Consider the following 56,039-nt stretch of genomic DNA (forward strand, 5'->3'; position numbering starts at 1 on the left):
CCGCCGGCCAGGACGTGCCGACGCTCTACGACTACAGCGTGGACCCGGACGCCGACCACAACGACGTCGCCGACGCCGACCCGGCCGAGGCGTTCGCCACGCTGCGCGCGGAGATCGAGGCGGCCCGGGAGGCGGTCGCCGGCCTGCCGCTGGAGCACACCTTCCGCCATCGCCGGGGCGACACCGTCAACGACGTCAGCCTCCGCTGGGTCTACGTCCACATGATCGAGGAGTACGCCCGGCACAACGGCCACGCCGACCTGATCCGGGAACGCATCGACGGCGTCACCGGCGCCTGAGCCGGATCAGTACGCCAGCGCCGCCCGCAGGTAGCGCAGGTCGGCCGGGCCGCTCCAGCGGTGGGCGGACAGCCCGGCCACCCGGGCGCCGGCCACCGAGCGGTCCTCGTCGTCGACGAACAGCACCCGCCCCGGTGGCGTCTCCAGCGCCTCGCAGGCGGCCTGGAAGTACTCCTTCGCCGGCTTGTGCACGCCGACGACAGAGGAGTTGACGATCACGTCCAGCTCGTCGGTCAGGTCGAGCGCGGCCAGGTCGGCGTCGAGCAGGTCGGTGGCGTTCGTGCCCAGACCCACCCGGATGCCCGCGGCCCGCACCTCGCGGACGAACGCCAGCACCTCCGGGTCCACCTCGCCGCGGTAGCTCTGCCACTCCTGGACCGCCGCGCGGGCCCGGTCCGCGCCGACCGCGGGGGTCAGCGCGTCGGCCACGCTCACCATCCACTGGGCGTGGCTGACCTGGCCGGTCAGCACCGGCTGGAGCAGACCCCAGGACATCGCGATCTCACCGAGGACGCCCTCGGTCAGCCCGTACTCCCGCTCGACGCCGGCGGCCACCGCCGGATCCCAGCGGCGCAGTACGCCGTCGAAGTCCACCAGGAGCGCCGTGGCGCGTTCCCGACTCACTCGCTCGTCACCTGTTCCTCGTCGTCGGCCCGGTTGAGCCGCTGGCTGATCACCTGGGTCACACCGGCGCGCATGGTCACGCCGTACAGCGCGTCGGCGATCTCCATGGTCCGCTTCTGGTGCGTGATCACGATCAGCTGGCTCTTCTCCCGCAACTGTGCCAGCAGCGTGATCAGGCGGCCCAGGTTCACGTCGTCGAGCGCCGCCTCCACCTCGTCCATGATGTAGAACGGGCTGGGCCGGGCGCGGAAGATCGCCACGAGCATCGCCACGGCGGTCAGCGACCGCTCCCCGCCGGAGAGCAGCGACAGCCGCTTGATCTTCTTGCCCGGCGGCCGGGCCTCGACCTCGACGCCGGTGGTGAGCAGGTCCTCCGGGTCGGTGAGCACGAGCCGGCCCTCGCCGCCGGGGAACAGCACCGTGAAGACCTGCTCGAACTCCCGCGCGGTGTCTTCGAACGCGCTGGCGAAGACCTCCAGGATCCGGTCGTCCACGTCCTTGACCACGGTGAGCAGGTCGCGCCGGGTGGCCTTGAGGTCCTCCAGCTGCTCGGAGAGGAACTTGAAGCGCTCCTCCAGCGCGGCGAACTCCTCCAGCGCGAGCGGGTTCACCTTGCCCAGCAGGGCCAGTTCCCGTTCCGCCTTGGCGGCCCGCTTCTCCTGCACCGGCCGCTCGTAGCGGACTGGCTCCGGCACTGGCCGCCCGTCCTTCTCGGCCAGCGCCACGTCCGCGTCGGTGGGCGGCACCAGCCGGTCCGGGCCGTACTCGGCGACGAGCGTGGCCACGTCCAGGCCGAAGTCCTCGGCCGCCTTGGCCTCCAGCTGCTCGATACGCATCCGCTGCTCGGCGCGGGCCACCTCGTCGCGGTGCACCTGGCTGGTGAGCCGTTCCAGCTCGGCGGCGAGGCGCTTGGCCGCGCCGCGTACCTCGGACAGCTCGGCCTCGCGGGCGGCGCGTTCGCGGGCGACGGCGTCGCGGTGCTCCTCGGCCCGGGCGATCGAGACGGTGAGCCGGGTGAGCGCCTCGCGGGCGCCGCCGACCACGGCCCGGGCGATCTGGGCGCCGCGGGCGCGGGCCGCGCGCCGGGCCGCGGCGCGCTCCCGCGCCGCGCGTTCGGCGGTGGCCTGCCGGGCCAGCGAGTCGGCCCGCCCGGCGATCGAGGCCACCCGCTCCTCGGCGGTACGCACCGCGAGCCGGACCTCCATCTCGTTCTGCCGTGCCTGCGGCACCATGGCGGCGAGCTGGTCGCGTTCCTCGGTGGACGGTTCGGCGTCGATCGGGGTGGCCTCGGCCAGCCGCAGCCGTTCCTCCAGCTCGGCCAGCGCCGCGAGGTCCCGTTCCCGGGCCGCCTCGGCGCGTGCCCGGGACTCGCCGAGCCGGTCGGTCTCCGCCTTCGCCGACCGGGCGGCCGCGCCCAGTTCGGCGAGGCGGCGCGCGGCGGCGTTGCGGTGGCTCTCCGCCTCCCGCTTGGCGGCGGCGGCGTGCTGCACGGCCTCCTTGGCGGCGGCCACCTCGGCGCGCGCCTCGGCGAGCTGTTCGCGCAGCTCGGCGGCGGTCCGTTCGGCGGTGGCGCGGTTGGCCCGCGCCTCCTCGACGGCGGCCTGCACCTCGATGAAACTGGGCGCCTTTGCCGACCCGCCCGCCGCCGCGTACGCCCCGACCACGTCGCCGTCGGGGGTGACCGCGCGCAGCTCCGGGTTCGCGGCGACGAGCGCGGACGCGGCGGCCAGGTCGTCGACGAGCGCGACGTCGCGCAGCGCCCGGTGCACGGCCGGCCGGATCTCGGCCGAGCACTCCACCAGGTCGGGCGCCCAGCGGGCGCCCTCGGGCAGCTTCGGGCGCAGCGCGTCCGCGGAGCCGTCCATGCCCGGCCCGGCGGGGCTGCCGACCAGCAGCCCGGCCCGGCCGGCGTCGGAGATCTTGAGCAGCCGCATCGCCTCGACCGCGTCGTCCACGCCGCTGACCGCCACCGCGTCGGCGAGCCCGCCCAGCGCGGCGGCGAGCGCCGCCTCGTCACCGGGCGCGACGGTGAGCAGCCCGGCGAGGCTGCCGAGCAGGCCGGGAACCTGGTCGGCGCGGGCCAGCAGCTCACCGGCGCCGTCCTTGCGGCGCAGGCCCATCGCGAGCGCCTCCTCGCGGGCCTTCCAGGTGGCGGCGTCCTTCTCCGCGGCGCGTTCCCCGTCGGCCAGGCTGCGCACCGCCGCCTGGGCCCGCTCGTGTACGGCCACCGCCTCGTCGTGCCGGGCGTCCAGGTCGGCGTTGTCCCGGTCCGCCTCGGTCGACTGCTCGGCGACCGCGTCCAGGTCGGCCTGAGCCTTCTCGGCCCGGCCCATCGCGTCGGTGTGCGCGGCGGCGAGCCGTTCGATCTCCTCGCCGGCGCTCGTGGTCCGGGCCCGGGCGGAGTTCACCTGGCCGGTCAGGCGGGCCAGTCCCTCGCGCCGGTCGGCGATCGCCTTGGCGGCGGCGACCAGTTCCCGCTCGGCGGCGGCGAGCTGGCGTTCCAGCTCCTGGCGGTGCTCGACCGCCTCGGCCAGCCGGATCTGGTCCTCGGTGAGCGCGGCGCGCAGCTCCTCCTCCTGCTCGCGCACGCGCCGCGACTCCGCCTCCAGCTGTTCCGGGTCGCGGCCGGGGCGCTCGTCGTCACCGGCGGCGCTGAGGTGACGCAGCCGTTCCCGGGCCAGTTGCTCGATCGAGCGGAACCGTTCCTGGAGCGCGGAGAGGCGGTACCAGGTGTCCTGCGCCGCCGCGAGCAGCGGGGCGTCCTCGGCCAGCGCCGCCTCCAGCTCGCCGAGGCGGCCCTGCACCTCGCCGTGCTCTGCCTCGATCAGCTCGCGCCGCTCGCGCAGCGCGGTCTCATCGGCGATCTCCTTGTCCAGTGTGGTCCGCAGCGTGTGCAGGTCGTCGGCGAGCAACCGCAGGCGGGCGTCGCGCAGGTTGGCCTGGATCGCGGCGGCGCGACGGGCCACCTCGGCCTGCCGGCCCAGCGGCTTGAGCTGGCGGCGCAGCTCGGCGGTGAGGTCGGTCAGGCGGTTGAGGTTGGTCTGCATCGCGTCGAGCTTCCGCAGCGCCTTCTCCTTGCGCTTGCGGTGCTTGAGGACGCCGGCCGCCTCCTCGATGAACGCCCGTCGGTCCTCCGGCTTGGCGTGCAGCATGCCGTCGAGCCGGCCCTGCCCGACGATGATGTGCATCTCGCGGCCGATGCCCGAGTCGGAGAGCAGCTCCTGGATGTCGAGCAGGCGGCAGGAGTCGCCGTTGATCTCGTACTCGCTCTCGCCGGAGCGGAACATCCGGCGGGTGATGGAGACCTCGGTGTACTCGATCGGCAGCGCGCCGTCGGTGTTGTCGATGGTGAGGGTGACCTCGGCCCGGCCCAGCGGTGCGCGTCCGGCGGTGCCGGCGAAGATGACGTCCTCCATCTTGCCGCCGCGCAGCGCCTTCGCGCCCTGCTCGCCGAGCACCCAGGCGATGGCGTCGACGACGTTGGACTTGCCGGAGCCGTTCGGGCCCACCACGCAGGTGATCCCGGGTTCCAGCTTCAACGTCGTGGCGGAGGCGAAGGACTTGAACCCCTTCACCGTCAGGCTCTTGAGATGCACCTTCTCGATCCTCGTCCGGTGGCCGCCGTACCGTCGCCGGCTGCGCGGACCTGGTGAACCCGCAGACTAACCCGGGACCGCGACGTCGCCGCCACGCGACCCACCCGGCACCTGCGGTGTCCGCTTTCCGCCCGGCCGTCGCGGTGGGAACGGAAATGCATGATCACAATTACCGGACGCAATTCCGGGCGGTTTCGCAAGATCGAGAATCACGGCGGGAACGGCGAAAAAGGGTACGCACATGGCTGCGCGCCGGCACTTGAGTGTCGGCGCGCTTTTCGGTGTGGTGCGATTCAGTTTTCCGGCGACTGGAGATCAGGTCAGCGCGGGCTCGGCCAGACGGAGGAGGTCGTCGGCCTCCGCCGCTGCCGCCGCGAGCCGATCGTTGTCGGCACGCAGACGCGTGATCTCGAACTCCAGTGCCTGAACCCTGGCACGCAGACGGGTGACCTCGTCGAGCAGGCGCCGGTCGGGCGCTGCGCTTACGTGGCCGTAGAGGGCCTTCGCCATGCTGAACTCCTTGATGTGCGCTGCCGGAAAGGCCGGCCAACGCGCGCCCATGATGTTCGCGGCTACCATTCCCGCTGTATCGGGGCATGGCTGGGCGCGACTGGCGACACCACTATATTGAGCCGAAACCCCCTCCTTCGTCAAGTTGACCAAGGCCGTAGATCATCTCCACGTCGGCCGGGCCACTCGCCGGGGGGCTGCCACAAGGCGCGGACACGCTCTGTCCGGACGCCTTTACTGTACGCCGGAAATGTGTGAACGCCTCACCCTCGGCGGCTGCTTCGCCTTAACTCTTTCTTAGCCACGTTGCCGCAGCTCCGAGCGCGCCCGTAGCGTCACCCCGGCCCGTAACCAACCCGTGGAGGGGACAGGCGTGTACCGCTGGAACGACCCGATCGAACCGGAGGGCGCCCGCCGGCGTCCCGAGCCGTCGACCGACGAGGGTCCGGCGTGGCTCAGCGACCGGCCCGAGCCGCGGTCGTCGTACCTCTTCGGCGACGGAGGGCAGCAGCAGCCCGCCGGCTACGGCCCCGCCGGTTACGGCGCCGAGCCGGCCGGCTCCTACCCGCCGCCCCGCGACCGGTGGAACGGCGAGGAACAGCCCACCGCCGCCTGGCACGGCCAGGAGCAGCCCGCCAATGCCTGGCACGCCCAGGGGCCGGCCAGGACCGGCCACGAGCAGCCCACGGCCGCCTGGCACGGCCAGGAGCAGGCGTGGCACGGCCAGGAGCAGCCGGCCGGTGGCTGGGAGCAGCCCGCGGCGACGTGGCAGCCGGCGGACGACATCCCGGCCGACGAGCCGCGACGCCGCAAGCGGCGCCTGTCCCGGCCCCTCGTGATCGGCGGGGCCGCCGCCGCGGCGACACTCGTGGTGAGTCTCGGCGTGGGCGCCGTCCTGCTGCCCGGCGACGAGCAGGGCACGAAGCGCACCTCCGCCGACGCTCCGGTGGCCGCCGCGCCGCAGGCGCCAGAGGACGCCGGGGACACCCCGGCGGACACGCTCGCTGCCGAGTCGGCGAGCCCGTCGGCCGTACCGACCACGGCCGCGCCGAGCCCGTCGAAGAAGGCCACCCCGCAGCCGAGCCGCAGCACCGCGCCGTCGCGGCAGCAGGAGCGCAGCAGCGCCCCGAGCGGCGGCGGCACCGCGGCCACCAAGGCCACCGCCACGACCGCGCTGAGCGCGGAACTCCAGAAGGTCGTCACGCTGGTGAACCAGGAGCGGGCGAAGGCCGGCTGCAAGGCGCTGACCGTGAACGCCAAGCTGAACCTGGCCGCCCAGCGGCACAGCCAGGACCAGGCGGACCACAAGAAGATGGACCACAACGGCAGCGACGGCAGCAAGCCCTGGGACCGGGTGAAGCGCGCCGGCTACAACTACAGCATGGTGGGCGAGAACGTCGCATGGGGCTACCAGAGCGCGGCCGAGGTGATGGACGGCTGGATGAACTCCGAGGGGCACCGGAAGAACATCCTCAACTGCGGGTACACCCAGATCGGGATGGGTCTGGCGCGCAGCAACGGGCCGTACTGGACGCAGGTCTTCGCCACCCCGGCCTGACCCGCGCGTCGTGACCGGCCCGGCGCTCGTTGACCGGTCGGGGGCGGCGTCGGGCCGCCCGCGTCCGGGGAGTCGTCGATGCGGATCCGGCCGGGGTGGGCCGTGCCGCGCGCCCGGCCGGCCCGCGTCCGCCGACGTGGCCCGCGCCGGGGCGTGGCGCTCGCGCTGACCGCGCTGCTGCTCGCCCCGGTGCCGGCCTGCCGGCGGCCGATCACCCCGCCCGGCGCGCCCACGCCCTGGCCGGTCGCACAGGCCGACAGGTGGCGGTGGCAGTGGCAGCTCACCAGCCCGGTGGACGTCAGTGTCGACGCCGACGTCTTCCTCCTCGACCCGGTGGCTACCACCTCGACCGAGACCGCCGCGCTGCGCGAGCAGGGCCGCCGGTTGGTCTGCCACGTCCGGGTCGGCACGTACGCCGCCGACGATCCGGACGCCACCCGCTTCCCCGCCGCCGTACGCGGCGCCGCCGTGCCCGGACGGCCGGGGAGCCGATTCCTGGACGTACGGCGCTGGGACGCGCTGTCACCGGTGCTGGCCGACCGGTTCCGGCTGTGCCGGGGCAAGGGCTTCGGCGCGGTGGCGCTGGCCGACGCGGACGGCTACCGGTACCGCTCCGGTTTCCCGCTGGGCTTCGACGACCAGTTGCTGTTCAACCGGCGGCTGGCCGGGCTGGCCCGCAAGCTCGACCTCTCCCCCGGCCTGGTCGACGACGTGGCGCAGGTGGCCGCGCTGGCGCCCGACTTCGACTTCGCGGTCAACCAGGAGTGCGTACGCCGCCGCGAGTGCGCGAAGCTGCTGCCGTTCGTCGACGCCGGCAAGCCGGTCTTCCACGTCGAGTACACGGGTGAGCCGGCGGATTTCTGCGTCACCTCGGTCGGCTACGGCTTCGCCTCGATCCGCAAGGACCGGCAACTGGACGCCTGGCGGGACCCCTGCGTACTGCCGTGACGCCCCCGTCCCCGGCCACCTGGGCCGATACGGCCACGGAGGTGCCGACACTCTGCGCGACGCCATGGCTCAAGAGATGTACGCAAAAGCGATATACCTGAGAGTCATAATTATGGGTCTTGTGACGTGTCTGTGGGTGGTTGGGCGCGTCGTTGATGGCGCACGCCGTTGTCCTGCCTAGGTTCTGGCTTGTCGAAGGTCAGAACTTGATGGGCGGGAGAACGGCGTGCGTTCTGCCAGGGTATGGGCTGGGCTGCTCGGGGTCGAGCAGGCGGTTGTCGAGGGCGTGGAGTTCGATCCGGTCGAGTCGGTGGTGGTGGCTCGGGTGCGGGTGCGTAAGGGCGCGTCGCGGCGGTGTCCGCACTGTCGTCGGCGGTGTGCCCGCTATGACGCTGGGGTTCGTCGTCGGTGGCGGGCGTTGGATCTGGGCGTGGTGCGAGCGGTGATCGAGGCGCACGTGCCGCGGGTGTCGTGTCCGGAGCACGGGGTTGTGGTCGCGGCAGTGCCGTGGGCTCGGCATGGGGCAGGGCACACCCGGGCGTTTGACCAGATGGTGTCGTGGTTGGCGGTGCATACCGCGAAGTCGGCGGTGTCGCAGCTGATGCGCATCAGTTGGCGCACCGTCGGGGCGATCGTGGCGCGGGTGTGGGCCGACACCGGTGCCGCGGTGGACCGCCTTGAGGGACTGCGCCGTATCGGCATCGATGAGATCAGCTACAAGAAGGGCCACCGCTACCTGACCGTGGTGGTCGATCATGACACCGGCTGGCTGGTCTGGGCCTCGCCCGGCAAGAGCGCGGCGACCCTCAACGCGTTCTTCGACCTGCTCGGCGATGAGCGGGCCGCGAAGATCACGCACGTGTCCGCCGACGGCGCGGACTGGATCACCACCGTTATCCGACGGCGCTGCCCGAACGCCGTGCGCTGCGCCGATGCATTCCACGTCGTGGCCTGGGCCACCGACGCCGTGGACAGGGTTCGCCGCCAAGCCTGGAACGAGGCCACCGGCCGTGGCGCCGGCCGTCGCGGCGTCGCCGTCGGCACGGCCCGCCAGTTGAAGAACACCCGCTGGGCGTTATGGAAGAACCCGGAGAACCTCACCGACGCCCAGCAGGCCAAACTCGCCTGGATCGCCAAGACCCACCCCCGCCTGCACCGGGCCTGGGCGTTGAAAGAAGGCCTCCGACTGGTGTTCACCCTGGCCAAGACCAGCCCGACAGCCGCAGTCGAGGCCCTCGACCGATGGATCGGGTGGGCCCGCCGCAGCCGCATCGACATCTTCATCGACCTACAACGACGCGTCACCCGTCACCGCGACCAGATCATCGCCGCCATCACCCATGGCCTGTCCAACGGCCGCATCGAGTCCGTCAACGCCAAGATCCGCCTCATCACCCGCATGGCCTTCGGCTTCCACTCATCCGAAGCCCTCATTGCCATGGCCATGCTCAGCCTCGGCGGCCACCGACCCGAACTACCCCGCCCATGAACACCCGACCCACACATCCGTCACAAGACCCATAATTATGACTCTCAGGTATATCGCTCACTAGGGGATGCCGTCTCAGCCGCCAGCACGGTCCGGACCGGATGTCAAGCCGCGACGGACATGCCGCGCGGACCGGCGCCCGGACCCGGAATCAGCGGGCGCCGACCAGCTCCGGGGCCGGGGCGGGCGGCGGCTCCACCGCCGGGGCGACGACCGTACGGCGGCGCATGAAGCGTGGCGCCCACCAGTTCGCGTCACCCAGCAGCGTCATCACCGAGGGCAGCACGACCGCCCGGATGATCGTGGCGTCCAGCAGGATCGCCGCCGCCAGGCCGATGCCGAGCTGCTTGAAGTCGATCATGCTGAGCGTGGCGAAGATGGAGAACACCGCCACCATCACCACCGCCGCGCTGGTCACCACCCCGGCCGAGGAGGTGATGCCGTGCGCCACCGCCTCCCGGTTGGGCATGCCCCGGTCGACCGCCTCACGGATCCGGCTGACCACGAAGACGTGGTAGTCCATCGACAAGCCGAAGAGGACCACGAACAGGAACAGCGGCAGCCAGGTGACGATCGCGTCCATCGAGGTGAAGCCGAGCAGCCCTTCCGCCCAGGTGCTCTGGAAGACCAGCACCAGCAGCCCGTACGCGGCCCCGGCGGAGAGCAGGTTCAGCAGGATCGAGGTCAGCGCCACCACCACCGACCGGAACGTCCACGCCATCACCAGGAACGTCAGCGCCAGCACGAACGCGGCGACGATCGGCAGCTTCGCCCAGATGTGGGCGGCGTAGTCCTCGCTGGCGGCCACGCCGCCGCCGACCGCGTACTCCACGCCCGGGATGCCGCCGAGCGTGGCCGGGACCAGGTCCTCGCGCAGCTCGTGCAGCGACCGGGACGCCTCGTCGGAGCGGCTGGCGTGCGGCGTGGCCACCTCCAGCACCGACACCCGCCGGTCCGCCGACACCTGGATCTCCGGGCCGTCCCCCTCGGCCGGCGCGAAGAGCGGGTCCGTGGCGGTCCGGCCGGCCAGGTCGGTGAGCGCGGCCCGTACCCGGTCGGCCTGCTCGGCGGGCGCCCGCACGGCGACCGTGTGGCTGGTGCCGTTGCTCGGGAACGCCGCGGTGAGCCGGTCGTACGCCTGCATGGCGGCGGTGGTGCGCGGCACGTCCTCCGGGCCGGGGAACTTCAGCTTCATGCCGAGCGCGGGCGCGGCCAGCGCGAGCAGCAGCGCCACCGAGATCAGCAGCGTCGCCACCGGCGCGCGCAGCGCCGGCTTGAGCACCGCCGGCCAGAACCGGGGCCGGGCCGACTGACCGGTGCGCGGCGCGGTGAGGCGCCACAGCAGCGGCACCCGCGGCCGGTCCACCCAGCGGCCCAGCTTCGCCAGCAGCGCCGGCAGCACTGTGAGCGAGCCGATCACCGCGACCGCCACCACCAGGATCGAGCCGACGGCCAGCGAGGAGAAGATCGCGTCCTGGGCGAGCAGCAGACCGCCCATCGAGATGATCACGGCGGTGCCGGAGACCACCACGGCGTGCCCGGAGGTCTCCGCCGCGATCTCCACCGCGTCCAGACCGGAGCGGCCCTTCGCTCGTTCCTCCCGCTCCCGCCGCACGTAGAACAGCGAGTAGTCGACGCCGACCGCCATACCGATCAGCAGGATGACGCTGGCGGTGGTGTCGGTGGCCGGCACCAGGTGCGAGGCGAGCGTGGAGAGGCCCATCGCGGCCGCCACCGAGGAGAGAGCCAGCAGCACCGGCACACCGGCGGCGATCAGCGCGCCGAACGCGATGATCAGGATGGCCAGCGTCACCGGCAGGCTGAGCAGCTCGGCGCGCTTGAAGTCCTTGCCGAGCGTGTCGTCGAGCGCCTTGTCGATCGACGGGCCGCCGACCTGCTCCACCCGCAGCTGCGGGTGCGCGTCCTGCACCTTCGCGGTGGTGTCCCGCAGCGGCTGCACCCGGTCCCCGGCGGTGCCCGGGTCGCCCGACATGGTGATCGGCACCAGCAGCGCGCTGCCGTCGCGCGACGGCATCGGCGTACCGATCGACGCCACGCCGTCGACCTGCCGCAGCCGGTCGGCCGCGTCCTGCGCGGCGGCCTTCGCCGCCGTCTGGTCGAGCGAACCCGCGCGGGCGGTGATCAGCACGTTCTCGGTCGCCGGCCGGTCGAACCCGCCACTGTCGACGATCAGCTGTGCCCGCCCGAACTCGCCGATCGCCTGATCCTCGTCGGTCGCCTCGTTCAGCCCGGCGGCGCTGCCGCCCACGAAACACACCGCCACGAAGACCACCCACAACGCGATCGCGCGCCACGGATGCTCCGCACTCCACCGTGCCAGCCGCACGGTCACCGGTCGCCTGCCCATGTTCCGGGTTCCACCCTCCTGATGCCGGCCCTGCGCCGACCCCAGATGACGCTAGGCAGCAGGCGGGGCCCCGGCATCGGGGAACGGCCCCCGCTCGTCCCCGATCCGGCGGGCGCGGTCCGCGCGGCCGGAACCGGCCGCACGGACCGGGCGGAAAAGGGCATCTCCGGGTACGCTCCGGCGCGTCTCCGGGGACCGTCGGGCGATGCACACCGGCGCAACCCCGAATCGGCTCGGGGTCAACCCCGGAGGGTGCCCCGGGGCCGCGGCTGGCATCGCGGGCAGCTGTAGGAGGACCGGTTCATGAACGCCTCCCGCCGGATCGGCGCGCCGCAGCGCGGGCAGGGTTCGCCCTCCCGGCCGTACGCGTTCAGCGACCTGTCGAAGTAGCCGCTCTCGCCGTTGACGTTCACGTACAGCTCGTCGAAGCTGGTGCCGCCCTGCTTGATCGCCTCGGCGAGCACGTCCCGGACGTGCCCGAGCAGCCGCAGCGCGGCCGGGCGGGTGAGCGCGTCGGCCGGGCGGGCGCCGTGCAGCTTCGCCCGCCACAGTGCCTCGTCGGCGTAGATGTTGCCCACCCCGGAGATCAGCGTCTGGTCGAGCAGCGCGCGTTTGATCTCCGTACGCTTGCGGCGCAGCGCCGCCACGAACGCCTCGTCGGAGAACTCCGGGTCCATCGGGTCGCGGGCGATGTGTGCGATCTCGGCCGGCAGCTCCGCCCCGCCTTCGGAGACGGACAGCCCGCCGAACGTGCGCTGGTCGACGAAGCGCAGCTCCGGCCCGTCGTCGGCGAACCGGAACCGGACCCGCAGGTGCAGCTCGTCGGCCGCGCCGACCGGCTGCAACAGCAACTGGCCGGACATCCCGAGGTGGCCGATCACCGCGTCACCGCTGTCCAGCGGCAGCCAGAGGTACTTGCCGCGGCGGCGTACGCCGGTGATCGTCCGCCCGGCGAGCACGTCGGCGAAGTGCGCGCCGCCCGGCGCGTGCCGGCGTACGGCCCGGGGGTGGCGCACCTCGACGGCGGCGATCCGCCGGCCGATCACCCACTGGGCCAGTCCCACCCGGACGGTCTCGACCTCGGGCAGCTCAGGCACGGCCGGCGCCCGCCTCGACGTCCGCCGTCTCGTCCTGCCCCGCCGTCTCGTCCCCCGCCGCCTCGGCCTCGGCCCGCTCGGTGATCATCCGCCAGGCCGACTCGGCGGCGCGCTGCTCGGCCTCCTTCTTGCTGCGCCCCTCCGCGCCGCCGTAGCGGTTGCCGGCGACCACCACCCAGGCGGTGAACGTCTTCAGGTGGTCCGGTCCGGTGCCCTCGATCCGGTACTCCGGCACGCCGAGCCCCAGCGCCGCGGTCAGCTCCTGGAGGCTGGTCTTCCAGTCCAGCGCCGCGCCCCGGCCCGCCGACTCGGCCATCAGCGGGTCGAAGAGCCGGTGGATCACGATGGCCGCGGTGTCCAGGCCGTACTGGAGGTAGATCGCGCCCAGCAGCGCCTCCAGCGTGTCGGCCAGGATGCTCGCCTTGTCCCGCCCGCCGGTGGCCTCCTCGCCCTTGCCCAGCAGCAGGTACGCGCCCAGCCCGTCCGGGCCCAGGCCACGCGCCACGTCGGCGAGCGCCCGCATGTTGACGACGCTGGCGCGCAGCTTCGCCAGCTGGCCCTCGGGCAGGTCGGGGTGGTTGTGGAACAGCGCAGTGGTGATCACCACGCCGAGCACCGAGTCGCCCAGGAACTCCAGCCGCTCGTTCGTGGGCAGGCCGCCGTTCTCGTACGCGAACGAGCGGTGGGTCAGCGCGCGTTCCAGCAGTTCCGGGTCGAGCGACACTCCGAAGGCCGCCTCCAGGTGGCCGACGGGAGCACGCCGCCGCTTGTCGTTGGTCATGGTGCTACCTCGGTGTCGTGTCGGTCAGGTGCGGGTTCGTGCGCAACGTCGGCGAGCAGGGCGCGGACCGTTCCGGCGGCGTCGCGGCGCCACAGGTGAGCGGCCAGGGCGATGCCCGAGGCGACGTCCTCGGAGCCGGCCGCGCCGTGGCACACGACCACGGTGCCGCCCACCCCCAGCAGGGCGGCGGCGCGGGGCGCGCCGCCGCCGGGCGGAGGGCCACCGGCCATCGCGTACGCGCCCTCGATGGCCTTCAGCAGGACGTTGCCGGTGAAGCCGTCGGTCACCACCACGTCGGCGCGGGCGCCGAGGGAGATGTCGTACCCCTCGACCAGGCCGACGTAGCGCGCGTCACAGGGCAGCGCCAGGGCGGCGATCGCGGGATCGGTGTGGCGGCGCAGCCGGTCGCCCTTGCCGGTCTCGTGCCCGACGGAGAGCAACCCGACGCGGGGCGCGGTGACGGAGTGCGCCACTGCCGCGTAGGCGGCGCCCAGGACGGCGTGCCGGGTCAGCGTGGCGGGGCCGGGTTCGAGCGTGCCGCCCACGTCCAGCAGCACCACGGGCCCCTCGACGGCGGGCAGCGTGGCGACGAGCGCGGGGCGGCGTATCCCGGTCCAGCGGCCGAGGCCGAGCGCGGCGGCGGTGACTGTGGCGCCGGTCGAGCCGGCGGAGACCACGGCGTCGGCGAGGCCGTCGCGGACGGCCTGCACGGCCGTGCGTACCGTGCTCTCGCCGCGGGCGGCGGTGGGATGGTCGGCCATGCCGACGGCGGTCCGCACCGGGCGGACCGTGACCCGGGCTCGCTGCGCCGGGTCGAGCGCACCGATCAGCTCGCCGGCCACCTCGATCGGGCCGACGAGCATCAGGTGCAGGGCGGGATCAGTGCGTACCGCTCGCAGAGCGCCGTCAACCACGACGGCGGGAGCATCGTCCCCGCCGAGGAGGTCGACGGCGATCCGCGCGGTGCCCGGCTCCGCCGGCCCGCCGGCCGGGGGCCGGTCGGCGGTGGAGGGAGCCGGGGCACCGGGCGTGAGCCTTGGTGCGCGCGTCACCCGACCGGTGGTCGGGGACGTCACTCGGCGTCCGCGTCAGACCTCGAGGACCTGACGGCCGTTGTAGGTGCCGCAGACGGAGCAGGCGGCGTGCGGCAGCTTGGCCGACTTGCACTGCGGGCAGGCCACGGTCGCCACCGCCGAGGCCTTCCAGTTCGCCCGGCGGGCGCGGGTGTTGCTGCGCGACATCTTGCGCTTGGGGACGGCCACGGTTCTTACTCCTCTGTACGGGTCAGTTGCGTCAGGCTCGCCCAACGCGGGTCGACCTGCTGATGGCTGTGATCGGCCGGCAGATCGTCCCAGTGCACCCCGCAGTCGGGGCACAGGCCTGGGCAGTCCTCCCGGCAGAGCGGGTTCGTCGGCAGCGCCAGCACCACCGCGTCCCGCAACGCCGGCTCCAGGTCGATCAGATCGCCCTGCATCCGGCCCACCTCGTCCTCATCGGTCGTGTCGTCCGTGGTGCTGTTCTCGTACGCGTACAGCTCCTGGATCGTCACGGCCAACGATTCGTCGATCTCGCGCAGGCATCGGCCGCACTCGCCCTTGACGGGACCGGTGACGGTCCCGGAGACGAGCACGCCCTCGGACACCGACTCCAACCTCAGGTCGAGGTCGAGGTCCGCGCCCTCCGGCACACTGATCAACTCCACGCCGAGGTCCGCCGGTGCCGGCACGACCCGCTTGTGCGTACGCAACGCGCCAGGTCGGCGCGGCAGTTCCCTCGTGTCGAGGACCAGCGGCGACCTGGGGTCGAGTGTGCTTGGCGAGTGTTTGGGCATAGTCAGACTCCGGCCGATGAGAGGCCGACAAAGAAGGTTACCTGCCTGGCGGCGGACCGTCGAACCGGGGGCGGACCTCCGGCTCGGCGGCAGCCGGCTGTCGGCGACCGGCCCGCGCGCCGCTCAGAAGGGTAGCGGGCGGTCCGGCTCGTCCCCGGCGAAGGTGCCGATCTCGCGCAGCGCGTGCATCTTGTCCCGGCCGCGCTCTATCGAGGCGAGCGCCCGGGTGAGGAACTGCTCGAAGTTCGCCAGCGCGGTGTCGACGTAGTCGTCCACCTCCTCGCGGAGGCGCTGCGCCTCGGCCCGCGCCTCGGCGATGATCCGCGCGCCCTCGTGCTCGGCCGAGACGGTGATCTCGTTGACCGAGACCAGCCGGGCGTGTTCCGCCTCACCCTCGCTGATGATCCGGTCGGCCTCGCGCTTGCCGGCCTCCATGATCTTGTCCCGTTCCTCCAGCAGCGCGGCGGCCCGGCGCAGGTCGGCGGGAAGCTCCGCGCGCAACTCGTCGAGCGCGGCGATCATCTCGCCCCGGTCGACCATGCAGTTGTTGCGCGACATCGGGACGGAGCGGGCCTGCTCCACCATGGCGATCAGTTCGTCGATGCGATCGAGCGGGTCCACCGGTACCTCACTCCTGTCTTCGTCGGCCGCCCTCCATGATGCGGCCTGCGCCCGGCTTCGGCGCTGCACACATCATGTCGCGCCCGAGCCACCCACGCCCCACCCGCCCCACCCGGCGCGTCGCCCACCCCCGGCGGAGGGTCAGGGGCGGAGGCGGGTGGCCAGCTGCTCCCGGACCAGGTCGGGGACGTGGGCGGAGACGTCGCCGCCCCACTTCGCCACGTCCTTGATCAGGCTGGACGAGATGAACGAGTAGAGCGGGTTGGTCGGCATGAACAGCGTCTCCACGCCGGCCAGGCCGATGTTCATCTGGGCCATCTGCAGCTCGTAGTCGAAGTCGCTCACCGCCCGCAGGCCCTTGATCAGCACACTCGCCTGCTGCGCCCGGCAGAAGTCGACGAGCAGACCGCGGAACGACTCGACCCGGACGTTGTCGTACGAGGCGGTGACCTCGTGGAGCATGTCGATCCGCTCCTCGACCGTGAACAGGCCCTGCTTCGACTGGTTGACCAGCACCCCGACGATCACCTCGTCGAACAGCCGGCTCGCCCGGCCGATGATGTCGAGGTGACCGTTGGTGACCGGGTCGAACGAGCCCGGGCAGACCGCACGTCTCATGATCGGCGACCGTACCAAAGAGTGGTCTCGCCGTAACGTCTGCTGCGCTCCGGAGTGACACCTTCCACCCACGTGACCGATCCGGAACGACTGGACCGCTCGACGATCACCAGGGCGTCCGGGGCGAGCCAGCCGCCGTCGACCAGCGCCGTCAGCATCGCGGTGATCTCGGCGTCCGGCACCGCGTACGGCGGATCGGCGAAGACCACGTCGTACGGGCCGTCGGCCGGACCGGCGGCCAGCACGGTGGCGACCTTGCCGGTGACCAGACGCGCGGCGGGAGCGGCCCGGAGCGCGGCGATGTTCTCCCGGATCACCCGGGCGGCACGCGCGTCGGACTCGACGAGCAGCACGTGCGCGGCGCCCCGGGACAGCGCCTCCAGGCCGACCGCGCCGGAACCGGCGTACAGGTCGGCGAAACGTGCCCCGTCCAGGTCGACGTGCGAGTGCACGGCGCTGAACAGCGCCTCCCGGACCCGGTCGGAGGTGGGCCGGGTGCCGGCGCCGGGCGGCGCGGCGATCCGCCGCCCGCCGAGCGTGCCGGCCACGATCCGGGTCACCGTCGCTCCCTGCGCATGCCCCGACGCTACGCGACCCGCGCGCCGGGGTGGATCGAGCACCCGAGGTGACGCCGGGTGACTCGACGTACATCAATGATCTCGGATTCATAACGGACCCTTTACGACCCGTCGATCTCGGTAACGCCCGCACTGTCGATCTCGCTAGGGTCTGGCCCGATTGCCGGACGGACGCGTGGCTCCGGCCCCTCCGCCCGGTCTCTCCCATCCTCCCCCTCGTCAGGAGCAGGCGTGAATCGTCTCCACCTCCGGCGTGCCGCCGCCCTCACCGCCGGCACGCTGCTCGGCCTCGCGGGCGTCGCCACCGTCGCCGGCCCGGCCGCCGCCCACCACCCCGAGCCGTCCGGCAGCTACTGCGCCACCCCGAACGGCGCGGTCACCGTCACCTGGTCCGTGACCAGCAGTGAGACCGACATCTCCGGCCGCATCACCAAGCTCGTGTCCACAGTGCCCGGCCCGGTCAGCGGGGACCTGGCGGTCGGCGCCGAGCTGAAGCCGGCCGGCAAGGGCACGCTCACCGGCACCCAGACCCACACGTTCGCCGGCGCGATTCCGGAGCTGAAGCTGACCGTCGGGGCGCACTGGGACCGGGGCCGCAAGTCGCACGAGGGCGAGCGGACCGTGACGGCCCGCCCGGCCCGCGACTGCGTGACGCCGAGCCCGTCGCCGTCGCCCAGCACGCCGCCGAGTCCCACGCCCACGCCGAGCACGCCGGCCTCGCCGACCCCGACGCCGTCGGCGTCCCTCCCGCCGAGCCCGTCCACCCCGCCGTCGCCGTCCACCCCGCCGTCGCCGTCCGCCCCGCCGGCGGAGCCGATCTTCAAGCTGGACCAGGACTGCGACTCGATGACGTTCGTCGTGGAGAACCCGGCCCAGGGCGCGCCGTTCACCGCCACGCTGACCACCGAGAAGGGCGTCACCAGGACGCTCGCGTCCGAGCCCGGCAAGACCAGCTCGGTCGAGTTCGACGCCTACCCGGGTCTCAAGGTCACGGTGAAGTACGACGTGGTCGAGGACGCCGAGACCATCCCGTACACCCAGCCGGACGACTGCTCCGGACAGGGTGGCGGCCTGCCCGTCACCGGCCCGGCCGCCGGCGCCATCGTCGGCGGCGCCGCGCTGCTGCTCACCGCCGGCGCGGTGCTGTTCGTGGTGGCCCGTCGCCGCCGGATCCGCTTCACCGCCTGATCCGCACCCGAGGGCGCGTCGACCACCCGGTCGGCGCGCCCTCGCCGTGCCTGCCGCGGGTCCGGCACAGGGCGCGCGGGCGGTCAGACCGCGTCGAGCACCGACGTGACCGCGACCGGGTCGACCTCGGCCTGGTTGGTCAGCAGGACGAGCCGCTCGTCGGAGTCGGGCAGCCAGGCGGCGAACGCCTTGTAGCCACCGTTGTCCCCGGAGTGGTGCAGCGCCCGCCGGCCGGCCAGCGGGCCGACGAAGAACCCGTAGCCGTACGCCTCGTCGGGCCGTCCGGTGGGCGCGTGCGGCGCGGTCATCGCCGCCACCGAGGCCCTGGCGAGCAGCCGCCCCCGGCGCGGTACGTCGAGCCAGGTGAGCAGGTCCGCCCCGGTGCACCAGACGTCACCCGCGCCCATGCTCACCGTCGCGAGGTCCCAGGACGGCACCGCCCGGCCGCCCTCGTGCCCGGTCGCCACGTCCGGCCGCCCCTCGCCGGAACCGGCGAAGCTGCCGGTCATGCCCAGCGGCGCGAACGCCTCCCCGGCGAGGAACTCGGCGTACGGCCGGTCGGCCACCTGCTCGACGGTCCGGGCCAGCAGCACGTAGCCGGGACTGCTGTAGTGCCACCCGGCGCCGGGCGGGAACAGTGGCGGCAGCGCGGCGAACCGGTCGAGCAGCTCGTCCGGTTCGGCCGGCCCGTGCAGGTCGATCGCCGGGTAGTCCTCCCAGTGCCCGAGCCCCGAGGTATGGGTGAGCAGGTGGTGCAGCGTGATGCCGGACCACTGCGGCGGCGGCGTGCCGGGCAGCCGGCGCACGACCGGGTCGGACAGGCTCACCGCGCCCCGCTCGGCGAGCAGCAGCACCGCCACTGCCGCCATCTGCTTGCTGATCGAGGCGATCTGGAATCGCGTCGCCGGGGTGCAGCGCCAGCCGGACGTCTCGTCTGCGACCCCGGCGACCCGGTCCACCAGGAGCTCGTCACCTCGGGCCAGAAGCAGCACGCCGCGTTCGGGTGATGGTGTCGACATCTGCGCGAGCCTAGGCACGCCACGGGCGTGCCGCTGCCCCGCGACCGCACCGGCCCGCCGTCAGCCCTTCTCCAGGTATTCGGCGCGTTCCTCGTCGACGAGCGCGGCCACCGAGGCCGCGAGCGCCGGGTGCCGGGTCAGGTCCGGGTCCTCCTCGACCAGTTCGATCGCCTCGGCCCGCGCGTCGCGGATCAGCTCGGCGTCGCGTCTGAGCGACAGCAGCCGCAGGTGCGAGCGCCGGCCGGACTGGGTCGCGCCGAGCACGTCGCCCTCGCGGCGCTGTTCCAGGTCGAGTTCGGCCAGCTTGAACCCGTCGGTGGTGGAGGCGACCGCGTCCAGCCGTTCCCGCGCCGACGAGCCCTCGACCGCCTCGGTGACCAGCAGGCACAGACCGGCGGCCGAGCCCCGGCCGACCCGGCCGCGCAACTGGTGCAGCTGGGAGACGCCGAAGCGGTCGGCGTCCAGCACGATCATCACCGTCGCGTTCGGCACGTTCACGCCGACCTCGACCACTGTGGTCGCGACCAGCACGTCCAGCTCGCCGTCGGCGAACGCGCGCATCACCGCGTCCTTCTCGTCGGCGGGCAGCCGCCCGTGCAGCACCCCGATCCGCAGCCCGTGCAGGGGCCCCTCGGCCAGCAGCGGGGCCACCTCGGTCACCGCCAGCGGCGGGCGGCGGCCGTTGTCGTCCTCCCGCGGCGCCTCCTCGTCCGACACCGGACCCTCACCGATGCGCGGGCACACCACGTACGCCTGGTGGCCCTTCGCGACCTCCTCGCGCAGCCGGCGCCAGGCCCGGTCGAGGAACGCGGGCTTCTCGGCGGCCGGTACGACGTGCGAGGCGATCGGCGAGCGACCCTGCGGAAGCTGGGACAGCGTGGAGGTCTCCAGATCGCCGTAGACGGTCATGGCCACCGTGCGCGGAATCGGGGTGGCCGTCATCACCAGCACGTGCGGCGGCTGGTCGGCCTTGGCGCGCAGCGCGTCGCGCTGCTCCACGCCGAAGCGGTGCTGCTCGTCCACCACCACCAGGCCCAGGTCGTGGAAGTCGACGCCTTCGTAGAGCAGCGCGTGCGTGCCGAGCACGATGCCGGCCCGCCCCTCGGCCACCTCGGCCAGCGCCCGGCGCCGGGCCGCCGCGCCGAGCGAGCCGGTGATCAACTCCACCCGGGTGGCGTCCTCGGCGGCGCCCAGCTCACCGGCCCGGCCGAGCGGGCCGAGCAGGTCGAGGATGCCCCGGTGGTGCTGGGCGGCGAGCACCTCGGTCGGCGCGAGCAGCGCGGCCTGCCCACCGGCGTCGACGACCTGGAGCATGGCGCGCAGCGCCACCACGGTCTTGCCGGAGCCCACCTCGCCCTGCAGCAGCCGGTGCATCGGGTGCGCGGCGGCCAGGTCGGCGGCGATCTCCCGCCCGACGACCTGCTGGCCGGAGGTCAGCTCGTACGGCAGCCGGGCGTCGAACGCGTCGAGCAGGCCGCCCGCCTTCGCCGGCCGGGCCCGCGCCGGCCACGCCGCGGCCCGGTGCTTGCGCTGCACCAGCGTGAGCTGCACGGCGAACGCCTCGTCCCACTTGAGCCGCCGACGCGCCCGGTAGAGCGCCTCCTTGCTGGTCGGACGGTGGATCTCGCGCAGCGCGGTGCCGATGTCGGCCAGGTTGCGGGTGGCCCGCACGGTGGCCGGCAGCGGGTCGTCCGGCGGGGTGAACGTGTCCAGCACGACGCGCACGCAGCGGGCGATCACCCAGGTCGGTACCGCCGCCGCGGCCGGGTAGACCGGGATCAGGGCACCGGCGAACTCCTCGACCTCCTCGTTCGCCGCCGCCTCGCCCTCGCCGCCCTCGCCCAGCAGGACGTACTCCGGGCCGTTGAGCTGCCGCTTGCCCCGGAACTCGGTCACCTTGCCGGCGAACAACCCCCACCGGCCGGGCCGCAGCTCCCGCTCCCGCCACGCCTGGTTGCCGAAGAACGTGCAGGTGAGCACGCCGCCGGAGCCGTCGCCGACGGTGACCTCCAGCAGGTTGCCGCGCCGCTGGCGCATCGGGCGCACGGCGGTGCGCTGCACCTGGGCGAGCACTGTGACCTGCTCCCCCACGTCGAGCGAGCGGATGTCGGTGTGCTCGCCGCGCTCGTCGTACCGGCGCGGGAAGTGGTAGATCAGGTCGCCCGCGGTGTGCAGGTCGAGATGCCCGGCCAACGCCTTCGCGGTGCGCTCGCCGACCAGCTTCTTCAGCGGCGTGTCCACAGTGGCCGCCTCGCTCGTCATTCGACCCCCACCAGGAGCGGATAGTGCGGCTGCCCGCCCTCGTACGCCTGCACCTCGACGAACGGCCAGGCCCGCTCGACATGCTCACGGACCCGGTCGGCCAGCCCGGCCGGCGCATCCGCGCCGCACAGCAGCGTGACCAGCTCACCGCCACCGCCGAGCATCCGGTCCACCACCGCGATGCAGGTGTCGGTCAGATCCTGCCCGATCAGGTGCACCTCGCCCTCGACCAGCGCCAGCACGTCACCCGCGCGGGCCGGGCCGGCGACGGTGAGCGCCTCCCGGGCGGCGTGGCACACCTCGGCGTACCGGCAGGCGCCGGCCGCCTCGGCCATCGCGATCACGTCGTCCTCGAAGCGCCGCTTCGGATCGCGTACTGCGAGCGCCGCGAGCGCCTGCACCGGGGAACGGGTGGGCACCACGCTCACCTTGACGCCGAGGCCGTACGCCTCCTTCGCGGCCGCGCTCGCCACCGACTGCGTGTTCGGGTCGTTCGGCAGCACCACCACCCGGGCGGCGCCGGTGGCCCGGATCGCGTTCAGCAGCTCACCGGTGGACGGGTTGGCCGGCACCACCACGGCGCCCTCGGCGGCGAACAGCTCGGCGATGCCCGCGCCGGTGGCCACCACCACGGCGGCCCGGCCGTCCGGGCGCGCCACCTGCAGCGCGGGCGCCGGGGCGGTCTGGTCGGCGAAGCGGGTCACGCCGATGCGGTGCGGCCGGCCGGCGACCACGCCCGCCTCGATCGCCGCCCCGACGTCGTTGACGTGCACGTGCACGTTCCAGGTGCCGGCGCCGTCGCCGACGATCGCCAGCGAGTCGCCGAGCACTGCCAGCTCGGCGCGCAGCCGGGCCACCGCCTCGTCGTCCGCGTCGAGCAGGTACTGCACCTCGTAGGCGTACACGTCGGAGCCGCTCTCCCGCACGGCGGTGGCCGGCGGACGGCGGGTGGGCGGCGCGGGCGCCGCCTGCGCCGGGCTCTCCCCCGTGACCACCTCGACCAGCGCATCAAGCAGCAGACACAGGCCGCGCCCACCGGCGTCGACCACGCCCGCGCGGGCCAGCTCCGGCAACTGCTCGGGGGTACGCGCCAGCGCGTGCGCCGCCGCCTCGGCCGCGGCCCGGGCCACTGTGCGCAGGTCGTCGCTGTCCGCGAGACGGGCCGCGTGGGCCGCCGCGGCGACCACGCTGAGCAGCGTGCCCTCGACCGGCCGGGCGACCGCGGCGTAGGCGGCTGTGGTGGCGTCGGCCAGCGCGTCGGCGAGTTGCCGCCCGCCCACTGCGGGAGCGGCGGCGAGCGTGTCGGCGAGGCCGCGCAGGATCTGCGAGACGATCACCCCGGAGTTGCCGCGCGCCCCGAGCAGCGCGCCCCGGGCCATCAGCCGCAGCGCGTGCCCGTGCGGGGTGTGCCCGTCGTCGGGGAGGGTGCCGAGGTCCATGGCCAGGGCCTGCTGGGCCGAGGTCAGCGTGAGGACCAGGTTGGTGCCGGTGTCGCCGTCGGGCACCGGGTAGACGTTCAGCTCGTCGATCTCGCCCTGGTGCCGCCGGAGGGCGGCCAGCCCGCTCGCGCACCAGCGGCGCACCGCTGCGGCGTCGAGGGTCTCCAGCACGTCGGGAAGCCTACTGGCGCGCACCGACACGCGCCGGGGTCGTCCGCCGCGTGTCCGCCCCGCCCGCCGGCCCGGCCGGGTCGCCGGTACGCTGGGTGGGCTCGCGAAAGGGCCGGTTGGGCGTACCGACTGTCATCGGGTAACCTGACCAGGTTGCCCGGGCAGCGCCTGGCGGCGACCTCATGAACGTTTCAATCCCAGGAGTATCCCGTGGCTAGCGTGTGCGACGTCTGTGGCAAGGGGCCGGGCTTCGGCCACAACGTGTCCCACTCGCACCGGCGGACCAACCGCCGCTGGAACCCGAACATCCAGTCGGTGCGCACCCCGGCCGGTGGCGGCAACACCAAGAAGTTGAAGGTCTGCACCTCGTGCATCAAGGCCGGCAAGGTCACCCGCGCCTGACGCGGTAGCGCCACCGAACATCGTCGGTCGCCGGCGGATCCCTCGGGATCCGCCGGCTTCTGTCGTATCCACCGACCCGCGCCGCACACCTGACCGACCGTACGGCGACCGGCTGGTACGGGCCGGTTAGGGTGCTGCTGCGCCGGCCGTCCGGTTCCGGCGCGAGCCGTGGGGAGGGTGACCGGTGGACCTCGATCTGGGTCGCGAGCAACTGGTGGTGGTGGGCGCGTCGTTCGGCTCACTGAGCTGGTTCGACCAGCAACTGCCGGCCGGCACCGTGGTACTGGTCGAGGAGCCGGACGTGATCGCCCGCCGCGACCTGGCCCGGTTCGCCGAGCGGCTGCCGATGATCGGGCGACTGGTCGAGGCCGAGTACCAGACCGGCTTCGACGCCGACGCCCTGCTCGCCCGCGAGCCCGCCCTGGCCGACGCCCGGCTGGTCCTGCCCGGCCTGGAGTACGCGGTCGGCGCCGCCGCCCGGCTCGCCGAGCGGCTCGGGTTGCCCGGCGCCGGGGCGGAGGCCGCTGACATCTTCTCCGACAAGCACCGGATGCGGCTGCTCGCCGACCGGATCGGACTGGCCAACCCCGTCTACGAGCTGGTCGACGACCCGGCGCGGGCGGTAAAGTTCGCGCGGGCGCACGGCGGCCGGTGCGTGCTCAAGCCCACCCGCCGTTCCGGCAGCCTGGGCGTGCAGCTGATCACCGACCCGGCCGAGGTGCCCGCCCGCTGGGCGGCGAGCGCCGCGCCGCCGGACCCGGCCGAGGCCACCGAGCGCGGCCTGCCCACCGGCGTGCTGGTGGAGGAACTGCTGGTCGGCTCCGAGCACAGTGTCGAGCTGCTGGTCGCCGACAGCGAGGTGATCTTCGCTAACGTCACCGACAAGCGGATCGCCGGCGGCCGGTACCCGGTCGAGACCGGCCACACCGTGCCGTCCGCGCTGCCCGCCACCGAGCACGACGCGCTGCGCGCCGCCGCGGTACGCCTCGCCGAGGCGGCCGGCTTCCGCAGCGGCATGCTGCACAGCGAGTGGATCCTCGTCGACGGCGTGCCGACGCTGGTGGAGTGCGCGGCCCGGATGCCCGGCGACATGATCACCGCGCTGATCTCGATCGCCTACGAGCGCGACGTCATCGAGGCGTACCTGCGGGTGCTGCGCGGCGAACGGCCGGCGTTGCCGGCGCGGCCGACCGGCGCGGCGGCCATCGAGTTCCTGATCGCGCCGCCCGGACAGGTCACCGCCGTCGACGGCAAGCGCGACGCGCTGCGCGTGCCGGGCGTGCTCGACGTGCAGGTCGAGACGAAGGTCGGTCAGACCGTGCCGGAACTGCTCTCCTCGGCGCACCGCAGCGGGCACCTGATGGCCTGGGGCGCGACCCCGGACGAGGCGGCCAGTGCCGCACGCCGCGCCGCGAACGAGATCCGCATCACCGTCGGCTAGAGCGTGCGGCCGTAGGACAGGCAGCCCGGGGCGTCCTTGTAGTAGCCGAAGTTCGGGATCCGCTCGTAGCCGGACGAGGTGTACATGGCGATCGCCTCGGGCTGCTTGTCGCCGCACTCCAGCACGATCCGTTTGCGGCCGTGGTCACGGGCGGAGCGCTCGACCGCGCCGAGCACCGCACGGGCCACGCCCCGGCCCCGGGCCGCCGGGTCGGTGTACATCCGCTTCAACTCGGCCGTGTCGCCGTCCGCGCCGTGGCTGCGCCAGCCGCCGCAGCCCACCGGACGCCCGTCGAGGTAGGCGACGAGGAACGCGCCGTCCGGCGGGGTGAACTCGGCCGCGTCGACAGGGGTGTCGTCGCCGCTGCCGCCGTAACGGGCGCCGAGGTCGGCCAGCGCCGCCCGGATCAGCGCCTGCGACTCGGGCGCGTCGAAGCGCCGCTCCCGGATCTCGATCTCGCTCACCGTGCCAGGTTACGACCGCCTCCGACCCCCGCCCGGCCCGGCGGCCGGGGGTCGGACGCAGATCACTCCGCCGTTCGGCGGAAGTGGTCCCAGCCGCGCGGGCCGTCGTACCCGGCGCCGTCGACGGTGACGCCGGCGCCGGCCGCCACCCGCCCGACCGGCCGCCAGCCGTCGGGCAGCGCGGCGTCGGGCGGGAACGTCGCCGCCAGGGCGTGGTCGTCGCCGCCGGCCAGGATCCAGGTGTACGGGTCGACGCCGAGCGCCGCCGCTGCGTCGCGCATCTGCCGGGGCACCTCGAACGCCTCCCGGCGCAGGTCGACGGTCACGCCACTGGCGGCGGCCACGTGCCCGAGGTCGGCCAGCAGCCCGTCCGACACGTCGATCATGGCGGTGGCGCCCGCCGCGGCGGCGGCCGGTCCGGCCGCGTACGGCACCTCCGGGCGGCGGAACGCCTCGACCAGCAGCCGGGGCGTGCGGAAGCCCCGGGACAGCACGGTGTAGCCCGCCGCCGCCCAGCCGGTGCGCCCGGCCAGCGCCACCACGTCGCCGGGCCGGGCGCCGGAGCGGACCACCGGTGGCCGCCCGGCCAGGTCGCCGAGCGCGGTCACCGCGATGGTGAGCGTCGGGCTGGCCGACATGTCCCCGCCGACCACGCTCGCGCCGACGAGCGCCGCCTCCGCGCCCAGCCCGTCGGCCAGCTCCTCGGCCCAGGCCGGGTCCAGCTCGGCCGGCATGCAGAGCGCGACGAGCAGCGCGGTCGGGGTGGCGCCCATGGCGGCGATGTCGGCGAGGTTGGCCGCCGCCGCGCGGTGTCCCACGTCCCGCGCCGCCGACCAGTCGCGCCGGAAGTGCCGTCCCTCCACCAGCACGTCGGTCGATGCGACCACCCGCCGGTCCGGCGCCGCCACCACCGCGCCGTCGTCGCCGGGGCCGAGCAGGCAGCTCTGTCCCTGTGCCAGCCGGGCGGTCACCCGGTCGATCAGCCCGAACTCGCCGACATCCGTGACCGTCATGCCGTCCCCTCGATCCGCTGCGTCGTTGCGCACGTTCCACCCCTGTCCGCGCCGGCGTGTGCTCGCTCACCGCGTACGACCGGCAACCGATAGGGATCACTGCCGCTCAGTACGGTAGTTTCACCCTTCGGGTCGCCCGGAGGCGACGGACGGAGGTCGAGTCGTGGTACAGGCGTACATCCTCATCCAGACCGAGGTCGGCCGGGCGCGTGACGTGGCCGGTCTGATCGCGGACCTGGCCGGCGTGGTACGGGTCGACGCCGTCACCGGGCCGTACGACGTGGTGGTGCTCACCGAGGCGAACACCGTCGACGAGCTCGGCAAACTCATTGTCAGCAAGGTGCAGATGGTGCCCGGCATCACCCGCACCCTCACGTGTTCGGTGGTGCGGCTGTAAGTGGACGAGAAGACTTCCCCGCGCCCGGACCGCTCCACCCGCCGCGCCGCGCTCTGGGCGACTCTGGTCGCCGTGCCGGTGACGGTGGCGGTGGCCGGGTTCACGTTCGCCAAGCTGGCCCCGGAGTCGCCGGACGCCGGGCCGAGCGCGTCGGCGAGCCCCCGGGCACAGTCGAGCGCGCCGGTCGAGATGGCCGCCCCGGCGCTGGCCGAGCGCCCGACCGTACTCTGCCGTGCCCTGATGTCGCAGCTTCCGGACAGCGTGCGTGACCTGCCGCAGCGTCCGGTCACCGCGGGCCCGGAGCAGAACGCCGCGTACGGCGACCCGGCGCTGACGGTGGCCTGCGGCGGCAGCCCGGCGCAGTTCCCGCCCACCGACGAGGTGTGGACGGTGAACAAGGTCTGCTGGCACGCGGCCGAGGAGGCCGACGCCACGGTGCTGACCACCGTCGACCGGGAGACGCCGATCCGGGTGCGGGTGCCGAAGTCGTACGAGCCGCCGCTGCAGTGGGTGACGACGATCTCCGACACCATCGTCAGCTCCGTGCCCTCGGCGAAGCAGGCCCCCTCGGGCTGCTCCGCCTGACGCCCGGCCGGCCGGTTCAGCGGCCGGCGCGGCGGTGCAGGGCGGTACGGATCAGCCGGTTGACCAGCTTCGGGTACTCCAGCCCGCTGGCCGACCACATCCGCGGGAACATCGACGTCGGGGTGAAGCCCGGCATCGTGTTGATCTCGTTGAGGTAGACGTCCATCTGCGGGGTCACGAAGAAGTCGACCCGGGCCAGGCCGGAGCAGTCGAGCGCGGTGAAGGCCCGGGTGGCGTAGTCGCGCACCTGCCGCGCGACCGGCTCGGGCAGGTCGGCCGGTACGTCGTACTCGCAGACCTCGTCGGCGAAGATGTACTTGGCCTCGAAGTCGTACCAGTCGCGGTCGCCGATCATCCGCACCTCGGCGAGCACCGAGGCCTCCGGCGCGCCGCCGGCCTCGCCCTCCAGCACACCGCACTCGATCTCGCGGCCGACCACGGCGCCCTCGACGAGCACCTTGCTGTCGATCTCCCGGGCGGTGACGAGCGCGGCGTCCAGGTCCGCCCAGTCGTCGACCTTGGTGATGCCGAACGAGGAGCCGGCCCGGGACGGCTTGACGAAGACGGGCAGCCCGAGGCGCTCCTTGTCCTCCTCGCTCAGCGACATCCCGGCGCGCAGCACCGCGTACGGGCCGACCGGGATGCCCTCGGCGGCGCAGAGCTTCTTGGTGAACTCCTTGTCCATGGCCGCGGCGGAGGCGAACACGTTCGCGCCGACGTAGGGGATGTCGGCCATCTCCAGCATTCCCTGGATCGTGCCGTCCTCGCCGTACGCGCCGTGGAGCACCGGGAAGACCACGTCCACGTCGGCGAGCGCGACCGGCCCCTGGGCCGGGTCGAGCACCATCAGGCCGCCCGCGGCCGGGTCGGCGCGCAGCACCAGCTCGGCGCCGGACCCGGCGGTGATCTCCGGGAGCTTCCGGTCGGTGATGGCGAGCCGGCTCGGTTCGCCGTCGGCGAGCACCCACTGGCCCTGCCGGGTGATGCCGACCGGCACCACCTCGAACTCGTCCGGGTCGAGCGCGGCCAGCACGCTGCCGGCGCTGACGCAGGAGATGCCGTGCTCGGGGCTGCGGCCACCGAAGACGATCGCCACACGGGTCTTGCCTGGGGTGGTCATGGTCACCTCATCGTCGCGACTGCGGCTGGCCGTGCTCGCCGGTGGCGCTCACCCGATTGACCTTACTGTGCGTTGTCGGCGGGGGTGGTCGATACCCGGGGAGACGCGGAGCCGCGTGGCAAACGGTCAAGGTGACATATACAGGGAGTAACCATACGAGGGTGGCTCCGACTCAGAAGACCGGGTGCCGGGGCCGGCGGCCGACCGCGATCACCTTGACGCGCTGCCGGCCGGCCCGCACCATGCCCAGCGCCATGAACGCGCCGGCGATCCGGTCGGCCGCCTCCCGGCTGCTCGCGCCGACGACCTGCCGTCGGCGTTCGGGGCTGGTCCGCTCGTCGCGCCCGGCGCCGTCCGGGGGTCGCACGTCGGTGAGGACCACGAGGAACCGGGTCATTCCCGGCCACCTCCGCTCCGCAGGCGGCAGGCCGTCACCGTCATCGCGGAACCCCTCCCCATCTCGTGGACCGGCAGGGGCACGCGGCGGCCGGATCGTGGGGGAGTAGAAATCCGACCACCGCGCGCCCCATCCCCTCCGGTCGCTCACCGCCACCGTCGCCACGACAACCGGCGGTGAGGACGCCGTCACAGGTTGACAGGTTCACGGGCGTGAATGCAACTCTCATCGACTTTCTCTCACGCACATTTTCCCACCAGATGTGCGACCATCGATGCATGGCGCCGAAGACCGCCCGGGCCCGACGGCTCGGCATCGCACTGCGGACCCACCGGGAGGCCGCCGGCCTCACCCTGGAGTCCGCGGCCGACGAGATCAACAGCACCCGGAGCACGCTGTCCCGCTACGAGAACGCGCAGACGCTGATCAGTCCCGCCACCGTGCGCGCGTTGCTGACCAGCTACGGCGTGGGCCCGGACGAGATCGCCGCGGCCGTGGAGCTCGCGAAGGACGCCCGCAAGCCCGGCTGGTGGGTGTCCTACTCGTACCTGCTGGACCGCCGCACCATCGACTTCATCGCGCTGGAGGCCGAGGCCACCGGCATCGCGAACTTCGAGCCGTCGGTGGTGCCCGGTCTGCTGCAGACCGCCGACTACATCCGCGGCGTGATGCGCGGCGGCCCGCACACCCTCAGCGACGAGCAGGTCGAGCAGCGGGTGCAGCTACGGCTGGACCGCCAGCAGCGGCTCTCCGGGGACGAGCCGCCGATCCTCGACGCCATCATCGACGAGGGCGCGCTGCTGCGCCCGGTCGGTGGGCCCTCGGTCATGTCCGCCCAGCTCCAGCACCTGGTGAAGATGGCCGAACTGCCGAACATCACGGTGCAGGTGATCCCCCTGGCCGCCGGTTACCACCGCGGCACCCGGGGCTCGCTGCACATGCTGGAGTTCGCCGACCCGGAGGACCCGATCATCGCCTCGGTGGAGACCGTCGCCGGGCAGATGATCCTCGACCGGCCGGGCGACCTGCGTACCTGCACCAAGATCATGGAGCACCTGCGGACCGTGGCGCTGAGCCCGGCGGCCAGTCGGGACCAGTTGCTCCGCCTGCTGAACGAGAGGTGACCCAGATGAACGGCACGAACCGTCCGCACCCGACACCGGCCGGCTGGCGCAAGAGCAGTCACAGCGGCGACGAGGGCGCATGCGTGGAGATGGCGCCGCTGCCCGGCTCGGTGGCGGTCCGCGACTCCAAGGACCCGGCCGGCCCGGTGCTGGTGTTCCGGCCGCACGCCTGGGCCGCGTTCACCGCGGCGCCGCCGCGCCCCTGACCGCGGCTCCTCAGGCGGACGCGCCGCCCGGCCGCAGCGGCGCGGCCACGGCGGCGGCACGCACCGCCTCCAGCGCGGCGATGGCCACCCCACGCGCCCCGGCCATGTCCCGGTCCGGCACCAGGGCGAAGGTGGCCACCGCCCGCTGCTCCGCACGGAGCACCGTGTGCTCGGCGACAGCGGCGAGGAACCAGTCCCGGAACTCCGGCGCCGCCTCCACCACGCCCCCGCCGACGAAGTACGCGTGCGGGTCGGTGAAGTTGGCCGCGATGGTGAACAGCCGCCCCAGCGCCCGCGCCTGCTGGCCGAACACCTGGCGGGCCAGCGGGTCGCCCCGCTCGCCGTAGCCGCGCAGCAGCTTCGCGGCCCGGTCCGGCTCCTCCGCGGCCAGCGGATGCTCCGGATGCCGGGCCAGCCAGTACGGCAGCAGGTTGCGCCGGATCGCGGTCAGCGAGGCGACGCTCTCCGCGTCACCGGTGAAGCCGCACGCGCAGACCGGCGCCGCCTGGTCCGGCTCGACCAGGCCGTCCAGCGGGATGTGCACGTGCCCGAACTCGCCGGCCATGCCGGCCGCGCCGCCGACCACCCGCCCGGACTCCACCACACCCCCGCCGAGCCCGGTGCCGACGATCGCGGCCACCGAGGACCGGGCCATCGCGTCCGCGCCGAAGTGCACGTGGTGGGCGTAGAGCGCGGCGGCGTTGCCGTCGTTGGCGTACACCACCGGCAGGCCGAGCCGCCGCTCCAGCGCGGTACGCACGTCGAAGCCGCGCCAGGCCGGCTGGGAGAAGTTGGTGGAGCCCCGCGAGGAGATGACCCCGGTGGCGCTGGCCGGGCCGGGCGTGTCCAGCCCGACCGCGCGTACCAGGTCGCGGGGCACGCCGGTGTGGGCGAGCACGCCGTCGAACGCCCGCGCCAGCGCCTCCACCGCCGCCTCCGGCCCGGCGCCCACGTCACTCGGGATCTCCAGCAGCCCGTCCACCAGGAACCGGCCGTCGACGGTCAGCACAGTGGCGTTGTCGCTCGTGCCCCCGTTGTCCAGCCCCACCACCACCGGCACACCTGCGCTGCCCACCGCCACCGCCTCCCGCCGCGCCTGACCCGAGGCTAGTTCCCGTCCGGCCCACCCGCCACGCCCCCGGCGGGACTCCCCCACCGCGATCAGCCGGGACTCCCCCGCCGCGGTCAGCCGGGACGGCGGGCGGTCACCGCTGTCGCCTCGCGTTCCTCGTCGCGGACCACCGCCGGCTCCAGCCCGGCGGCGGTGAACACGGCGCACAACTCCGGGGCCTGCGCGACGCTCACCTCGACCACCACATGCCCGCCCGGGGCGAGCCACTCGGCCGCGCCGGAGGCGACCCGGCGCAGCACGGCCAGGCCGTCCGTGCCGCCGTCCAGCGCCACCGGCGCCTCGTACAGGCGCGCCTCGGCCGGCAGCGAGGTCACCGCGGCGGTCGGCACGTACGGCGCGTTCGCCACCACCAGGTCCAGCGTCCCGCGCCGGCCGGCCGGCAGCGCGTCGAACAGGTCGCCCTCGTAGACCGGGACGCCCAGTGGTTCGAGGTTGCGCCGGGCGCAGGCCACCGCCACCGGGTCGATGTCGGCGGCGGCCAGCCAGCGCGGCGTCAGCCGCTCGTGCAGCACCACGGCGGCGGCGCCGGAGCCGCAGCACAGGTCGAGCACCGCGGGGGCCGGCCCGGCCAGCGCCGTCGCGGCGTCGACGAGCAGGGCGGTCCGGCCGCGCGGCACGAACACACCCGGGTGGACGGCGATCCGCCGGCCGCAGAACTCGGCCCAGCCGAGCAGATGTTCCAGCGGCAGGCCGGCGACGCGACGGTCGACCAGCCGGGTCAACGCCTGCGCCGAGTCGGCGGCGGCGATCAGCAGTTCCGCCTCGTCCTCGGCGAAGACGCAACCGGCGGCGCGCAGCCGGCGGACGAGGGCCGGACGATCGGGAGTGAACACGGTGGATGCCATGGCAGGCCTTTCGGGAAGCGCTCGTCGGCGCTCCCGGCGTCGCCTCAGCTCCTGGGCGACGCGGACTCGGAGGGAACGCCGGTCCTCTGCTGGGGGATCGGACTCACCTCCTCGGGTCGGGGCCGCACGGGCCGTGGCTGCCCGTCACGATAGCCCAGCGGGCGTCGCGCCGTCAGCCCGCCGCGTCCAGCGCGGCCGCCACGTCGGCGAGCAGATCGGCGGTGTCCTCGATGCCGCAGGAGAACCGCACGAAGCCGGGCGGCGTGGCGTCGCCCCACTGGGCGCGCCGGTCGGCGGTGCTGTGCAGCCCGCCGAACGAGGTGGCGGCGGCCACCAGCCGGGAGGCGCCGAGGAACCGGGCCACCCGGCCCTCGTCGCCCAGGTCGAACGAGACCACGCCCGGCACGCGCCGCATCTGTGCCGACGCGACCGGGTACGCCGGGTCGTCCGGCCGTCCGGGCCAGCGCACCCCGGTCACGTCCGGCCGGGCCGCGAGCAGGTCGGCCAGCGCCCGCGCGTTGGCGGTCTGCCGGGCCAGCCGCAGGTCGAGCGTGGCCAGTGACCGGTGGGCCAGCCAGCAGTCGAACGCGCCGGGCACCCCACCGGTGGCGTTGCGCCAGGTGGTCGCCGCGTCCCGCAGCCCGGCGTCGCGGGTGGCCAGATAGCCCAGCAGCAGATCCGAGTGGCCGGTCAGCGCCTTGGTGCCGGAGGCGACCACCACGTCCGCGCCGAGGTCCAGCGGGCGCTGCCCGAGCGGCGTCGCGGTGGTGTTGTCCACCGCCACCAGCGCCCCGGCGGCGTGCGCGGCGGCGGCCACCGCCCGCACGTCGACGACGTCCAGGCCGGGGTTCGCCGGGGTCTCCAGCAGCACCAGCCGCACGCCGTCGAACGACGGGTACGGCCCGGCGGTCGGCACCAGCGTCACCCGTACGCCGAGCTGCTCCAGCGTGCCCGAGGCGAACGAGCGCACCGAGTAGTAGCCGTCGGCGGGCAGCAGCACGGTGTCGCCGGGTCGCAGCACCGTCAGCAGCAGCCCGGTGATGGCGGCCTGGCCGCTGGCGAAGACGCGGCAGTCGGCGCCCTCCAGCTCGCCGATCGCCGTCTCCAGCAGTCGCCGGGTCGGGTTGTCCGGCCGCCCGTACCCGTCCGCCGCCGCCGACGGGCCGCGCTCCGGGTCGAGGTGGTACGGCGCGGCGAAGACCGGGCCGGGCAGAAACGGCTGCCCGGGTACCGCCTCCGGCAGTCCGGCGTGGACGCTGCGCGTGCCGTCGCCCCAGTTCTCGCCACTCATCCCGGCTCCGCTCACTCGTACGACTCCGGCTTGGCGGTACGGCTCATCAGCGCGTCCACCGCGAGGCGCGGGTCCATCCCCTCGTGGCAGATCCGCTCGATCTGCTCGGTGATCGGCATCTCGACCCCGTGCGCGCGGGCCAGGTCGCGGATGGCCAGGCAGCTCTTGACGCCCTCGGCGGTCTGCCGGGTGGCCGCCTGGGCCTGCTCCAGCGACTCCCCCCGGCCGAGGTGCTCGCCGAAGGTGCGGTTACGGGCCATCGGAGACGAGCAGGAGGCGACCAGGTCGCCCATGCCGGCCAGCCCGGCGAACGTGATCGGGTCGGCGCCGAGCGCCACGCCCAGCCGGGCGGTCTCGGCCAGCCCCCGGGTCATCAGCATGGCCCGGGTGTTGTCGCCGAAGCCCATCGCGGTGGCGATGCCGTACGCCAGCGCGATCACGTTCTTCACCGCGCCGCCCAGCTCGCAGCCGATCACGTCGTCGTTCGTGTACGGGCGGAAGTACGGGGTCCGGATGGACGCCTGCACCAGCGCGGTACGCCGGCTGTCGGTGCCGGCGACCACCGTCGCGGCCGGCTGCTCGGCGGCGATCTCCGGGGCCAGGTTGGGCCCGGAGACGACCACCACCCGGTCGGCGGGCACCCCGGCGGTCTCCATGATCACCTGGCTCATCCGCTTGGTGGTGCCCAGCTCGATGCCCTTCATCAGCGACACGAGCGTGGCGTCCGGCGCCACGTACGGCGTCCAGTCGGCGAGGTTGCCGCGCAGCGTCTGCGACGGCACCGAGAGCACCACCACCTCGGCGCCCTCGATCGCCTCGGCGGCGTCGCCGGTGGCGGTCACCCGCTCCGGCAGGCGCACGCCCGGCAGGTACTCCGGGTTCTCCCGGCCGGTCCGGATCGCCTCGGCCACGGCGGCGCGGCGGGCCAGCACTGTGACGTCCCGCCCGGCGTCGGCGAGGATCTTGGCGAACGCGGTCCCCCAGGACCCGGCGCCCAGCACCGCCACGTGCCCGCTCATTCGCCGGCCTCCCGGATGCCGGTGCGGGCGGGCCGCTGCCAGAGCGGCGGTGGTGTGCCGCCACGGATCTCCGCGACCAGATCCCGGATGCGCAGCATGATGGTGTCCGTCATCTCCTCCAGGATCGGCCGGGTCGGCGTGGCGCCGGCCCAGGGGCTCAGGTCCACCGGCGGGCCGGCGACCACCGTCACCGGGGTACGCGGGCGCAGTCCGAACCGCGCCGTACGCGGGTCGAACATCCGCTCCGGGCCGACCATGGCGATCGGGACCACCGGGGCACCGGTCGCGAGCGCCAGCCGGGCCGCGCCGGTCTTGCCCTTCATCGGCCACAGGTCCGGCTCCCGGGTGGTGGTGCCCTCCGGGTAGATCACCACGGCGCCCCCCTCGGCCAGCGCGGCGACCAGCTTGTCCAGCGACTTGACCGCCTCGACGGTGCCCCGTTCGACAGGGATCTGCTGGCAGCGGTGCAGGATCGCGCCGACCACCGGCACCCGGAACACGCTGGCCTTGCCGAGGAAACGCGGCCAGCGCCCGGCGTCGTAGATGTAGTGGGCGACCACGAGCGGGTCGGCGTGCGAGATGTGGTTCGGCACGAGGATCACGCCGCCGTCGCCGCGCAGGTGCTCCATGCCCCGCCAGGTGCGCCGGGTCCAGACCGTCATCAGCGGCTTCACCAGCACCACGGCGAGCCGTCGCCAGAACCCCAGCCTCCGCCGTGCCACAGTGCCTCCTCGATCCGCCCACGCGCCCCGGCACAGAATCATGCCTGTTCGCCCCCGCTGCGGCCAGTGCGGGTACCGGCGCTCCCGCTGGCAGGATGGTCGGCGTGTCTGAGGCCCGCTGGACCGTGGTGATGCCGGTGAAGCGCCTGGGAGCGGCGAAGAGCCGGCTGCGGGGCGCGCTGCCCGGCGTACCCCATGAGGAGCTGGCGCTGGCCCTGGCGGCCGACACGCTGCGCGCGGCGCGGGCGTGCCCGGCGGTCGCCGGGGTGCTCGTGGTGACCGACGACGCGCGGGTGCGCGCGGCGGCGGACGCGGCGGGCGCCCGGGTCGCCGCCGATCCGGGCGCCGGGCTGAACGCGGCGTTCCGGCACGGCGCGGCCGTCGCCGGGCCGCGCGCCGCCGTGGCCGGCCTGACCGCCGACCTGCCCGCGCTGCGACCGGCCGAGCTGGCCGCCGCGCTGCGGGCCACCCAGGGGGTACGCGGGTACGTCGCGGACGCACCCGGCGGTGGCACCGTGCTGCTGGCCGCGCCGGCCGGGGTGCCGCTGGCGCCGCGGTTCGGGCCCGGCTCGGCCGCCGCCCACGCGGCGAGCGGGGCGCTGCCGCTGGCCGGTGACTGGCCCAGCCTGCGCCGGGACGTGGACACTCCGGCGGACCTGGCCGCCGCCGCCGGGCTGGGTCTGGGGCCACGCACAGCGGCGCTGCTGGCCGGGGCCGAAGTCCGGTACGGTGCTGGCATGCAGGGCACCGTGGCCACCTACGACGCGTCGACCCGCAGCGGCGTGCTGCTGCTCGACGACGGCACCGAGCTGGCGTTCCCGGCCCGCGCGTTCGACGCCTCCGGGCTGCGGCTGCTCCGATTGGGGCAGCGTGTCCGGATCGAGCGGGACGCCGACGGCGAGGTCGTCCGGGTGACCTTGCCGACCATGGCGTGAACAACCTGGCCGGAGTTCATTTTCCGTTCACCCTTATCGGGGAATCATGAGGTGGTGAGCACCCCTCGCGAGCACCCCGACGGCCCGCCGCCGATCCTCGACCCCGGCCCGCCCCGCAACGGCCGCCCCAGCCGCGGCCCGGACGGGCGGTTCCGCCAGCCCCGGCCCCCGGAGGAGCGCCTCGGCGCCGACCCGGACGCGGCCGGCGCCACCGGGCTGGACGAGCCGCTCGACCCGGTCGAGGGCCCGGACGAGACCGGCCCGGACGCCGGGTCGCCACCGGCGCAGCCGCTGCCGGAGGACCGCTTCCTCAACCGGGAGCTGTCCTGGCTCGACTTCAACGCCCGGGTGCTGGCGCTCGCCGAGGACCCGCGCACCCCGCTGCTGGAACGGGCGAAGTTCCTGGCCATCTTCGCCAGCAACCTGGACGAGTTCTACATGGTCCGGGTGGCCGGGTTGAAGCGCCGCCTCTCCGCTGGCCTGCCGGTGCGCGGCGGCGACCGGCTGCCGCTGCGCACCCAGCTCGAACTCGTCACCGAGAAGGCCGCCGGCCTGGTCGCCCGGCACGCCGCCTGCCTGGTCGACGACGTGCTGCCGAAGCTCGCCGCCGAGGACATCCGCATCCTGCGCTGGAGCGACCTGGACGACGCCGAGCGGGAGCGGCTGCGCACCTGGTTCCGGGAGCACATCTTCCCGGTGCTCACCCCGCTGGCGGTCGACCCGGCGCACCCGTTCCCGTACATCTCCGGCCGGTCGCTGAACCTGGCCGTCTCGGTACGCGACCCGGACGGCGGCTCGGAGCTGTTCGCCCGGGTCAAGGTGCCGAACAACGTGCCCCGGTTCGTCCGGGTCCACCGGGAGCAGCCGGGCGTGCGGTTCCTGCCGGTGGAGGACCTCATCTCGGTGCACCTCGGCCAGCTCTTCTCCGGCATGCAGGTGGTCGAGTGCCACCTGTTCCGGGTGACCCGCAACGCCGAGGTCGAGGTGGACGAGGACCGCGACGAGGACCTGCTCCAGGCGCTGGAGCGGGAACTGGCCCGGCGCCGGTTCGGTCCGCCGGTACGCCTGGAGGTGGCCGCGTCCATCTCCGACCACATGCTGGAGCTGCTCGTCCGCGAGCTGGACATGGACGACCACGACGTGCTGCGGGTACGCGGGCTGCTCGACCTGTCCGCGCTGTGGCAGGTCTACGGCGAGGCGGACCGGCCCGACCTGAAGGACCCGTCGTTCGTGCCGGCCACCCATCCGCGCCTGGCCGAGGGCGAGGTGCCGCGCAGCGTCTTCGCCACGCTGCGCGACGGCGACGTGCTGGTGCACCACCCGTACCACTCGTTCGCCACCAGCGTGCAGCGCTTCGTCGAGCAGGCCGCGGCCGACCCGAACGTGCTCGCCATCAAGCAGACGCTCTACCGCACCAGCGGCGACTCCCCGATCGTGGACGCGCTGGTCGACGCGGCCGCCGCCGGCAAGCAGGTGGTGGTGCTGGTGGAGCTGAAGGCGCGCTTCGACGAGGTGGCGAACATCGGCTGGGCGCGCACGCTGGAACGGGCCGGCTGCCACGTGGTGTACGGCCTGGTGGGCCTCAAGACGCACTGCAAGACCGCGCTCGTGGTACGCCAGGAGGGCAACCAGATCCGCCGGTACTGCCACATCGGCACCGGCAACTACCACCCGAAGACGGCAAGGCTCTACGAGGACTTCGGCATGCTCACCGCCGACCCGGAGATCGGCGCCGACCTGACCGACCTGTTCAACGTGCTCACCGGCTACAGCCGGCAGACCGCGTACCGGCGGCTGCTGGTGGCGCCGCAGGGCATCCGCAGCGGCCTGATCGAGCGCATCGACAGGGAGATCGAGCACGTCCGGCTGGGCATGCCGGGGCTGGTGCAGTTCAAGGTGAACTCCCTGGTGGACGAGGAGATCACCGACGCGCTCTACCGGGCGTCGCGGGCCGGCGTGCACGTGGACCTGCTGATCCGGGGCATGTGCACGCTGCGGCCGGGCGTGCCGGGGCTGTCGGAGAACATCCGGGTCCGCTCGATTCTCGGCCGGTTCCTGGAGCACTCCCGGATCTTCCGGTTCGGCAACAACGGCGACGCCGAGTTCTGGATGGGCTCGGCCGACCTGATGCACCGCAACCTGGACCGCCGGGTCGAGGCGCTGGTGCAGGTGAGCGATCCGGTGGCCCGCGCCGAGCTGGACCACGTCCTCACCGCCGCGTTCGACCCCGACGTGGACGCGTTCGAGCTGGCCGCCGACGGCACCTGGCACCGGCGTACCGGCGACGGCGACACGCCGCTGACCCACCTGCAGGACCTGTTGCTGCGCCGGGTCGGCGGCCGGGCGGACTGAGCGGGCCGTGGCGCGTGCCGGGCGGGCATACGGTGAGCGGGTGAGCGACGACGAGCCGGTACGGATCCGGGCCGCGGGCGGCGTGGTGTGGCGCCCGGGCCCGGCCGGCGTCGAGGTCTGCCTCGTGCACCGCCCCCGGTACGGCGACTGGTCGTTGCCGAAGGGCAAGCTGGACCGCGGCGAGCATCCGCTGGTCGCCGCCGTCCGTGAGGTCGCCGAGGAGACCGACGTACGCGCGGTGCCGCAGGTGCGCCTGCCCACCGTCCGCTACCGCAGCGAGGGTCACGCCAAGGCGGTCGACTACTGGTCCATGCGGGCGGCCGGCGCCGGCGGCTTCCAGCCCGGCACCGAGGTCGACGACGTGGCCTGGTTCCCGGTCGACGACGCGGTACGCCGGGTCAGCTACCCGCACGACGCCGAGGTGATCGCCGCGTTCGCGGCGCTGCCGCCGGTCACCGCGACCGTGCTGCTGGTGCGGCACGCCAGCGCCGGCAAGCGCGGCACCTGGACCGGCCCGGACCACGGGCGCCCGCTGGACGACGACGGGCAGGCCCAGGCGCTGGCGCTGGTTCCGCTCGTGGCCCTGGTCCGCCCGGCCCGCCTGTGCTCCGCCTCGGCGCGCCGCTGCGTGCAGACGCTGAGTCCGGCCGCGGCCCGGCTGGACCTGCCGATCGAGGTGTGCGGCGACTTCGACGAGCCGGAGCCGGGCCAGCAGGCCGAGGAGTGCGCGCTCGCCGCCGCGGCCCGCCTGGTCGCGCTGGCGCAGGCCGCCGGGACGGTGGCGGTGTGCAGCCAGGGCAAGGTGATCCCGGGCGCGCTGGAACGGCTCACCGGCCGCGTGGACGAGGACTTCACCACCGCCAAGGGCGGTGGCTGGCTGCTGCCGTTCGCCGGTGACCGGCTGGTCCTCCCGGACCGGCTGTGAGGCGGCTCAGGGCAGCGTGACGGTGAGCGTCACCGGGAGGTGGTCGCTGGCCTCGGTACGCGGCGCGCGTACCTCGGTGGCGGTCAGGCCCGGGGAGACGAAGACGTGGTCGATCTGGGTGCGCGGGTCGTCGGCCGGGCTGGTCCGCAACGGCCGGGCCGGGGCCAGCGCGTCCACCAGCCCGGCGCCGGTGAACTCGGCGAACGCCGGGTCGGCCGGCTCGGTGTTCAGGTCGCCACCGAGCACCAGCGGACGGCCGGCGGCGTACCGGCCGGCGAACGCGGCCACCTCGCGGGCCTGCTCCACCGGATCCCGGCCGGGCGGCGGTTGCAGGTGCGTGGCCACCACTGCCAGCTCGCGACCACCGAGGTCGAGCGTGACGCCGAGGGCCTGCGCACCGGTCGGCGCGCCGTGCGCGGTCAGCCGCCGCGTCTGCCCGGAACGCGCCGGGAACCGGCTGAGCACCGCGTCGCCCCAGACCGGGTCGGCGGCGGGCGCGAAGACGTACGGCATCTCCAGCCGCCGGGCCAGCAACGCCAGCGTGTCGTGGCCGCCGTTGAGCCACCAGCCCCGGTCCACCTCGCTGAGCAGCACGATGTCCGCGCCGCGCAGCTCCCGGGCCAGCGCGTCGAGGTCCAGCCGGCCGTCCAGGCCGAACCCCATCCGGATGTTGTACGCGGCCACCCGTACCGCCGCCGGCGCGGCCGTGGCCCGGGCCGGCGCGGGCGGTATGTGCAGCACGGCGGCGAGCCCGGCCAGCGCGGTGAGCGCGGCCAGGGCCGCGACCCGGACCGTGGTCGGCAGCACCGGGCCGGGTGCGGCTGCGCCGGGCGCCGTCGGGTCGGGTGCCGTCGGTGCGGGCCGGAGAGGCGCGGTAGCCGCCACCAGAGCCACCAGGACGGCCGTGGCGACCGGCGCCCAGCCGTTGGGGTACCCCAGGTCGTAGGCGGCGTAGTAGGCCACCGTGGCCACCGCGAACACCAGCATCCCGAGCGCCGCCGCCCGCCCGCGTCGCGCCCCCGCCCGTCCGTCGTCGCCCGGCCCGGCCGCGTCGTCGGCGGCTGCGGGCCCGTCGCCGGTCGTGTCGGTGAGGGCCAGGCAGCCGCCGAGACCGGCGGCGGTGAGCAGGTACGCCGGAACGAGATGCCCGGTCACGAACAGCACCGACCCGGCGAGCAACGCCAGTGGCCACAGCACCCGCGCCACGCGCGCCGGTGCCCGGAACAACGCCGCCGCGAGGAACAGCAGCACCGCGAGCGCGCCCGGCAGGGCACCGCTGCCGGGGCGGGCGAGGCCGGGGAAAGCAGGCGATCCGGTGCCGGCGGCGGCGCTCCAGAGCGCCGGGGCGAGCGCCACCTGACCGGCCAGCAGCAGCGCCGGCCCGCACAGCAGCCAGGCCCGGCGTCCCGGAACGCGGATACGCCGCCCGGTTGTGCCGTGGCCCGCGCCCGTCGGGGACGGCCCCGCCGCCGACGTGTCCGCCCGCTCCCGCCGTACCGCCACCGAGGCGGCCAGGAACGCCGGCACCAGCAGGGCGCTCAGGCTCCAGCCGAGCATGCCGCCGCGCCACACCAGGTCCTCGGTGCCGAGCAGGGCGTGCCCGACCGCGTTCCCGGCCAGGCCCAGCGCCAGCCCGGCCACCGGCCGGGGCACCGACGCGGCGGTGGCGGCGAGCCAGACCAGTCCGGCGAGCAGCCCGGCGCAGGCCAGCCAGAGCTGGGCCGGACCACCGGGTTGCGCGGTGAGCGCCAGCCGCGCCGCCGCCAGCACAACGGCGGCGACGAGTCCGACCGGGGCGGCGCCGGTGCGGCGTGCGAGCGCAGGCGCGGCGAGCGCGAGCAGGAACCAGCCGAGCGCGAACGCGCCGAGCAGCTCGGCCGGTGTCTCGGCGGCCCGCCCGAAGAGGGTGATGACCGACGGGAGCCAGACCCGCAGCACGTCCAGCAGGACCGCGATACCGAGCGCGAGCGTGAGGGTGGAGAGGTGACGGTGCCGCACGGGCGCCTCTTCTCGTGACCGACGGGGGTTTTCGGCACGGCGATTCTGCGGGGCGCGACGGCGGGCGGTCAACGGCGTACCCATGCGAAAGGGCGCCCACCGGCAACGGTGGGCGCCCTTTCGTGGGCCGTCCGGTCAGCGCCGGGTGGCGGCCTTCTTGGCCGGTGCCTTCTTCGCGGGCGCCTTCTTGGCCGCCGTGGTCTTCTTGGCCGTGGCGGACTTCGCCGCGGTCGTCTTCTTGGCGGTGGTGGTCTTCTTCGCCGCGGTGGACTTCGCCGCGGTCGTCTTCTTCGCCGCCGTGGTCTTGGTCGCGGCGGCCTTCTTCGCCGGCGCGGCCTTCTTGGTAGCGGTGGTCTTGGTGGCCTTCGCCGCCGTGGTCTTCTTCGCGGCCGCGGTGGTCTTCGCCGCTGTGGTCTTCTTCGCGGCGCCGGTGGTCTTCTTCGCGGCGGCGGTGTCCTTCGGCACCTTGCCGCTGGCCACCATCTCCTTGAAGCCCGCGCCCGCCCGGAACGTCGGGACGGAGGTCTTCTTGACCTTCACCGCCTCGCCGGTACGCGGATTGCGCGCTGTTCGGGCTCCCCGGACGCGCTTCTCGAACGCTCCGAAACCGGTGATCGCCACCTTCTCGCCCTTGGTGACCGCCGCCTGGACCTCAGCGAGAACCGCGTCGAGCGCGGCCGTCGCCGTCTTCCGGTCCCCCAGGCGAACGGCGAGCGCCTCGATGAGCTCGGCCTTGTTCACGACTTCCTCCCGATTGTGCAACTGACTCGACGCGAGCCATTCTGCGCGCACGTTATGCCCTGTGCTGCCTGGACACAAACATTCGGTGGAAAAAAGCCCTTGTGTCGTAACGGATTCGCCCCCACCGGGCGCACCGGTGGGGGCGAATTCGGGCCGGAGTCAGGCTACCGAGGGCAGGAACGACGGCCGGGACGCCTCGTACGAGGCGATCTCCGCCTCGTGCCGGAGGGTGAGTCCAATGTCGTCCAAGCCCTCCATCAGCCGCCAGCGGCTGTGGTCGTCCAGCGGGAACGCCCAGGTGGCGTCACCGGCGTGGACCTGGCGGGCGACGAGGTCGACAGTGATCGGCGTGGTCGGCTCGGATTCCACGAGATCCCACAGTTCTTCCACGGCTTTCAATTCCAGCTCGACCGGAAGGAGGCCTTCCTTGAGCGCGTTGCCGCGGAAGATGTCACCGAAGCGGGGCGAGATGACGGCCCGGAAGCCCCAGTCCCGCAGCGCCCAGACGGCGTGCTCCCGGGATGATCCGGTGCCGAACTCGGGGCCGGCGATCAGAATCGACGCACCCGAATGGACGGGATCGTTGAGGACGAATGACGGGTCCTCCCGCCACGCGTTGAACAGACCATCGGCGAATCCGGTCCGGGTCACCCGCTTGAGGTACACGGCGGGGATGATCTGGTCGGTGTCCACGTTGGATCGGCGCAGCGGCACGGCGGTGCCGGTGTGGGTGGTGAACTTGTCCATCTCTCGGCTGCCCTTCTACAGGTCGGCGGGGGCGGCCAGCCGGCCGACCACGGCGGTGGCGGCGGCGACCGGCGGGGACACCAGGTGGGTACGCCCGCCCCGGCCCTGGCGGCCCTCGAAGTTGCGGTTGGAGGTCGAGGCGGAACGCTCACCCGGCTTCAGCGTGTCCGGGTTCATGCCCAGGCACATGGAGCAGCCGGCGAAACGCCACTCGGCGCCGGCCTCGGTGAAGACCTTGTCCAGCCCTTCGATCTCGGCCGCCTCGCGGACCGCGGCCGAGCCGGGGACCACCAGCATGCGTACGCCGTCGGCGACGCGGTGCCCGCGCAGCACGTCGGCGGCGGCACGCAGGTCCTCCAGGCGGCCGTTGGTGCAGGAACCGACGAAGACCACGTCCACGGCCAGGTCACGCATCGGCGTGCCCGGGGTGAGGTCCATGTACTCCAGCGCGCGCCGGGCGGCGACCCGCTCCGGCTCGGTGACGAAGTCCTCCGGGGCCGGCACCGTCGCGCCCAGCGGCACACCCTGCCCGGGGTTGGTGCCCCAGGTGACGAACGGCGTGATCCGGCTCGCGTCGAGCGTGACCTCGGTGTCGAACGTCGCGCCGTCGTCGGTGGGCAGCGTCCGCCAGTACTCCAGCGCCGCGTCCCAGGCGTCGCCCTGGGGCGCGTTGGGCCGCCCCTTCAGGTACGCGAACGTGGTCTCGTCCGGCGCGATCATGCCGGCCTTGGCGCCCCACTCGATGGACATGTTGGCGATGGTCATCCGCCCCTCCATGGAGAGGTCGCGGATCGCCTCGCCCCGGTACTCGACGATGTGACCGCGACCGCCGCCGGTGCCGACCTGCGCGATCAGCGCGAGCACCAGGTCCTTGGCGGTGACGCCGGGCGCCAGCTCGCCGACCACGTTCACGGCCATGGTCTTCGGCCGGGCCTGCGGCAGCGTCTGCGTGGCCAGCACGTGTTCGACCTCACTGGTGCCGATGCCGAACGCGAGCGCGCCGAACGCGCCGTGGGTGGCGGTGTGCGAGTCGCCGCACACGATCGTCATGCCGGGCTGGGTGAGGCCGAGCTGCGGGCCGATGACGTGCACGATGCCCTGGTTCTCGTCGCCCAGCGCGTGCAGGCGGACGCCGAACTCGGCACAGTTGCGACGCAGCGTCTCGATCTGGGTGCGGGAGGTGGGGTCCGCGATCGTGAGCAGGTCGCCGCGCCGGAGGCGGAACGCCGGGTCGTCGTACCCGGTCGGGGTGTTGTGGTCCTCCGTCGCGATCGTCAGGTCGGTACGGCGGACCCCGCGCCCGGCCAGACGCAGCCCGTCGAACGCCTGCGGGCTGGTCACCTCGTGCAGCAGGTGCAGGTCGATGAAGAGCAGGTCCGGCTCGCCGTCGGCGGAGCGGACCACGTGTGCGTCCCAGACCTTCTCGGCCAGGGTCCTCGGTTGAGTGACTCCCACCATCTGGACATCCTAAATTCTGGGAGGTAAATTTCGGCTTGTGGGACACAGTATGAGCGGTGTCGGCGTTCTCGACAAGGCGGTGGTCATCCTGGCCGCCTGTGTCGACGGCGCCAGCCTGGCCGAACTCGTTGAACGCACCAAGCTGCCCCGGGCCACCGCGCACCGGCTGGCACAGGCGCTGGAGATCCACCGGATGCTCGTCCGGGACACCCAGGGGCGCTGGCGCCCGGGTCCACGCCTGGGCGAGCTGGCGAACGCGGCCCCGGACGTGCTCCTGACCGCCGCCGAGCCGCTGCTCGCCGCGCTACGGGACGCCACCGGCGAAAGCGCCCAGCTCTACCTGCGGCGCGCCGACGAGCGGATCTGCGTGGCCGCCGCCGAGCGTGCCAGCGGCCTGCGGGACACCGTCCCGGTCGGCTCGGTGCTGCCGATGACCGCCGGGTCGGCGGCGCAGATCCTGCTCGCCTGGGAGCCGCCGGAGGCGGTCATGCCGCTGCTCCCCCGCTCCAAGTTCACCGGCCGCACGCTGGCCGAGGTGCGGCGGCGCGGCTGGGCCCAGAGCGTCGCGGAGCGGGAGGCGGGTGTGGCGAGCGTCTCGGCGCCGATCCGGGACCGCACCGGCCGGGTGATCGCCGCGATCAGCATCTCCGGCCCGATCGAGCGCCTCGGCCGCCGCCCCGGAGAACGCCACGCCATGGCCGTCGTCCGAGCCGGCCAGCGCCTCTCCGGCCTCTGACCCACCCACCCCCACCCCCCTCTCACGTTGATCATGAAGTTGGCGGCATTTTTGATCTCCCAGACTGCCGCTAACTTCATGATCAACGGGGTGGGGCGGGGAATGCGAACGGCCCGCCTCGCGTAGCGAGACGGGCCGTTCGGTGACGTAGCCCCGACCGGATTCGAACCGGCGCTACCGCCTTGAGAGGGCGGCGTCCTGGGCCGCTAGACGACGGGGCCAGGCACTTTTCCTGCTTCGCCGCCCTGCCGGGTGGCGTGGCAGTAGTCTAGCGGCATCGCGTCCGGCACCGCGCCGCGGGGGTCACCCCACCGCACGCGGAAAACGTTGCCCGGACAGCAGAAAGCCCGCCCCGGGGAAACGGGACGGGCTGTCGGTGCTGTAGCCCCGACCGGATTCGAACCGGCGCTACCGCCTTGAGAGGGCGGCGTCCTGGGCCGCTAGACGACGGGGCCAGAACCTTCATTGCACTCCGCCAGCGTGAGCTGCCGGAATCCAGCGTCCGCGAGCTCTTGCGAACCCGCGGCTGCGCTGGGGTACCAGGACTCGAACCTAGACTAACTGAACCAGAATCAGTCGGGCTGCCAATTACCCCATACCCCATTGGCCCCTTGCGGCGCCGGGAATGAACTTTACCCTCCCGGTGCCGACAGGCCAAATCCAACCCCTCGAAACCAACCTGACCAGCGGAAACGAGGCATCGGAGCGAATCAGGCGACAGGGACCACCGGGTTGCTGAGCTCCCCGATCCCCTGGATCCGCACGGTGACCGTATCCCCCTCGGTGAGCGGACTAACCCCCGCCGGCGTGCCGGTCAGGACCACGTCGCCGGGCAGCAGCGTCATCACGTGCGAGATGTACGACACCAGGCCCGGTACGTCGAACACCATGTCCTTGGTCCGGCCGAGCTGGCGTACCTCCATCTCCTCCGGGTTGCGGCCCACCTCACACCGGATCTCCAGGTCGCTCACGTCGAGCCCGGTGGTGATCCACGGCCCGATCGGGCAGAACGAGTCGAAGCCCTTGGCGCGGGTCCACTGGCCGTCGGAGCGCTGGAGGTCCCGCGCGGTGACGTCGTTGGCGCAGGTGTAGCCGAAGATGGCCCGCTCGGCGGCGGCCCGGTCGGCCCGGCGGGCGCCCGGAGCGCCGATCACCACGGCGAGTTCCGCCTCGTGCTCGACCTGCTTGGAGAAGATCGGCAGCCGGATCGCGTCGCGCGGACCGATGACCGACGTGGACGGCTTGAGGAAGAGCAGCGGCTCCTTCGGCACCTCGCTGCCGTGTTCGGCGGCGTGCTCGGCGTAGTTGCGGCCGACGCAGACCACCTTGCTGGGCAGGATCGGCGACAGCAGCCGGACGTCGGAGAGCGCCCAGCGGGCGCCGGAGAACTGGATCTGCCCGAACGGGTGGCCCTCGATCTCGGCGATGGTCAGGCCCTGCGGCCCGGCCTCCGGCTCGCCCTCGACGACCCCGAACGACATTCCCTTGGCATGAGCGAAACGAGCGATACGCACCCGGCCAATCTATCCCCGCCCGCGCGTCGCCCGTCGGACACCGGCAGGCAGCGCGCCCGGGCGGCCCGCGCCGCACCCCTCGCCGCCCGCCGGCGCCGGGACCGGCGAGAGAGCGACAGGGTACGCCGGATCGCGCCGGACGGGGCGGGAATGGCGGCTTCGTACCCGCCCGGCGGGGCCCGGCCCATAGCTTCGGTTCCGGAGGTTCGTTGGTATGCCTGCATCGAGACGACACCACAAGGCCCTGGCAGTGTTCGTGAACTGCCTCGGCGTCATCGCCGCCGTACCGGCGCTGTCCCCGGCGACGCCCCGCGCGGCCGAAACCCCCGCCCGACCGGCTCCACCGCCGGCCGCCGTCCCGGTCGCCCTGCCCGGCGCGGGGGCGACCCCGATCCCGACCGGCGTGCCGGCGGTCCCGCCGGCGGTGCCGACCACCGGCCCGGCGCCGGTCCGCCCGTCGATGCCGCCGGTGAGCGTGGCGGTCGGCGCGGCGGGCACTCCGGCGCCGGGTTACCGGATCGAGGTCCGCAACGCCGGCACGGCGCCGGTCGACACGATGGTGCGGCAGGAGCTGCCGAGCGGGTCGCGGGCCACCACGGTGACCGGCGGCGGGCGGACCACCCGGCCCGCCGGGTCCAGCGCCGGGGAGGTGACGTGGCGGCTGCGCCTGCCGGCGAAGAGCACCACCACGTTGCACACCGCGCTGTCGGTTCCCGGCCCGGGCCGGTCGGTGACCGCGCCCACCTGCGTCTACGGCACCGACGGCACGCGCCCGTACGACTGCGCCACGGCGACCTGGGTGGGCGCCGCGACGGCCCCGGCGGCGCAGGTGACGGCCGCCCCCGCCTGGCGGCGGCCACCGGTGCTGCTTGCCGCGTTCACCGCGTTGCTGGTGGTGACCGCGGGCGTGCTGTGGTGGGCCCTGTGGCGCCGCCGCCGGCGCACGGCCGCGACGGCGGGCACCGGCCTGTCCGGAGGCGGGGCGATGTCCGCCGGTGCCGGCGCGCCGGGAAGCGGCGTCCCGGGGCAGGGCAGCCCGGCCGAACGGGGCACGGTCTATCCGCGTACTGCGGTGCCGGCGCCCGCGAACCGTCGTCGCCGGCCGCCGGTCTGGCTGGTGGTGGGCGTGGCGGCGGCGGTGCTGGCCGGGGTGGTCGGCGCGGCGGCCTGGTCGGCCACGCAGCGGGTGGCGGCGATGGACACCACCAAGCAGCCGACGAGCGGCGCGTGGGTGGGCAGCAGCGTCACCGGCGCGTTGGGCCAGCCGCTGCGGGAGACCGCGTTCGAGTTCACCGTCTACCGGGTGAGCTGCGGCGCGGACGTCCTGCCGGCGGCGCCCGGCGGCGGACGCCCCTGTCTGGCCACGGTCGGGGTGCGCAACGTCACGAACGAGGACCAGACCTGGCACGGGCAGTTGCAGCGCGCGTACCTGCCGAGCGGGAACTGGGTGGCCGCCGACGAGGACGCGACCCGGGTGGCGAACCTGGGCCGGGACGTGTTCTCCCAGCCGGTGGCCGCCGGGCGGCGGGTGCTGCTGCCACTGGTGTTCACCATGCGCGGCGACGAGCCGCCGAAGCGGCTGGAGCTGCGCAGCGGCGTCTTCTCCGCGGGCGTGCGGGTGGACGTGCCGTGACCCGGCGACGGGCGGCGGTCGTACCCTGGGGTGCGTGACCGCCGCCCTCGCCCCCGCGCCCGACGTCGCCGACTGGCAGGCGCGCCGGGCCGCCCACGAGGAGCGGGTGGACGCCTGGCTGACGCCGCATCTCGGCCGCCGCCGGGCGGGCGTGAAGCATCCGGTGGAGGACTTCCTCTTCACCTACTACTCGCACCGGCCGGCCCAGGAGCAGGTACGGCACAACTCCTGGCCGCTGCGGCTGAGCCCGGCGGCGACGGCGGCGGTGGCCGAGGAGCGCGGCGTGCGGTGCAGCCACTTCGAGTGGGGGGTATGCAAGCGGCACGAAGCGGACAACAAGGGTCCGAGCCGTTGACCAGCATCCCCGCCGCGAGCTGGCTTCCCCTCTTCGAAGCTCACGAGAAGCGTGCCGACTCACTTACCGCAGGCCACCGTGCCCGCAGGGCCACGAGGGAGCGCCACGCGATCGATGACTTCTTGTACGACTACTACGGCACCCGACCCTCTGTGCTCCGACGCTGGCACCCGGGCGTGGGCATCTCCTTGGAGCCCGGACCGAACGGCCCCGCCCCACACCGACAGTGGCGTTGGTACGGCACCGACGCAGACGGAGTCGTGAGCTTCGACGTCACAGCCTTCCTCGCCGACCGAGCTGAGTCGGTGCGCTTCATCCACCGGCTGTTGTCCGCGATCGCGTCGCGACCAGCCTTCACTGGCTGCTTCGGCCTGCATGAGTGGGCGATGGTGTACCGCCAACGTGAACATCGGCATCCACTCCCCCTGCGACTTGGGCAAGAGGGAACGGACGCGGTAGTCGAGTCTCACCAGATCCGCTGCACGCACTTCGATGCGTTCCGGTTCTTCACCCCTGACGCAGTCAGCCTCAACCGGCTCCAACCAACGAGGGAGAGCCAGGTAGAGCTTGACCAGCCAGGCTGCTTACATGCCTCGATGGACTGCCACAAGTGGGCAACCAAGCTGGGCCCTGCGGTGCCGGGGGATCTGGCGCTCGACTGCTTCGAGCTGGCGAGGGACATCCGGCTACTCGACATGCAGGCGTCCCCGTACGACTTCTCCTCCTACGGGGAACCGGCGGTGGCCATCGAGACACCCGAGGGCAAGGCCGAGTACGTCGCTCGTCAACGCGCGTTCTCGCAGCGCGCGGGCCGGCTACGTGCCCGGTTGATCGATGTGTGTGCGGCGCTGCTTGAGGGAGCGGAGCCACCGGCAAGGGTGGGGCATAGCCCCCTGAGACACCCTCTCCGCACCGCTACGTCATAGCATCCGCCATCTTGCCCCGGTTCTTGGGATGCAGGGGCACTGACGCGAAGCGTCCGCGCCACAGGATCACTGCGCTCCCTGGTGTTCATGCGTCGGCGGAGAACCCGAAGATCAGGAATCTCTACAAGTGGGCGTACAAGCTGTCGCCGCTGGTCTGCTCGGAACTCGTGGCCGACTGCTTCGAGCTGGCCCGGGAGATCCGGACGCTGGACATGCGCGCCAGCCCGTACGACCTGGCCGCCCTGGGCTACCCGCCGGTGCCGGTGGAGACGCCGGAGGGCCGGGCCGAGTACGCCACCGCGCAGCGCGGGTTCGCCGAGCGTGCCGCCGGGTTGCGCGCCCGGCTGCTGGCCGCGCTGGACCGGGCGGTGCCGGCCGACCACCGCTGAGCGGGGCCGGCCGGCACGCGACGGTCAGCTCGGCGCGCAGGTCAGCGCCGGGCTCGGCGCGGTTCCCTCGGCCAGGAACCCGAACGTGGTCTGGGCGGCCGGGGCCAGCGCGCCGTTCCAGCTCGCGTTCCGGGCGGTCACAGTGGTTCCGCTCTGCGTCACGTCGGCGCTCCACGCCTGGCTGACCCGCTGTCCGCCGGCGAGCGGGAAGTGCACGGTCCAGCCGGCGATCGGCGCGACGCCGTCGTTGCGCACTGTCACCTCCCCCTGGAAGCCGCCCGGCCACTGACCGGCGAGGCGCCAGGTGGCGGTGCAGCCGCCGGGCGCCGACGTCGGGCTCGCGGTGGGCGACGGGCTGGTCGTCGGTGACGGGCTGGCCGTGGGCGACGGCGTGGGGCTGACGGTCGGGGACGTGGTCGGGCCGGGCGTGGCGCGGCCGAGCGCGGCGACCAGCGCCGGGTACCACCTGTCGGACATCTTCTGGTCCCCGGCCGCGTTCGGGTGCACCCCGTCGTAGGTGTCGGTGGCGGTGCTGAACCCGGTCCACTGGTCGACCACCACGATCGGGGAGGCGGCCGTGGTCTTCCCGGCCGCCCAGCCGTCGATGAGCGAGTTGAGCGCCACGGTCCGCTGGCCGCACTCCGGGCAGCTCGCCGGGTTCATCGGGATGATCTTCGCGACCAGCACGGTCGTGGCCGGGTTGGCGGCCCGCATCTGGTCCACCAGCTTCGAGTACGCGGCGAGGATCGTGGCGGGCGCGATGTTGCTCCACACGTCGTTGGTGCCGAAGTGCATGAGCACGACGTCCGGGCGGGTGGCGGCGAGCCAGCCGGGCAGCAGGTTCTGGTTGGCCACGTTCGTCGCGAGGTAGCCGCCGTGGCCCTCGTTGTCGCCGTCGTAGGGCACGCCGCAGCCCTGCGGCCCGAGCGTGCCGACGAAGTCGACGTCGGTGTGGCCGGTGGACTGGAGGCGGTTCCAGAGCAGGGCGCGCCAGCAGCCGGGCGACCCGGTGATGGAGTCGCCCAGTGGCATGACGCGGACCGGCGTGGCCGCCGCGGCGGCCGGGGGTGTGGTGGCGGTGAGGGCGAGGCCGAGAGCGAGGACCGGTAGCAGCGCGGCGAGCACGGTCAGCGCGGCGCGTACGGGGTTTCGGGACATGCGGAAGGGACTCCTGTCACTGTGACGTGGTGGTCGGTGACGGCCCTGAAGCTCCCGTACGCATTGAAGCGCTTCGACGCCTCCGGCTCAACCCTCCGGGTGCCCCCGGTGCCGGTTCCACTCCGGAGCGAGGATCGACATGACAGTGGCGTCCACCCAGCCGTCGCCGTCGCGCAGCACCTGCCGCAGCGTCCCCTCGGCGACGAAGCCCACCTTCTCGTAGGCGCGCCGGGCACGCGGGTTGAACGCGAACACCTCCAGGCCGATGCGGTGCAGGCCGAGCTGCTCGAAGCCGTACCCGACGATCAGCCGCACCGCCTCGGTGCCGAGGCCGCGGTCGCGGCCGCCGGGACCGATCAGCGTGCGGAAGTTGCAGCTCGCGTTGGCCCGGTCCCACTCGTTGAGGACCACCTCGCCGACGCAGGCGCCGCCGGCCCGGTCCACCACCGCGAGGTCGAGCCGGTCGTCCTGGCTGTTGCGGGTGCCGTACCAGGCGCGCAACCGGGCCGGTTCGAACGTCTCGCCGGCCGGGCTGCCGGTCAGCCGGACCACCTCCGGGTCGGCCAGGATCTCCGCGAGCGCCGGCAGGTCGTCGTCGTGGAACGGGCGCAGCGCCACACGCTCGCCGGTGAGCGTGGGCTTGACGGAGAAGTCGATCACGGGGCGGAATTCTCCGGTCGGCGCGCCGGGCGGTTCAACCGTTTTTCGGTCACTCGCCGTCCACCCGGCGGTCGCGTTTGCGCTGGGACTGACGCTTCTTCTCGGCCAGCCGGCGCTCCTTGGCGCCACGGGAGGGGCGGGTCGGGCGGCGCGCCTTCGGCGGCGGGGCGACGGCCTCGCGCAGCAGCGCCGCCATCCGTTCCCGGGCCGCTTCCCGGTTGGCCAGTTGCGCGCGGTGCTCACTGGCCGTCACGGTCAGCACGCCGTCGACCAGGCGTCCGGCGAGCCGGGTCAGCGCCCGTTCCCGCAGCGTCTCCGGCACGCTCGGCGAGCGGCCCAGGTCGAAGCTCAGTTCCACCCGCGAGTCGGTGGTGTTCACCCCCTGGCCGCCGGGCCCGGACGACCGGGAGAACCGTTCCCGCAGCTCGACTGCGGGCACCACGAGCCGATCGGTCACCCGCAGTCCGTCGTCCACTCCCCGAGGCTAGCGCCCGGCGCGGTGACTCGGGGTGGGGGTGGCGCTCGGGGTGGGACCGGCCCGTTCCTCGCCGCCGCCGGAGGCCGCGTACGCCGCCGCGCCGACCAGCAGCAGGGCGATCACCGCGAGCTTGACGACCACGCCGCGAATCGCGAGCCAGGCGTTGCGGCGGGCGCCCGGCACGCTGGTCCGGATCGTCTGGTAGTCGGTCCAGCCGCGTTTCGCACGCGCGTAGGACGCGCCGACACCGGCGCCGATGATCAGGCCCATCACGAGGAGGGCCGCAATGACAGCTTGCTCCACCTCCGCCAGTATCCATACTCAGCGTAATATTTCTATGCCCCAATGATCCCACGCCGGATATCCGACAGTTCGCACCGATCTTGCAGTGCTTGTGCAGGTCAGCGCCGCGCGAAGCGCCGAGGCGACCCGCGCGGGAGACCGCGCCCGGTGACTCAGCCGCCCCGGCCGATGATGGTGTCGGCGGTCTGCTGGACCTGGTCGATCGGGATGGCGAAGCCGATGCCGATCGACCCGTTGCCGTCGATGGTGGCGATGGCGGTGTTCACGCCGACCACCTCACCGCGCGCGTTCACCAGCGGCCCGCCCGAGTTGCCCGGGTTGATGGAGGCGTCGGTCTGCACCGCCGTGTGCCGGCCGTTGCCGATCCGCACCTGCCGGTTGAGCGCGCTGACGATACCGGCGGTGACGGTCCCGGCGAGCCCGAGCGGCGACCCGACCGCGAGCACCGGCTCCCCCACCCGGGTCGAGTTCGCCTTGGCCAGCGGCAGCGGCGGCAGCCCGGCGGACGCGGGCACCTTGAGCACGGCCAGGTCGCTGGCGGGTTCCCGGCCCACCACCTCGGCCGGGAAGCGACGCCCGTCCGAGGTCTCCACAGTCACCGCGCCCGAGCCGCCGCGGGCCAGGATGTGGTCGTTGGTGACGATGTGCTGCTCGTTGTCGATGGCGAATCCGGAGCCGGACGCGGACGCGCCGGATCGGCCCCCGACCATCACCGAGACCACGCCGGGCACCGTCTTGCCGGCGGCGGTGACCAGTTCCGCGGGCACCGGCGCGGCGGATGCCGCGCTCGGCCCCGGCGAGCCCTGGTCGGCCGCCCAGGTGCCGGCCACCGCGCCGGAGACGGTGGAGAGCGCCACCACCGCCGCCACGCTCAGCAGCCGGTGCCGCAGGCTGCGCCGTCCGGCCTCCGGCCCGCCCCCGGGTACGTCCCGGTGGCCGCGCCCGTCCGGGTCCAGCTTTGGCGAGACGAACCACGGTCCGCGTGGCTCGCCGAGTCCGGTCTGCACTGCCATGCCTGGCTCCTCACATGTCGTGCGGTAGTGGTGTGCGGATCAGGGCAGCCGGGAGAACCACCGCAGCGAGCCGGCGGCGGCGCCCATCGCCAGGACCAGCCCGAGGCCGATGAAGCGGGCCGAGATGTCCTGCCGTTCGGTGCGGTAGCCGACGGAGGTGCCGATGTCCTCGTAGACGTCCTTCAGCTCGGCGGTGGTGGACGCCTCGTGGAATCCGCCACCGGTCTGCTCGGCGACCGCCCGCAGCGTCTGCCCGTCCACCGGCACCTGGATCGCCCGGCCGCCCCGGTCGACCGAACCCCCGGGCGTGCCGAAGGAGATCGTGTGCACCGGGACCTTGGCGGCGACGGCCTGGTCGGCCGCCTCGATCGGGTCCATCCCGGAGGTGTTCGCGCCGTCGGAGAGGATGATGATCCGGGCCGGCGGCGGGTCCTTCGCGGCAGTCGCGTCAAGGCTCTTGACCGCGCCCAGCGAGGTGCTGATCGCCTCGCCGATCGCGGTGCCCTGCACGCCGGTGATGCCCTCGGCCAGCCGCCCGATGCCGTCGTGCAGCGCCTCCCGGTCGGTGCTCGGCGGCACCAGCACCGCGGCGCTGCCGGCGAACGCGACGAGGCCGACGTTGAACTCGTCCGGCAGCCCGTCGACGAACCGCCGGCCGGCCTCCTTGGCCGCTGTCAACCGGTCCGGGTCCACGTCACCGGCGAGCATCGAGGTGGAGACGTCGACGGCGACCATCACGGTGGCCCGTTCCCGGGGGACCCGCACCTCTGCCTCGGGGCGGGCGAACCCGACCACGAGCAGCGCCAGCATGGCCAGGAACAGGCCCGCCGGCACGTGCCGGCGCCAGGCCGGGCGGCGCGGGGCGACCCGGTCCAGCAGGCGCAGGTTGGTGAAGCGCACCGCGTACCGGCTCTGCCGCCGTTGCAGCACCAGGTAGCCGGCGACCAGCGCGAGGACGGCGAGCAGCAGCCAGAGGCGGGCTGGTGACTGCCAGGTCATGCGACACCTCCGCGGGCGGCGGCCGGCACGGTGGCCAGCCGGCGCTGCTCGTGCACGTGCCGCACCACGTCCGCGCACCAGTCCCGGTCGGTGCGCAGCGCCATGTGGGTGGCGCCGGCCCGGCGCAGCGTGTGGCGTACCTGCTCGCGCTGCTCGGCGGCGGCGCGCGCGTACCGCTCGCGCAGGTCCGGGTCGCCGGTCCACACCTCGCGGTGCCGGCCGCTCTCCGGGTCGACGAGCGTGATCAGCCCGACGTCGGGCAGTTCCAGCTCGCGCGGGTCGGTCACCTCGACCGCGAGCACCTGATGACGGACCGCGAGGCGGCGCAGCGCCGCGGCCCACGGCGGGGGCGCGGCGTCCGGGTCGTCGGGCAGTTCGTCGAGGAAGTCGGAGACGATCACCACGAGCCCGCGCCGGGTGGCGACACGCTGCAGGCCGTCCAGGCCGTCGGCCAGGCCCGGCCCCGCGGCGGGCGGGCGTGCGCCGGCCGCGCCCGCGCCGTCCGGGTCCCGCCGGTCGTCGGTACGCGGAGCGCCGAGCAGCGCGCGGAGCAGCCCGAGCAGATGGGTACGCCCGCTGCGGGCCGGGAATCGGCGCAGCCCGTCGGGCGTGAGCACCTGCGCGCCGAGCCGGTTGCCGACTCCGGCGGTGAGGAAGCCGATCGCTGCGACAGCGGCCACCGCCAGCTCCCGTTTGTCCAGCGTGGAGGTGCCGTACTCCATGCTGGGGCTGGCGTCGACGAGCAGCCAGGTGGTCAGTTCCCGGTCCGCGTCGACCTGGCGGACGTGCGGCACCGTGGTCCGGGCGGTGACCGCCCAGTCCATCCGGCGTACCTCGTCCTCGCCGGGGCGGTACTCCCGGCTGCCGGCGGCCTCGCTGCCCGGCCCGGGCAGCAGGCCCCGGTACCGGCCGTGCAGCAGGCCGTCGAGCCGCCGGGTCACCGTCAGCTCCAGCCGGCGCAGCCGCTGGTCGGGCGCGAGGTCGGTCAGCCCGGGCTCGGCCGCGCCGGTCATGCCGCCGCCAGGTCCGGCGCCGCCTCGGTGGGCCCGTTCACCAGCCGGGGTGGTGGCACCGCCTCGATCACCCGGCGCACCACGTCCTCGCCGGAGATCCCGTCGGCGACCGCGTCGAAGGTGAGCACGAGCCGGTGCGCCAGCACGTCCACCGCCAGGTCCCGGATGTCCTCGGGGAGGACGTAGTCGCGGCCGTGGATGAGTGCCTGCGCGCGGGCGGCGGCCACCAGGCCGAGCGTGGCCCGGGGGCTGGCCCCGTACGCCAGCAGCGGCGCGATGTCGGGCAGGCCGAAGCGTTGCGGGTCGCGGGTGGCGAGGATGAGGCGGACCACGTACTCGGCGAGCGCGTGGTGGACGAAGACGTCGGTGGCGCGGCGCTGGAGTTCCCGCAGCCGGATCGGGTCGAGCACGGTGCTCGCGGTCGGGCGCTCGGTGCTCATCCGGTAGAGGATGGCCAGCTCGTCGGCGTCGCTCGGGTAGTCGACCACGACCTTCATGAGGAAGCGGTCGCGTTGCGCCTCGGGGAGCTGGTAGACGCCCTCGGACTCGAT

General features: G+C 73.8%; 54 protein-coding genes, 3 tRNA genes and 3 pseudogenes (2 of these 60 cut by a window edge). 20 read left to right on the forward strand and 40 right to left on the reverse strand.

All coding sequences use genetic code 11. The features are described 5' to 3' along the window. Positions 1–299: the 3' portion of a DinB family protein gene (locus tag KBX43_RS05105; protein WP_064447034.1), read on the forward strand. 229 nt of this gene lie to the left of the window's left edge; the window shows 299 of its 528 coding nt (coding positions 230–528); its start codon lies beyond the left edge, outside the window; it ends in the stop codon at positions 297–299. A 6-nt stretch (positions 300–305) separates the two neighbouring features. On the opposite strand, the gene KBX43_RS05110 is transcribed toward KBX43_RS05105, so the two are convergent. The 3 genes from KBX43_RS05110 to KBX43_RS05120 all read right to left on the reverse strand — a co-directional run bounded on the left by KBX43_RS05110 (position 306) and on the right by KBX43_RS05120 (position 5,029). Next, the gene (locus KBX43_RS05110; protein WP_043325934.1) at positions 306–923 is read right to left on the reverse strand and encodes an HAD-IA family hydrolase; all 618 of its coding nucleotides are present in this window, start codon (positions 921–923) and stop codon (positions 306–308) included. Then, a complete protein-coding gene (gene smc / locus KBX43_RS05115) occupies positions 920–4,519 on the reverse strand; it encodes a chromosome segregation protein SMC (RefSeq protein WP_210883500.1) in 3,600 nt (1,199 codons plus the stop codon). Before smc ends, KBX43_RS05110 begins: the two co-directional genes overlap by 4 nt. A 315-nt stretch (positions 4,520–4,834) precedes the next feature. Beyond that, positions 4,835–5,029, reverse strand: a complete 195-nt coding sequence (locus KBX43_RS05120) for a hypothetical protein (protein ID WP_013284566.1) — start codon at positions 5,027–5,029, stop codon at positions 4,835–4,837. Between the two features lie 373 nt (positions 5,030–5,402). Here KBX43_RS05120 and KBX43_RS05125 point away from each other — a divergent pair, with 373 nt between their 5' ends. The 3 genes from KBX43_RS05125 to KBX43_RS05135 all read left to right on the forward strand — a co-directional run bounded on the left by KBX43_RS05125 (position 5,403) and on the right by KBX43_RS05135 (position 9,024). Then, positions 5,403–6,587 (forward strand): CAP domain-containing protein, encoded by a 1,185-nt coding sequence (locus KBX43_RS05125; RefSeq protein ID WP_210883502.1) that lies wholly within the window; start codon positions 5,403–5,405, stop codon positions 6,585–6,587. A gap of 78 nt (positions 6,588–6,665) precedes the next feature. Next, positions 6,666–7,535, forward strand: coding sequence for an endo alpha-1,4 polygalactosaminidase (locus KBX43_RS05130; protein ID WP_210883504.1), 870 nt, complete (start codon positions 6,666–6,668; stop codon positions 7,533–7,535). A gap of 226 nt (positions 7,536–7,761) precedes the next feature. Then, a complete protein-coding gene (locus KBX43_RS05135; RefSeq protein ID WP_174537918.1) occupies positions 7,762–9,024 on the forward strand; it encodes an ISL3 family transposase in 1,263 nt (420 codons plus the stop codon). Between the two features lie 151 nt (positions 9,025–9,175). Here KBX43_RS05135 and KBX43_RS05140 read toward each other — a convergent pair whose 3' ends face one another. The 9 genes from KBX43_RS05140 to rsmD all read right to left on the reverse strand — a co-directional run bounded on the left by KBX43_RS05140 (position 9,176) and on the right by rsmD (position 16,900). After that, positions 9,176–11,392, reverse strand: a complete 2,217-nt coding sequence (locus KBX43_RS05140) for an MMPL family transporter (RefSeq protein WP_210883506.1) — start codon at positions 11,390–11,392, stop codon at positions 9,176–9,178. A 239-nt stretch (positions 11,393–11,631) separates the two neighbouring features. After that, the gene (gene mutM, locus KBX43_RS05145) at positions 11,632–12,489 is read right to left on the reverse strand and encodes a bifunctional DNA-formamidopyrimidine glycosylase/DNA-(apurinic or apyrimidinic site) lyase (RefSeq protein ID WP_064447028.1); all 858 of its coding nucleotides are present in this window, start codon (positions 12,487–12,489) and stop codon (positions 11,632–11,634) included. Then, entirely contained in the window at positions 12,482–13,270 is a 789-nt protein-coding gene (rnc, locus tag KBX43_RS05150) for a ribonuclease III (protein ID WP_166455542.1), read from the reverse strand. Before rnc ends, mutM begins: the two co-directional genes overlap by 8 nt. Continuing rightward, positions 13,267–14,226, reverse strand: a complete 960-nt coding sequence (locus KBX43_RS05155) for a phosphate acyltransferase PlsX (RefSeq protein WP_176722757.1) — start codon at positions 14,224–14,226, stop codon at positions 13,267–13,269. The genes rnc and KBX43_RS05155 overlap by 4 nt, the downstream gene beginning before the upstream one ends. A gap of 132 nt (positions 14,227–14,358) precedes the next feature. Continuing rightward, positions 14,359–14,532 carry a 50S ribosomal protein L32 gene (gene rpmF / locus KBX43_RS05160; protein WP_030500827.1) on the reverse strand — a complete coding sequence of 58 codons (174 nt, stop codon included), beginning with the start codon at positions 14,530–14,532 and terminating at the stop codon, positions 14,359–14,361. A gap of 5 nt (positions 14,533–14,537) precedes the next feature. After that, entirely contained in the window at positions 14,538–15,101 is a 564-nt protein-coding gene (locus KBX43_RS05165; protein ID WP_043325942.1) for a DUF177 domain-containing protein, read from the reverse strand. A gap of 123 nt (positions 15,102–15,224) precedes the next feature. Further along, positions 15,225–15,722: a hypothetical protein gene (locus KBX43_RS05170; protein WP_043325943.1), complete on the reverse strand. Its 498-nt coding sequence runs from the start codon at positions 15,720–15,722 to the stop codon at positions 15,225–15,227. Positions 15,723–15,863: 141 nt separating this feature from the next. Further along, positions 15,864–16,340 (reverse strand): pantetheine-phosphate adenylyltransferase, encoded by a 477-nt coding sequence (gene coaD / locus KBX43_RS05175; RefSeq protein ID WP_043325944.1) that lies wholly within the window; start codon positions 16,338–16,340, stop codon positions 15,864–15,866. Then, complete coding sequence (gene rsmD, locus KBX43_RS05180) at positions 16,337–16,900, reverse strand: 16S rRNA (guanine(966)-N(2))-methyltransferase RsmD (RefSeq protein ID WP_069087646.1); 564 nt, start codon at positions 16,898–16,900, stop codon at positions 16,337–16,339. The genes coaD and rsmD overlap by 4 nt, the downstream gene beginning before the upstream one ends. A 249-nt stretch (positions 16,901–17,149) precedes the next feature. On the opposite strand from rsmD, the gene KBX43_RS05185 reads away from it, so the two are divergent. After that, positions 17,150–18,106, forward strand: a complete 957-nt coding sequence (locus tag KBX43_RS05185) for a cell wall anchor protein (protein WP_210883508.1) — start codon at positions 17,150–17,152, stop codon at positions 18,104–18,106. Positions 18,107–18,189: 83 nt separating this feature from the next. Here the strand turns inward: KBX43_RS05185 and KBX43_RS05190 are convergent, their stop codons facing one another. The 3 genes from KBX43_RS05190 to KBX43_RS05200 are packed head-to-tail and all read right to left on the reverse strand — an operon-like array spanning position 18,190 to position 22,997. Next, positions 18,190–19,125, reverse strand: coding sequence for a serine hydrolase (locus tag KBX43_RS05190; RefSeq protein ID WP_210883510.1), 936 nt, complete (start codon positions 19,123–19,125; stop codon positions 18,190–18,192). A gap of 60 nt (positions 19,126–19,185) precedes the next feature. Next, a complete protein-coding gene (gene recG / locus KBX43_RS05195) occupies positions 19,186–21,387 on the reverse strand; it encodes an ATP-dependent DNA helicase RecG (RefSeq protein WP_210883518.1) in 2,202 nt (733 codons plus the stop codon). Next, a complete protein-coding gene (locus KBX43_RS05200) occupies positions 21,384–22,997 on the reverse strand; it encodes a DAK2 domain-containing protein (protein ID WP_166455546.1) in 1,614 nt (537 codons plus the stop codon). The genes recG and KBX43_RS05200 overlap by 4 nt, the downstream gene beginning before the upstream one ends. 210 nt (positions 22,998–23,207) lie before the next feature. Here KBX43_RS05200 and rpmB point away from each other — a divergent pair, with 210 nt between their 5' ends. Both rpmB and KBX43_RS05210 read left to right on the forward strand, forming a co-directional pair. Further along, positions 23,208–23,399, forward strand: a complete 192-nt coding sequence (rpmB, locus tag KBX43_RS05205; RefSeq protein ID WP_011905179.1) for a 50S ribosomal protein L28 — start codon at positions 23,208–23,210, stop codon at positions 23,397–23,399. A gap of 184 nt (positions 23,400–23,583) precedes the next feature. Further along, a complete protein-coding gene (locus tag KBX43_RS05210) occupies positions 23,584–24,840 on the forward strand; it encodes an ATP-grasp domain-containing protein (RefSeq protein ID WP_210883520.1) in 1,257 nt (418 codons plus the stop codon). Here KBX43_RS05210 and KBX43_RS05215 read toward each other — a convergent pair. Together KBX43_RS05215 and KBX43_RS05220 are read right to left on the reverse strand one after the other, a co-directional pair. After that, on the reverse strand, positions 24,837–25,304 hold the full coding sequence (locus KBX43_RS05215; RefSeq protein ID WP_064447021.1) for a GNAT family N-acetyltransferase: 468 nt from the start codon (positions 25,302–25,304) through the stop codon (positions 24,837–24,839). The two genes, KBX43_RS05210 and KBX43_RS05215, sit on opposite strands and share 4 nt — an antisense overlap. 62 nt (positions 25,305–25,366) lie before the next feature. Next, a complete protein-coding gene (locus KBX43_RS05220) occupies positions 25,367–26,317 on the reverse strand; it encodes a thiamine-phosphate kinase (RefSeq protein ID WP_210883522.1) in 951 nt (316 codons plus the stop codon). 163 nt (positions 26,318–26,480) lie between these two features. On the opposite strand from KBX43_RS05220, the gene KBX43_RS05225 reads away from it, so the two are divergent. Together KBX43_RS05225 and KBX43_RS05230 are read left to right on the forward strand one after the other, a co-directional pair. After that, positions 26,481–26,714, forward strand: coding sequence for an Lrp/AsnC ligand binding domain-containing protein (locus KBX43_RS05225; RefSeq protein WP_013284547.1), 234 nt, complete (start codon positions 26,481–26,483; stop codon positions 26,712–26,714). Beyond that, complete coding sequence (locus tag KBX43_RS05230) at positions 26,715–27,299, forward strand: DUF3515 family protein (RefSeq protein ID WP_043325952.1); 585 nt, start codon at positions 26,715–26,717, stop codon at positions 27,297–27,299. 16 nt (positions 27,300–27,315) lie between these two features. Here the strand turns inward: KBX43_RS05230 and KBX43_RS05235 are convergent, their stop codons facing one another. Both KBX43_RS05235 and KBX43_RS05240 read right to left on the reverse strand, forming a co-directional pair. Then, positions 27,316–28,419 (reverse strand): D-alanine--D-alanine ligase family protein, encoded by a 1,104-nt coding sequence (locus KBX43_RS05235; protein WP_043325953.1) that lies wholly within the window; start codon positions 28,417–28,419, stop codon positions 27,316–27,318. 172 nt (positions 28,420–28,591) lie between these two features. Continuing rightward, entirely contained in the window at positions 28,592–28,816 is a 225-nt protein-coding gene (locus KBX43_RS05240; protein ID WP_064447019.1) for a hypothetical protein, read from the reverse strand. A 278-nt stretch (positions 28,817–29,094) separates the two neighbouring features. Here KBX43_RS05240 and KBX43_RS05245 point away from each other — a divergent pair, with 278 nt between their 5' ends. After that, the gene (locus KBX43_RS05245) at positions 29,095–29,940 is read left to right on the forward strand and encodes a helix-turn-helix transcriptional regulator (protein ID WP_043325956.1); all 846 of its coding nucleotides are present in this window, start codon (positions 29,095–29,097) and stop codon (positions 29,938–29,940) included. Positions 29,941–29,945: 5 nt separating this feature from the next. Then, positions 29,946–30,146: a DUF397 domain-containing protein gene (locus tag KBX43_RS05250; RefSeq protein WP_064447251.1), complete on the forward strand. Its 201-nt coding sequence runs from the start codon at positions 29,946–29,948 to the stop codon at positions 30,144–30,146. A 10-nt stretch (positions 30,147–30,156) separates the two neighbouring features. Here the strand turns inward: KBX43_RS05250 and KBX43_RS05255 are convergent, their stop codons facing one another. From KBX43_RS05255 to KBX43_RS05275, 5 genes are all read right to left on the reverse strand, one after another. After that, positions 30,157–31,221: an ROK family protein gene (locus KBX43_RS05255; RefSeq protein WP_043330564.1), complete on the reverse strand. Its 1,065-nt coding sequence runs from the start codon at positions 31,219–31,221 to the stop codon at positions 30,157–30,159. A 110-nt stretch (positions 31,222–31,331) separates the two neighbouring features. After that, positions 31,332–32,123, reverse strand: coding sequence for a putative protein N(5)-glutamine methyltransferase (locus tag KBX43_RS05260; RefSeq protein ID WP_043325957.1), 792 nt, complete (start codon positions 32,121–32,123; stop codon positions 31,332–31,334). Between the two features lie 172 nt (positions 32,124–32,295). Next, positions 32,296–33,414, reverse strand: coding sequence for a cystathionine gamma-lyase (locus KBX43_RS05265; protein WP_043325958.1), 1,119 nt, complete (start codon positions 33,412–33,414; stop codon positions 32,296–32,298). Positions 33,415–33,425: 11 nt separating this feature from the next. Continuing rightward, on the reverse strand, positions 33,426–34,433 hold the full coding sequence (locus KBX43_RS05270) for an NAD(P)H-dependent glycerol-3-phosphate dehydrogenase (RefSeq protein WP_030500847.1): 1,008 nt from the start codon (positions 34,431–34,433) through the stop codon (positions 33,426–33,428). After that, the gene (locus KBX43_RS05275; RefSeq protein WP_043325959.1) at positions 34,430–35,155 is read right to left on the reverse strand and encodes a 1-acyl-sn-glycerol-3-phosphate acyltransferase; all 726 of its coding nucleotides are present in this window, start codon (positions 35,153–35,155) and stop codon (positions 34,430–34,432) included. The genes KBX43_RS05270 and KBX43_RS05275 overlap by 4 nt, the downstream gene beginning before the upstream one ends. 95 nt (positions 35,156–35,250) lie before the next feature. On the opposite strand from KBX43_RS05275, the pseudogene cofC reads away from it, so the two are divergent. The 4 genes and pseudogenes from cofC to KBX43_RS05290 all read left to right on the forward strand — a co-directional run. Then, positions 35,251–35,871: pseudogene (cofC, locus tag KBX43_RS31335) on the forward strand (2-phospho-L-lactate guanylyltransferase); the annotation flags it as partial. 21 nt (positions 35,872–35,892) lie between these two features. Beyond that, the gene (locus KBX43_RS31340) at positions 35,893–36,090 is read left to right on the forward strand and encodes a cold-shock protein (RefSeq protein ID WP_043330566.1); all 198 of its coding nucleotides are present in this window, start codon (positions 35,893–35,895) and stop codon (positions 36,088–36,090) included. 54 nt (positions 36,091–36,144) lie between these two features. Then, on the forward strand, positions 36,145–38,442 hold the full coding sequence (locus KBX43_RS05285; protein WP_369799305.1) for an RNA degradosome polyphosphate kinase: 2,298 nt from the start codon (positions 36,145–36,147) through the stop codon (positions 38,440–38,442). 7 nt (positions 38,443–38,449) lie between these two features. Next, positions 38,450–39,367, forward strand: a complete 918-nt coding sequence (locus tag KBX43_RS05290; protein WP_064447016.1) for an NUDIX hydrolase — start codon at positions 38,450–38,452, stop codon at positions 39,365–39,367. A 6-nt stretch (positions 39,368–39,373) separates the two neighbouring features. Here the strand turns inward: KBX43_RS05290 and KBX43_RS05295 are convergent, their stop codons facing one another. The 4 genes from KBX43_RS05295 to leuC all read right to left on the reverse strand — a co-directional run bounded on the left by KBX43_RS05295 (position 39,374) and on the right by leuC (position 44,311). Beyond that, positions 39,374–41,365, reverse strand: a complete 1,992-nt coding sequence (locus tag KBX43_RS05295; protein ID WP_210883525.1) for an endonuclease/exonuclease/phosphatase family protein — start codon at positions 41,363–41,365, stop codon at positions 39,374–39,376. Positions 41,366–41,500: 135 nt separating this feature from the next. Further along, positions 41,501–42,106 carry an HU family DNA-binding protein gene (locus KBX43_RS05300; protein WP_030270029.1) on the reverse strand — a complete coding sequence of 202 codons (606 nt, stop codon included), beginning with the start codon at positions 42,104–42,106 and terminating at the stop codon, positions 41,501–41,503. 159 nt (positions 42,107–42,265) lie between these two features. After that, positions 42,266–42,853, reverse strand: coding sequence for a 3-isopropylmalate dehydratase small subunit (leuD, locus tag KBX43_RS05305; RefSeq protein ID WP_210883527.1), 588 nt, complete (start codon positions 42,851–42,853; stop codon positions 42,266–42,268). A gap of 15 nt (positions 42,854–42,868) precedes the next feature. Then, the gene (gene leuC / locus KBX43_RS05310) at positions 42,869–44,311 is read right to left on the reverse strand and encodes a 3-isopropylmalate dehydratase large subunit (protein ID WP_043325966.1); all 1,443 of its coding nucleotides are present in this window, start codon (positions 44,309–44,311) and stop codon (positions 42,869–42,871) included. Positions 44,312–44,360: 49 nt separating this feature from the next. On the opposite strand from leuC, the gene KBX43_RS05315 reads away from it, so the two are divergent. Then, positions 44,361–45,047, forward strand: coding sequence for an IclR family transcriptional regulator (locus tag KBX43_RS05315; RefSeq protein ID WP_013284529.1), 687 nt, complete (start codon positions 44,361–44,363; stop codon positions 45,045–45,047). A gap of 148 nt (positions 45,048–45,195) precedes the next feature. On the opposite strand, the gene KBX43_RS05320 is transcribed toward KBX43_RS05315, so the two are convergent. The 4 genes from KBX43_RS05320 to KBX43_RS05335 form a co-directional block, all read right to left on the reverse strand. Then, positions 45,196–45,268: transfer RNA gene (locus tag KBX43_RS05320), tRNA-Glu, on the reverse strand. A 161-nt stretch (positions 45,269–45,429) separates the two neighbouring features. Further along, positions 45,430–45,502 (reverse strand) — tRNA-Glu (locus KBX43_RS05325). A 76-nt stretch (positions 45,503–45,578) separates the two neighbouring features. Then, positions 45,579–45,650: transfer RNA gene (locus tag KBX43_RS05330), tRNA-Gln, on the reverse strand. 107 nt (positions 45,651–45,757) lie between these two features. Next, positions 45,758–46,561, reverse strand: a complete 804-nt coding sequence (locus KBX43_RS05335) for a fumarylacetoacetate hydrolase family protein (protein ID WP_013284528.1) — start codon at positions 46,559–46,561, stop codon at positions 45,758–45,760. 214 nt (positions 46,562–46,775) lie between these two features. On the opposite strand from KBX43_RS05335, the gene KBX43_RS05340 reads away from it, so the two are divergent. The 4 genes and pseudogenes from KBX43_RS05340 to KBX43_RS05355 all read left to right on the forward strand — a co-directional run. After that, a complete protein-coding gene (locus tag KBX43_RS05340) occupies positions 46,776–48,194 on the forward strand; it encodes a hypothetical protein (protein ID WP_210883529.1) in 1,419 nt (472 codons plus the stop codon). Between the two features lie 34 nt (positions 48,195–48,228). Beyond that, a pseudogene (locus tag KBX43_RS05345) lies at positions 48,229–48,498 on the forward strand (hypothetical protein); the annotation flags it as partial. An 8-nt stretch (positions 48,499–48,506) separates the two neighbouring features. Further along, positions 48,507–49,475 carry a 3-methyladenine DNA glycosylase gene (locus tag KBX43_RS05350; protein ID WP_247677165.1) on the forward strand — a complete coding sequence of 323 codons (969 nt, stop codon included), beginning with the start codon at positions 48,507–48,509 and terminating at the stop codon, positions 49,473–49,475. Positions 49,476–49,591: 116 nt separating this feature from the next. Then, positions 49,592–49,864: pseudogene (locus KBX43_RS05355) on the forward strand (3-methyladenine DNA glycosylase); the annotation flags it as partial. Between the two features lie 24 nt (positions 49,865–49,888). Here the strand turns inward: KBX43_RS05355 and KBX43_RS05360 are convergent. The 8 genes from KBX43_RS05360 to KBX43_RS05395 form a co-directional block, all read right to left on the reverse strand. Continuing rightward, positions 49,889–51,022 carry a cellulose binding domain-containing protein gene (locus tag KBX43_RS05360; RefSeq protein ID WP_210883531.1) on the reverse strand — a complete coding sequence of 378 codons (1,134 nt, stop codon included), beginning with the start codon at positions 51,020–51,022 and terminating at the stop codon, positions 49,889–49,891. Between the two features lie 87 nt (positions 51,023–51,109). Next, positions 51,110–51,682, reverse strand: coding sequence for a GNAT family N-acetyltransferase (locus KBX43_RS05365; RefSeq protein WP_064447008.1), 573 nt, complete (start codon positions 51,680–51,682; stop codon positions 51,110–51,112). A gap of 49 nt (positions 51,683–51,731) precedes the next feature. Then, entirely contained in the window at positions 51,732–52,157 is a 426-nt protein-coding gene (gene arfB, locus KBX43_RS05370) for an alternative ribosome rescue aminoacyl-tRNA hydrolase ArfB (protein WP_104113890.1), read from the reverse strand. 9 nt (positions 52,158–52,166) lie between these two features. Further along, on the reverse strand, positions 52,167–52,463 hold the full coding sequence (locus KBX43_RS05375) for a hypothetical protein (protein WP_043325976.1): 297 nt from the start codon (positions 52,461–52,463) through the stop codon (positions 52,167–52,169). A gap of 152 nt (positions 52,464–52,615) precedes the next feature. Continuing rightward, positions 52,616–53,476 carry a S1C family serine protease gene (locus KBX43_RS05380; RefSeq protein ID WP_210883534.1) on the reverse strand — a complete coding sequence of 287 codons (861 nt, stop codon included), beginning with the start codon at positions 53,474–53,476 and terminating at the stop codon, positions 52,616–52,618. A gap of 39 nt (positions 53,477–53,515) precedes the next feature. Further along, entirely contained in the window at positions 53,516–54,475 is a 960-nt protein-coding gene (locus KBX43_RS05385) for a VWA domain-containing protein (protein ID WP_104113889.1), read from the reverse strand. Continuing rightward, positions 54,472–55,488: a DUF58 domain-containing protein gene (locus KBX43_RS05390; RefSeq protein ID WP_064447005.1), complete on the reverse strand. Its 1,017-nt coding sequence runs from the start codon at positions 55,486–55,488 to the stop codon at positions 54,472–54,474. Before KBX43_RS05390 ends, KBX43_RS05385 begins: the two co-directional genes overlap by 4 nt. Further along, on the reverse strand, positions 55,485–56,039 hold the 3' portion of the coding sequence (locus KBX43_RS05395; RefSeq protein WP_043325980.1) for a MoxR family ATPase. 495 nt of this gene lie beyond the right edge of the window; 555 of the gene's 1,050 nt are visible here — the last part of the coding sequence; its start codon lies beyond the right edge, outside the window; it ends in the stop codon at positions 55,485–55,487. The genes KBX43_RS05390 and KBX43_RS05395 overlap by 4 nt, the downstream gene beginning before the upstream one ends.

This window comes from Micromonospora sp. C41 (assembly GCF_018070485.1).
Lineage (GTDB): Bacteria > Actinomycetota > Actinomycetes > Mycobacteriales > Micromonosporaceae > Micromonospora > Micromonospora chalcea.

What these genes read in the sequence shown, in the direction of transcription:
- KBX43_RS05120 (WP_013284566.1), bottom strand. Translation starts at nt 5,029, where the DNA reads ATGGCGAAGGCCCTCTACGGCCACGTAAGCGCAGCGCCCGACCGGCGC.
- KBX43_RS05130 (WP_210883504.1), top strand. Translation starts at nt 6,666, where the DNA reads ATGCGGATCCGGCCGGGGTGGGCCGTGCCGCGCGCCCGGCCGGCCCGC.
- KBX43_RS05140 (WP_210883506.1), bottom strand. Translation starts at nt 11,392, where the DNA reads ATGGGCAGGCGACCGGTGACCGTGCGGCTGGCACGGTGGAGTGCGGAG.
- rnc (WP_166455542.1), bottom strand. Translation starts at nt 13,270, where the DNA reads ATGACCAACGACAAGCGGCGGCGTGCTCCCGTCGGCCACCTGGAGGCG.
- KBX43_RS05165 (WP_043325942.1), bottom strand. Translation starts at nt 15,101, where the DNA reads ATGCCCAAACACTCGCCAAGCACACTCGACCCCAGGTCGCCGCTGGTC.
- coaD (WP_043325944.1), bottom strand. Translation starts at nt 16,340, where the DNA reads ATGAGACGTGCGGTCTGCCCGGGCTCGTTCGACCCGGTCACCAACGGT.
- KBX43_RS05190 (WP_210883510.1), bottom strand. Translation starts at nt 19,125, where the DNA reads ATGTCGACACCATCACCCGAACGCGGCGTGCTGCTTCTGGCCCGAGGT.
- recG (WP_210883518.1), bottom strand. Translation starts at nt 21,387, where the DNA reads ATGACGAGCGAGGCGGCCACTGTGGACACGCCGCTGAAGAAGCTGGTC.
- KBX43_RS05220 (WP_210883522.1), bottom strand. Translation starts at nt 26,317, where the DNA reads ATGACGGTCACGGATGTCGGCGAGTTCGGGCTGATCGACCGGGTGACC.
- KBX43_RS05235 (WP_043325953.1), bottom strand. Translation starts at nt 28,419, where the DNA reads ATGACCACCCCAGGCAAGACCCGTGTGGCGATCGTCTTCGGTGGCCGC.
- KBX43_RS05240 (WP_064447019.1), bottom strand. Translation starts at nt 28,816, where the DNA reads ATGACCCGGTTCCTCGTGGTCCTCACCGACGTGCGACCCCCGGACGGC.
- KBX43_RS05245 (WP_043325956.1), top strand. Translation starts at nt 29,095, where the DNA reads ATGGCGCCGAAGACCGCCCGGGCCCGACGGCTCGGCATCGCACTGCGG.
- KBX43_RS05250 (WP_064447251.1), top strand. Translation starts at nt 29,946, where the DNA reads ATGAACGGCACGAACCGTCCGCACCCGACACCGGCCGGCTGGCGCAAG.
- KBX43_RS05260 (WP_043325957.1), bottom strand. Translation starts at nt 32,123, where the DNA reads ATGGCATCCACCGTGTTCACTCCCGATCGTCCGGCCCTCGTCCGCCGG.
- KBX43_RS05265 (WP_043325958.1), bottom strand. Translation starts at nt 33,414, where the DNA reads ATGAGTGGCGAGAACTGGGGCGACGGCACGCGCAGCGTCCACGCCGGA.
- KBX43_RS05270 (WP_030500847.1), bottom strand. Translation starts at nt 34,433, where the DNA reads ATGAGCGGGCACGTGGCGGTGCTGGGCGCCGGGTCCTGGGGGACCGCG.
- KBX43_RS31340 (WP_043330566.1), top strand. Translation starts at nt 35,893, where the DNA reads ATGCAGGGCACCGTGGCCACCTACGACGCGTCGACCCGCAGCGGCGTG.
- leuD (WP_210883527.1), bottom strand. Translation starts at nt 42,853, where the DNA reads ATGGACAAGTTCACCACCCACACCGGCACCGCCGTGCCGCTGCGCCGA.
- leuC (WP_043325966.1), bottom strand. Translation starts at nt 44,311, where the DNA reads ATGGTGGGAGTCACTCAACCGAGGACCCTGGCCGAGAAGGTCTGGGAC.
- KBX43_RS05315 (WP_013284529.1), top strand. Translation starts at nt 44,361, where the DNA reads ATGAGCGGTGTCGGCGTTCTCGACAAGGCGGTGGTCATCCTGGCCGCC.
- KBX43_RS05340 (WP_210883529.1), top strand. Translation starts at nt 46,776, where the DNA reads ATGCCTGCATCGAGACGACACCACAAGGCCCTGGCAGTGTTCGTGAAC.
- KBX43_RS05350 (WP_247677165.1), top strand. Translation starts at nt 48,507, where the DNA reads ATGCAAGCGGCACGAAGCGGACAACAAGGGTCCGAGCCGTTGACCAGC.
- KBX43_RS05360 (WP_210883531.1), bottom strand. Translation starts at nt 51,022, where the DNA reads ATGTCCCGAAACCCCGTACGCGCCGCGCTGACCGTGCTCGCCGCGCTG.
- KBX43_RS05380 (WP_210883534.1), bottom strand. Translation starts at nt 53,476, where the DNA reads ATGGCAGTGCAGACCGGACTCGGCGAGCCACGCGGACCGTGGTTCGTC.
- KBX43_RS05385 (WP_104113889.1), bottom strand. Translation starts at nt 54,475, where the DNA reads ATGACCTGGCAGTCACCAGCCCGCCTCTGGCTGCTGCTCGCCGTCCTC.
- KBX43_RS05390 (WP_064447005.1), bottom strand. Translation starts at nt 55,488, where the DNA reads ATGACCGGCGCGGCCGAGCCCGGGCTGACCGACCTCGCGCCCGACCAG.